47 protein-coding genes, 1 tRNA gene and 1 pseudogene (2 of these 49 cut by a window edge) are annotated in these 57,671 nt (G+C 46.6%); 23 read left to right on the plus strand and 26 right to left on the minus strand.

Translation table 11 applies throughout. The features are described 5' to 3' along the window. A protein-coding gene (locus tag R2X38_RS15355) for a LysR substrate-binding domain-containing protein (RefSeq protein WP_317523179.1) crosses the window boundary here: on the plus strand, positions 1-610 show its 3' portion. Its footprint begins 278 nt before the window's first position; the window shows 610 of its 888 coding nt (coding positions 279-888); the start codon falls outside the window, past its left edge; its stop codon occupies positions 608-610. A 51-nt stretch (positions 611-661) separates the two neighbouring features. Here R2X38_RS15355 and R2X38_RS15360 read toward each other — a convergent pair whose 3' ends face one another. Continuing rightward, positions 662-1,678 carry a bile acid:sodium symporter family protein gene (locus R2X38_RS15360; protein WP_317523180.1) on the minus strand — a complete coding sequence of 339 codons (1,017 nt, stop codon included), beginning with the start codon at positions 1,676-1,678 and terminating at the stop codon, positions 662-664. A gap of 232 nt (positions 1,679-1,910) precedes the next feature. Here R2X38_RS15360 and R2X38_RS15365 point away from each other — a divergent pair, with 232 nt between their 5' ends. From R2X38_RS15365 to R2X38_RS15375, 3 genes are all read left to right on the plus strand, one after another. Continuing rightward, complete coding sequence (locus R2X38_RS15365; RefSeq protein ID WP_317523181.1) at positions 1,911-2,717, plus strand: helix-turn-helix transcriptional regulator; 807 nt, start codon at positions 1,911-1,913, stop codon at positions 2,715-2,717. A 92-nt stretch (positions 2,718-2,809) separates the two neighbouring features. Beyond that, positions 2,810-3,304 carry an SRPBCC domain-containing protein gene (locus R2X38_RS15370; RefSeq protein ID WP_317523182.1) on the plus strand — a complete coding sequence of 165 codons (495 nt, stop codon included), beginning with the start codon at positions 2,810-2,812 and terminating at the stop codon, positions 3,302-3,304. Positions 3,305-3,451: 147 nt separating this feature from the next. Further along, complete coding sequence (locus tag R2X38_RS15375) at positions 3,452-4,105, plus strand: DsbA family oxidoreductase (protein WP_317523184.1); 654 nt, start codon at positions 3,452-3,454, stop codon at positions 4,103-4,105. Between the two features lie 43 nt (positions 4,106-4,148). On the opposite strand, the gene R2X38_RS15380 is transcribed toward R2X38_RS15375, so the two are convergent. Beyond that, the gene (locus R2X38_RS15380) at positions 4,149-5,054 is read right to left on the minus strand and encodes a LysR family transcriptional regulator (protein ID WP_317523185.1); all 906 of its coding nucleotides are present in this window, start codon (positions 5,052-5,054) and stop codon (positions 4,149-4,151) included. Positions 5,055-5,182: 128 nt separating this feature from the next. On the opposite strand from R2X38_RS15380, the gene R2X38_RS15385 reads away from it, so the two are divergent. Together R2X38_RS15385 and R2X38_RS15390 are read left to right on the plus strand one after the other, a co-directional pair. Continuing rightward, the gene (locus R2X38_RS15385) at positions 5,183-5,488 is read left to right on the plus strand and encodes a monooxygenase (RefSeq protein WP_317523186.1); all 306 of its coding nucleotides are present in this window, start codon (positions 5,183-5,185) and stop codon (positions 5,486-5,488) included. Between the two features lie 10 nt (positions 5,489-5,498). Next, positions 5,499-5,870, plus strand: a complete 372-nt coding sequence (locus R2X38_RS15390) for a hypothetical protein (protein ID WP_317523187.1) — start codon at positions 5,499-5,501, stop codon at positions 5,868-5,870. Positions 5,871-5,939: 69 nt separating this feature from the next. Here R2X38_RS15390 and yghU read toward each other — a convergent pair whose 3' ends face one another. Then, positions 5,940-6,797 (minus strand): glutathione-dependent disulfide-bond oxidoreductase, encoded by an 858-nt coding sequence (gene yghU / locus R2X38_RS15395; RefSeq protein WP_317523188.1) that lies wholly within the window; start codon positions 6,795-6,797, stop codon positions 5,940-5,942. 245 nt (positions 6,798-7,042) lie between these two features. Here yghU and R2X38_RS15400 point away from each other — a divergent pair, with 245 nt between their 5' ends. Continuing rightward, positions 7,043-10,759, plus strand: coding sequence for an ATP-binding protein (locus R2X38_RS15400; RefSeq protein ID WP_317523189.1), 3,717 nt, complete (start codon positions 7,043-7,045; stop codon positions 10,757-10,759). Between the two features lie 98 nt (positions 10,760-10,857). On the opposite strand, the gene R2X38_RS15405 is transcribed toward R2X38_RS15400, so the two are convergent. Next, positions 10,858-12,504: a response regulator gene (locus R2X38_RS15405; protein WP_317523190.1), complete on the minus strand. Its 1,647-nt coding sequence runs from the start codon at positions 12,502-12,504 to the stop codon at positions 10,858-10,860. 357 nt (positions 12,505-12,861) lie between these two features. Here R2X38_RS15405 and R2X38_RS15410 point away from each other — a divergent pair, with 357 nt between their 5' ends. Next, positions 12,862-15,069, plus strand: coding sequence for a hypothetical protein (locus R2X38_RS15410; RefSeq protein ID WP_317523191.1), 2,208 nt, complete (start codon positions 12,862-12,864; stop codon positions 15,067-15,069). An 86-nt stretch (positions 15,070-15,155) separates the two neighbouring features. Here R2X38_RS15410 and manA read toward each other — a convergent pair whose 3' ends face one another. The 3 genes from manA to mngA form a co-directional block, all read right to left on the minus strand. Further along, the gene (manA, locus tag R2X38_RS15415) at positions 15,156-16,343 is read right to left on the minus strand and encodes a mannose-6-phosphate isomerase, class I (RefSeq protein WP_317523192.1); all 1,188 of its coding nucleotides are present in this window, start codon (positions 16,341-16,343) and stop codon (positions 15,156-15,158) included. A 28-nt stretch (positions 16,344-16,371) separates the two neighbouring features. Then, positions 16,372-19,014, minus strand: coding sequence for a mannosylglycerate hydrolase (gene mngB, locus R2X38_RS15420; protein ID WP_317523194.1), 2,643 nt, complete (start codon positions 19,012-19,014; stop codon positions 16,372-16,374). 125 nt (positions 19,015-19,139) lie between these two features. Continuing rightward, a complete protein-coding gene (gene mngA / locus R2X38_RS15425; RefSeq protein WP_317523196.1) occupies positions 19,140-21,077 on the minus strand; it encodes a PTS 2-O-a-mannosyl-D-glycerate transporter subunit IIABC in 1,938 nt (645 codons plus the stop codon). A gap of 286 nt (positions 21,078-21,363) precedes the next feature. Between mngA and R2X38_RS15430 the strand changes: the two genes are divergently transcribed. Next, the gene (locus tag R2X38_RS15430; protein ID WP_317523197.1) at positions 21,364-22,086 is read left to right on the plus strand and encodes a GntR family transcriptional regulator; all 723 of its coding nucleotides are present in this window, start codon (positions 21,364-21,366) and stop codon (positions 22,084-22,086) included. A 53-nt stretch (positions 22,087-22,139) separates the two neighbouring features. On the opposite strand, the gene R2X38_RS15435 is transcribed toward R2X38_RS15430, so the two are convergent. The 5 genes from R2X38_RS15435 to R2X38_RS15455 all read right to left on the minus strand — a co-directional run bounded on the left by R2X38_RS15435 (position 22,140) and on the right by R2X38_RS15455 (position 28,123). Continuing rightward, a complete protein-coding gene (locus tag R2X38_RS15435) occupies positions 22,140-23,006 on the minus strand; it encodes a hypothetical protein (RefSeq protein WP_317523199.1) in 867 nt (288 codons plus the stop codon). Positions 23,007-23,045: 39 nt separating this feature from the next. Further along, positions 23,046-25,835: a hypothetical protein gene (locus R2X38_RS15440; RefSeq protein WP_317523201.1), complete on the minus strand. Its 2,790-nt coding sequence runs from the start codon at positions 25,833-25,835 to the stop codon at positions 23,046-23,048. Positions 25,836-25,843: 8 nt separating this feature from the next. Next, positions 25,844-26,551, minus strand: a complete 708-nt coding sequence (locus R2X38_RS15445) for a fimbria/pilus periplasmic chaperone (RefSeq protein ID WP_317523203.1) — start codon at positions 26,549-26,551, stop codon at positions 25,844-25,846. Positions 26,552-26,606: 55 nt separating this feature from the next. Next, complete coding sequence (locus tag R2X38_RS15450) at positions 26,607-27,158, minus strand: hypothetical protein (protein WP_317523204.1); 552 nt, start codon at positions 27,156-27,158, stop codon at positions 26,607-26,609. Between the two features lie 296 nt (positions 27,159-27,454). After that, positions 27,455-28,123: a response regulator transcription factor gene (locus tag R2X38_RS15455; protein ID WP_317523205.1), complete on the minus strand. Its 669-nt coding sequence runs from the start codon at positions 28,121-28,123 to the stop codon at positions 27,455-27,457. A gap of 519 nt (positions 28,124-28,642) precedes the next feature. On the opposite strand from R2X38_RS15455, the gene R2X38_RS15460 reads away from it, so the two are divergent. Next, positions 28,643-29,956 (plus strand): DASH family cryptochrome, encoded by a 1,314-nt coding sequence (locus tag R2X38_RS15460; RefSeq protein WP_317523206.1) that lies wholly within the window; start codon positions 28,643-28,645, stop codon positions 29,954-29,956. Positions 29,957-30,076: 120 nt separating this feature from the next. On the opposite strand, the gene R2X38_RS15465 is transcribed toward R2X38_RS15460, so the two are convergent. From R2X38_RS15465 to R2X38_RS15475, 3 genes are all read right to left on the minus strand, one after another. Then, complete coding sequence (locus R2X38_RS15465; RefSeq protein WP_317523207.1) at positions 30,077-31,372, minus strand: MFS transporter; 1,296 nt, start codon at positions 31,370-31,372, stop codon at positions 30,077-30,079. A 40-nt stretch (positions 31,373-31,412) separates the two neighbouring features. Then, positions 31,413-32,150, minus strand: a complete 738-nt coding sequence (locus R2X38_RS15470) for a glycerophosphoryl diester phosphodiesterase (protein ID WP_317523208.1) — start codon at positions 32,148-32,150, stop codon at positions 31,413-31,415. A 361-nt stretch (positions 32,151-32,511) separates the two neighbouring features. Next, positions 32,512-33,543: a GlxA family transcriptional regulator gene (locus tag R2X38_RS15475; RefSeq protein ID WP_317523209.1), complete on the minus strand. Its 1,032-nt coding sequence runs from the start codon at positions 33,541-33,543 to the stop codon at positions 32,512-32,514. A 131-nt stretch (positions 33,544-33,674) separates the two neighbouring features. Between R2X38_RS15475 and R2X38_RS15480 the strand changes: the two genes are divergently transcribed. Next, complete coding sequence (locus R2X38_RS15480; RefSeq protein WP_317523210.1) at positions 33,675-34,283, plus strand: LysE family translocator; 609 nt, start codon at positions 33,675-33,677, stop codon at positions 34,281-34,283. Between the two features lie 179 nt (positions 34,284-34,462). Then, positions 34,463-35,311 (plus strand): hypothetical protein, encoded by an 849-nt coding sequence (locus tag R2X38_RS15485; protein WP_317523211.1) that lies wholly within the window; start codon positions 34,463-34,465, stop codon positions 35,309-35,311. A gap of 170 nt (positions 35,312-35,481) precedes the next feature. Here R2X38_RS15485 and R2X38_RS15490 read toward each other — a convergent pair. Both R2X38_RS15490 and R2X38_RS15495 read right to left on the minus strand, forming a co-directional pair. Beyond that, a tRNA-Ser gene (locus R2X38_RS15490) sits at positions 35,482-35,572 on the minus strand. Positions 35,573-35,681: 109 nt separating this feature from the next. Further along, positions 35,682-36,596 carry a DUF808 domain-containing protein gene (locus tag R2X38_RS15495; RefSeq protein WP_317523212.1) on the minus strand — a complete coding sequence of 305 codons (915 nt, stop codon included), beginning with the start codon at positions 36,594-36,596 and terminating at the stop codon, positions 35,682-35,684. A 288-nt stretch (positions 36,597-36,884) separates the two neighbouring features. On the opposite strand from R2X38_RS15495, the gene R2X38_RS15500 reads away from it, so the two are divergent. The 5 genes from R2X38_RS15500 to R2X38_RS15520 are packed head-to-tail and all read left to right on the plus strand — an operon-like array spanning position 36,885 to position 41,490. Next, the gene (locus R2X38_RS15500) at positions 36,885-38,048 is read left to right on the plus strand and encodes a cytochrome c oxidase subunit II (RefSeq protein ID WP_317523214.1); all 1,164 of its coding nucleotides are present in this window, start codon (positions 36,885-36,887) and stop codon (positions 38,046-38,048) included. Then, the gene (gene ctaD / locus R2X38_RS15505; protein WP_317523215.1) at positions 38,048-39,832 is read left to right on the plus strand and encodes a cytochrome c oxidase subunit I; all 1,785 of its coding nucleotides are present in this window, start codon (positions 38,048-38,050) and stop codon (positions 39,830-39,832) included. Before R2X38_RS15500 ends, ctaD begins: the two co-directional genes overlap by 1 nt. Continuing rightward, on the plus strand, positions 39,829-40,419 hold the full coding sequence (locus R2X38_RS15510) for a cytochrome c oxidase subunit 3 (protein ID WP_317523216.1): 591 nt from the start codon (positions 39,829-39,831) through the stop codon (positions 40,417-40,419). The genes ctaD and R2X38_RS15510 overlap by 4 nt, the downstream gene beginning before the upstream one ends. Positions 40,420-40,433: 14 nt before the next feature. Continuing rightward, positions 40,434-41,132 (plus strand): heme-copper oxidase subunit III family protein, encoded by a 699-nt coding sequence (locus R2X38_RS15515; RefSeq protein ID WP_317523217.1) that lies wholly within the window; start codon positions 40,434-40,436, stop codon positions 41,130-41,132. A 25-nt stretch (positions 41,133-41,157) separates the two neighbouring features. Then, entirely contained in the window at positions 41,158-41,490 is a 333-nt protein-coding gene (locus tag R2X38_RS15520) for a cytochrome C oxidase subunit IV family protein (protein ID WP_317523218.1), read from the plus strand. Here R2X38_RS15520 and R2X38_RS15525 read toward each other — a convergent pair. Continuing rightward, the gene (locus R2X38_RS15525; protein ID WP_317523219.1) at positions 41,483-41,665 is read right to left on the minus strand and encodes a hypothetical protein; all 183 of its coding nucleotides are present in this window, start codon (positions 41,663-41,665) and stop codon (positions 41,483-41,485) included. The two genes, R2X38_RS15520 and R2X38_RS15525, sit on opposite strands and share 8 nt — an antisense overlap. A gap of 293 nt (positions 41,666-41,958) precedes the next feature. Further along, on the minus strand, positions 41,959-42,663 hold the full coding sequence (locus R2X38_RS15530) for an NAD(P)H-dependent oxidoreductase (protein ID WP_317523220.1): 705 nt from the start codon (positions 42,661-42,663) through the stop codon (positions 41,959-41,961). Between the two features lie 303 nt (positions 42,664-42,966). On the opposite strand from R2X38_RS15530, the gene R2X38_RS15535 reads away from it, so the two are divergent. Further along, positions 42,967-44,064, plus strand: coding sequence for a linear amide C-N hydrolase (locus R2X38_RS15535; RefSeq protein WP_317523221.1), 1,098 nt, complete (start codon positions 42,967-42,969; stop codon positions 44,062-44,064). A 331-nt stretch (positions 44,065-44,395) separates the two neighbouring features. After that, positions 44,396-45,580, plus strand: a complete 1,185-nt coding sequence (locus tag R2X38_RS15540) for a patatin-like phospholipase family protein (RefSeq protein ID WP_317523223.1) — start codon at positions 44,396-44,398, stop codon at positions 45,578-45,580. Positions 45,581-45,690: 110 nt separating this feature from the next. Here the strand turns inward: R2X38_RS15540 and R2X38_RS15545 are convergent, their stop codons facing one another. The 3 genes from R2X38_RS15545 to R2X38_RS15555 form a co-directional block, all read right to left on the minus strand. Next, complete coding sequence (locus R2X38_RS15545) at positions 45,691-46,989, minus strand: anaerobic sulfatase maturase (RefSeq protein WP_317523224.1); 1,299 nt, start codon at positions 46,987-46,989, stop codon at positions 45,691-45,693. Between the two features lie 102 nt (positions 46,990-47,091). Further along, positions 47,092-49,530: an arylsulfatase gene (locus R2X38_RS15550; RefSeq protein ID WP_317523225.1), complete on the minus strand. Its 2,439-nt coding sequence runs from the start codon at positions 49,528-49,530 to the stop codon at positions 47,092-47,094. Between the two features lie 95 nt (positions 49,531-49,625). Beyond that, positions 49,626-50,411, minus strand: coding sequence for a hypothetical protein (locus R2X38_RS15555; protein WP_317523226.1), 786 nt, complete (start codon positions 50,409-50,411; stop codon positions 49,626-49,628). 352 nt (positions 50,412-50,763) lie between these two features. Here R2X38_RS15555 and R2X38_RS15560 point away from each other — a divergent pair. Continuing rightward, a pseudogene (locus R2X38_RS15560) lies at positions 50,764-50,910 on the plus strand (transposase); the annotation flags it as partial. Positions 50,911-51,019: 109 nt separating this feature from the next. Here R2X38_RS15560 and R2X38_RS15565 read toward each other — a convergent pair. The 4 genes from R2X38_RS15565 to arcC all read right to left on the minus strand — a co-directional run bounded on the left by R2X38_RS15565 (position 51,020) and on the right by arcC (position 54,632). Next, positions 51,020-51,577 (minus strand): NAD/FAD-utilizing enzyme, encoded by a 558-nt coding sequence (locus R2X38_RS15565; RefSeq protein WP_317523227.1) that lies wholly within the window; start codon positions 51,575-51,577, stop codon positions 51,020-51,022. Between the two features lie 153 nt (positions 51,578-51,730). After that, entirely contained in the window at positions 51,731-52,777 is a 1,047-nt protein-coding gene (gene ptcA / locus R2X38_RS15570) for a putrescine carbamoyltransferase (RefSeq protein ID WP_317523228.1), read from the minus strand. 302 nt (positions 52,778-53,079) lie between these two features. Continuing rightward, entirely contained in the window at positions 53,080-53,694 is a 615-nt protein-coding gene (locus R2X38_RS15575; protein WP_317523229.1) for a TetR/AcrR family transcriptional regulator, read from the minus strand. 8 nt (positions 53,695-53,702) lie between these two features. Next, positions 53,703-54,632 carry a carbamate kinase gene (arcC, locus tag R2X38_RS15580; RefSeq protein WP_317523231.1) on the minus strand — a complete coding sequence of 310 codons (930 nt, stop codon included), beginning with the start codon at positions 54,630-54,632 and terminating at the stop codon, positions 53,703-53,705. Positions 54,633-54,908: 276 nt separating this feature from the next. Between arcC and R2X38_RS15585 the strand changes: the two genes are divergently transcribed. The 3 genes from R2X38_RS15585 to R2X38_RS15595 form a co-directional block, all read left to right on the plus strand. Next, the gene (locus R2X38_RS15585) at positions 54,909-56,333 is read left to right on the plus strand and encodes an APC family permease (protein WP_317523232.1); all 1,425 of its coding nucleotides are present in this window, start codon (positions 54,909-54,911) and stop codon (positions 56,331-56,333) included. Positions 56,334-56,349: 16 nt separating this feature from the next. Beyond that, positions 56,350-57,441, plus strand: coding sequence for an agmatine deiminase (aguA, locus tag R2X38_RS15590; protein WP_317523233.1), 1,092 nt, complete (start codon positions 56,350-56,352; stop codon positions 57,439-57,441). A 177-nt stretch (positions 57,442-57,618) separates the two neighbouring features. Continuing rightward, a protein-coding gene (locus R2X38_RS15595; protein WP_317523234.1) for a hypothetical protein crosses the window boundary here: on the plus strand, positions 57,619-57,671 show its 5' end (the start). The gene runs 130 nt beyond the window's last position; 53 of the gene's 183 nt are visible here — the first part of the coding sequence; its start codon is at positions 57,619-57,621; its stop codon lies beyond the right edge, outside the window.

Raw genomic sequence — 57,671 nt, forward strand, 5'->3', positions numbered from 1 at the left:
AAAGTTAAAAGCACCGAGCTGCATCACAACTTGGCTGTTACCCAAACTGATGGCCTTTCAGCAAGCCCATCCCGAGATTGATGTCGAACTGACATCCGCCATCAACCACAGTGTAAATTTCTCGACTGAACCCTTTAATGCCGCCATATGCTACGGACACGCACCACAGTCTACTGAACTGACTGCGAACGTGTTGTTCGAGGAGATCCTCGCGCCCATGTGTTCACCTGAACTGTTCTCACCAAAGATGATTACAAGTAATGAAGAGGAGGTGTCTGCCGATGCAATGAGCCAATACACTTGGCTGCATGCAACACCAGATAGAAGAGATTGGAAATTATGGCTAAACAAAACAGATAATGCCCATTCAGCGCTTGCCAGCCAGAACCAGCATTTTGCCACACTCGATCTAGCCGTTAGCGCATCTTTACAAGGATTCGGTATTGCAATCGGTGATGTCACCCTCGCCAAACCAGATTTAGACAGCCAGCGTCTGATGATGCCCAATACGAAAACAGTCGCTTCAGGTAAAGGCTATTACTTGGTGTATCCAAATAACCAGCAATCAGCGGCAATGAAGCTATTGATAATGTGGCTGACTGAACAATAAAAAAACAGCCACATGCAGAGGCTGTTTTAAGCGTTTGAGCAATATTTGAAGCTAGGCGGCTTGTTTAACGGGTGCCGGCTCTTCGTGCTCGCTTTCTTTGGCATAACGGTTAGCCAAAATGGCGCAGTAAAAAATCTGAATTTGGTGATAGAACATAATCGGTAGCAACATCATGCCCAACATAGGGTTTGCACCGAAAATCACTTTGGCCATCGGCACACCAGCAGCCAGCGTTTTCTTAGTACCACAAAATACAGCGGCAATCTCATCTTCACGGTTAAAGCCAGCCTTACGTGCGATCCACTGCATGCTGTGTACCACCACAAGAAGAATGACTGTCGTTGCAAATAAGGTCATTGCCAAGGTACTGATAGCAAAATCCATCCAGATTCCATCTTTAACCGAATCACTAAACGCGTTAAACACAATCAGCAGGATCACCCACTTGTCAATTTTGTTGATAATAGACTTGCGCTTTTCCAGCAACTTGAGCAACACGGGCCGCAACAGCTGGCCAACAATCATTGGCAACAGCAGCATGGAAGAAATTGAAATCACAGTATCAAGAATATCCATCTCGACACCATCCATGCCCATAAACCATTGGATCAACAAAGGGGTGATCAGTACACCGAGCACACTGGACAGCGACGCATTGAAAATCGCTCCCGGAACATTACCCTTGGCCGCACTGGTCATTGCCACCGATGATGAAATGGTACTTGGCAACACAAACAGATAGCAAAAACCAAAAGCCAGTGCAGCAGGCATCATGGCATGGAACACATTACCGAAAATTAGCCAGAGCAAAGGGTAGGCGACAAACGTCGCGCTCTGGACAAAGATATGCAGTTTCCAATTGGTGATACCCGCCTTGATCGCTTGTGGCGAGAGGCCAATACCGTGGAGGAAGAAAATAATCGCGATGCCGACTGCGGTCACTTGATCCAAGTGCAGCAAACCGCCCGACTGACCAACTGAAGGCATCAGCGCGGCCAGCGCTACAGCAACGAGCATCCCCGATAGAAACCATTCTTTTTTGAAATAATTTATGACTTTTTTTACCACTTGATTCACCTATTCATATCCAGTTGCTGCCCCAACTAAACCTCAGAAAGATCGCCAGACAACCTGCCATCCATTGGCAATTTCTACCTAATAGGATACGCTGACCATGTTTTCCTGCTATCGCAAAGAAGATAACTTTTATCGATAACAGGACAAACTAGCCCGCAATTTCCCCGATAAAAGCGGTAGCCCTAACATCGAGTCACTCATGGAACTGCAAAGGCAAACGAACATGAACAAACAGGTAAGCAAAGTCATCCAAAGACAACACCGTCAAGTGCCTTCGCTATCCAAGCTTCCCCGTCCCGTTTATGCGCGAGTCGAAAACTGGCAACAATCAGGCAGTCAAACCCACTGGCATACCCATAACTGGGGGCAATGGTCTTATGCAGTAGAAGGGATGCTCATCGTCCATACCCGCCAAGGCCAGTATGTTGCCCCGCCACAGTTTGCAATTTGGATCCCCGAAGGCGTTGAACACAAGGTGATTTCCAATGGCGCGGCGCAAATGCGCAGCCTGTATATCGAAACCGATGCACTTGCAGACTTACCGTGGACGGAACCAAGAGTATGCAGCATAACCCCCTTAGTACGTGAGCTAACCCTGCAATTTTGTGCCCTTCCAGCCGACTACAATTGTGACAGCGCTGATGGCCGTTTGGCACAGGTACTCGTCGACCAAATTGCCTACCTTCCTTCGGCCTCTACCCAGTTGACTATACCGAGCGATAAACGCCTCGCGACCATTGCCGAGCTTCTCCAACACCACCCTGATGAGCAAAGGGATATCGAGCAACTGGGTGAGTTAGTTGGGCTATCTGGCCGGAGCGTAAGCCGGCTCTTCAAACAACAAACCGGGCTGACCTTCCAGCAATGGCGGCAGCGAGCCAGACTGCTTGAAGCTTTGAACCGTCTGGAGTCCGGTAGGACTGTAACCAGTGTCTCCATCGAGTGTGGTTATGATTCGGTGTCTGCGTTTGTCTCCATCTTCAAAAAACAATTTGGTGATACACCAGGGGAATACTTGCGTAAGGAATAACGCCCTCAGGCTAATCACTACTTCCAAGCCAACTAGTGAAATCGCATTATCCGTATTAGTCTTTAAAGACCTTATTACAAAAGACGTACGTGATGACAACCAGCAAGGAAATCCATTGGCCTGAGTATTACCACCCCAAGAATGCCCAGCTTCATGTCAGAAACGAAACACTGATCCCTGCGAAGGCCGATGCCATTTGGTCTAGTCTCACCCACGCCCCTTGCTGGCCGCAGTGGGGACGCGCCCAGACCTCAGTACAAATCCTCAATGGTGATGGTGTTGAATTGCACAAAGGCAGCATCTTCCGGTGGAGAGCAAGAACACTCCATTTTGATTGCACCGTCGTTGAGTTTATCCCCCATGAGCGGCTAGCCTGGAAGGGCAAATGCGGTGATGTCGACATGTACCATGCATGGCTCATAGAGCCCACCGATGAAGGCTGCCTGATCCTCACCGAATCAACCCAGCGCGGTGGCATGACATGGTTGACCAAATATATCACCAGCAGGAACATCCAATCCTACCACCGGCGCTGGTTAGCCGAACTGAAGAAGCAGCCTGAATGTAAAAAACAACAAAAGTCTTAGTCTTAACCCCCTTGAACGATCACTCAAAATAAATTTGAACAATCATTCAAACCCACTTATATTAAAACTCAACCAAAAGGCAACCCGGCATTAATTTAAGCCCTACGCAACGAAGATGCGATGCCGGCAGAAAAAGTGAGACTAAGCATGGCAGAGAAAATTAAACTCGACATTGTTTCCGACGTGGTTTGCCCATGGTGTCTTGTCGGCTACAAACACCTAGAGGCAGCCATCAATGAGTTGGGCATGCAAGATCGCATCGATATTGAATGGCAACCGTTTGAACTTAACCCGGATATGCCGCCTGAAGGAGAAAACCTCCGCGAGCACGTCGCAAGAAAGTACGGTTCAACCCCTGAGGACAGTCAAAGAGCAAGGGCAAAAATTGCCAAACTGGGTGCTGAGCACGGTTTCACTTTCAACTATTTCGATGAGATGAAAATGGTCAACACCTTGGATGCTCATGTCTTGCTGGAGTTCGCCAAGGAATATGGCAAACAGACTGAGCTGAAAATGGGCTTGTTCAGCGCGTTTTTCAGTAAGCAAAAGGATGTTTCCGACAGGAAAGTGTTGCTCGATGAAGTGGCAACTGTTGGATTAGACAGGCAGGCCGCCCAATCAAGGCTGGAAGATATGGCACACCGTGATGAAATCCGTTCGGTAGAAGCAGAGTGGCAGCAACTTGGGGTATCAGCAGTACCGACTGTAGTGTTCAATCGCACCAGTGCCTTGACGGGGGCGCAAGAGATCGAGACCTATAAGCAGGTGCTACTTGAATTGGTTAACGAACAAGCAACTTAGTTGTACATGAATTTGCGCAGAGCTGGATTTGATATCAATCATGTCATTTCGGCTCTGTCCTATTCCTTGCTGTATTTAACAACAGCTCATAGAAATATCTTGCTGCCGGTCCGGTTTTCACACCTTTGGGCAGCGTCAGGTGCAGGGGAACTTGGTAACGTTCAGCGTTTTCGATAGAGAGGACTTTAATGCGTTCACCCGCTCGACTTTTCACTATGTGTTCTGGTAAGCGACAGAACCCTACTCCCTGCTCTACAGCCAAAAAGGCATGATCAAAATTATCGACAGTGATCCGCTGCCGCGACTTGAGCCAACCTATATCTTGCTTAGTGTTCTTGTCGCTTTCTCCGCCCAGATCACGGATAACTATCTGGCTCGTCGAAGCCAACTCACTGAAACAAAGAGACTCTCTTTGTGACAAAGGGTGATGAGCAGCAACCACGGGGACCATGGTCGTCATCCCAAAAGCCTCAGCCGGATAGTTGGTAATTGGGATATTAATAATGGCAATATCTGCTTGCCCATCAGTGACCATTTGCTTAGTTTTCGACAATGAAGTCTCCACAACCTGAATCGATGTCATACTGTTCTGTGCCAAGAATGCGGCCATAGGTTGATAGAGCCAAGCAGGGTCACAAAGGTGGTCAATCGCAATCGTAATTTCTGACTCGATGCCCCTTGAAAGTTGTTCGCTCATTTCTTCCAGCTCACGCGCCTGCTCTAACATGGCATTGGCCCTACGTAGCAGCGACTTACCTTCTTCGGTCAGTACCGCTCTTCGTTTTTGCACTTCAAGCAATGATACCCCGAGTTGTTGCTCAAGCTTTTTTACTGCGTAAATCAGCGTGGTGTGGCTTTTGTTCATGTTTGTGGCCGCGGCCTGTATGCTGCCCGCACGCTCAATTTCCAATAGCGTCTGCCATTGATCCAGGGTGGTTTTTAATCTCATTGGTCTAAATATTCCACAGTAAACCGCAATATTATGAACTTTTCTGTTTATTTTATATAGACAAGAATAGGCCCATACCAAACATAAAAGCCAAACCGTCCGGCTTCCAACAATGTGGAGATATAACCATGGCGAAATTACTACAGGTTGATTTTGAGTTTAACGGCCCATTCGGCGATGAGATGGCCCAAGCCTTGGTTGGGCTTGCTGAGTCGATTAACAATGAACCGGGGATGATCTGGAAAATATGGACTGAAAGTGAAAACGATCAATTAGGTGGTGGTATCTACCTGTTCGAAGACGCAGCTAGCGCACAGGCCTATCTTGAGATGCACACTGCCCGTTTGCAACAAATGGGAGTAGCAGAGGTACGTGGGCAGATTTTTGATATCAACCAACCGCTCACCTCAATCAATAAAGGCCCGATTAATTAGTGAGGCAGCCATGAGCAACAAAATGTTTTTAACCCTACACGGTGCTATCTACTTAATTTTTGCCTTAGTACTGTTCTTTGTACCTAGCCTAATGTGGCCTATGTACGGCGTAGAGATCAATGACCAATATGCGTATTTCCTCTCTCAGCATACGAGCATCTTCCTTGGTGGTATCGCCGCAGTAAGTCTCCTATTGAGGGATATTGAACCCGGTGATATCGCCAGGAAGCTATTTATCGCTTTGCTGGTCAACAACGTCCTTGGCGTCATTATCACGGTTTATGCTGGTGTCTCGGGGATATTCGTTGGCTTTGGCTGGAGTGATCCAGCCTTCTTTGCCTTGCTTTCAGTGCTAAGTTACTTGCAACTGAAAAAACAGTAATAGTATTTACTGCACATCCAATAATTACCCCCAGCGATAAGTACTCACTTTTCGCTGGGGCTTCATAGACTAAGGCTTGAGCTTTAGCACCTCGTCTATATCACTGGCAGTATGGCGCTCAGGGACTTGTTCCCACTCCTCGCCCCAGGTCCGGTTGACTATTTTTCCGCGCTGAACCGCTGCACGGGCATCAATTTCTTTGGCCCAGCGCACTACGTGAGTGTATTGCTCAACCTGCAAAAATTCTGCGGCATCATAAAGCTTGCCCAGCACCAGGTTGCCGTACCACGGCCAGATAGCCATATCGGCAATGGTGTATTCGTCGCCGGCAATGAAGGCGTTTTTGGCTAGCTGCTTATCAAGTACATCAAGCTGACGCTTGGCTTCCATGGTGAAACGATCAATCGGGTATTCAAACTTTGCAGGGGCGTAAGCATAGAAATGACCGAAACCACCGCCCAGATACGGTGCAGAGCCCTGTAGCCAGAACAGCCAGTTCATGACCTGGGCCTTGGCGACTACATCTTGGGGAATAAAATGACCAAACTTCTCAGCAAGGTAAAGCAAGATACCGCCAGATTCGAAGACATTAATTGGCTTTTCTAACGAGTAGTCAACCAATGCGGGGATTTTTGAGTTTGGGTTGACCTCGACAAAGCCTGAAGAAAACTGATCACCTTCACCAATTCTAATCAAATGGGCATCATACTCAGCTTCTGATACCCCATCAGCCAGCAACTCTTCTAGCATAATTGTCACTTTCTGGCCGTTGGGTGTGCCCATCGAATATAACTGCAAAGGGTGGTCACCAACAGGTAAAGCTTGTTCATGCCTTGCACCTGAATCCGGACGGTTAATGCTCGCCCACTCGCCACCGTTTTTACTGTCATAAGTCCACACTTTGGGTGGGGTATACTCTGTACCCATTTGCCTTTCCTCGCCTAATTTACTAACCCGTCTTGTTCATGGTGTGCTATTAATCATCAAGCCATGAACAGTCGTTCAAATTTAAACATTAGCTAATAAACCAGCTTAGCGCAAGACTTTTGAACACTTGTTCAAATAAGTATTCATACCACGCCATGTACTTGCCCGCTAGCTAACAAAGCCCTAGTGAAAATTGTGTTTTATAGTACACTAGCGTTTCAAACATAACATGGATGTTTTAGGCAGTGAGTAGTTGTTTTTTTAAAAATTATTTCCTTTTTTCAACAATGATATTCACAGCACTTCTCTCTATATCAGCATACTCTGCGCCAAATAGAGAAATAACAGTTGGCACACTAGAAGGCAGTGATAACTACTCTTCGTTGATGACGCATGTCTACAAGTCTAAGCTTGGCGAAATTGTAAAATCAGATGATCACACGATAAAATACATCGATTTCGACACGATTGAGAAATTACTCTCCGCGGTTGAAAAAGAACAAGTAGACCTTGGACTCGGGTTCAGTAAACATTCTGGCAGAGAAAGTTACTTTAACTTCACCCTTCCCCTCGTTGCCAGTAAAACTGCAGCATGGTCACCAGCCGTTGATATTTCAAGCAATGCCAGTGTGTACAACTACCGCTGGGCCTGTGTGAAACAGTCATTTTTTTGCTATGAGTTAAAACAGTTGGGTGTCATTGATATCGTTGAAGTCGACCGTTTCAGTGAATTGTTTTCAACTGTTACAGAAGGGAAAGCTGATATTTTATTATCCAGCTACTTATCTATTGCACAATTTATCCAAGAAACGGGGTTTGAAGGTAATATATTATTCCCTGCTTGGGCTAACAACGAACAGATAAGGTTAATTTCAAGTAAGAACAAAACCGAAGCAAACTCACTTATCAACAAGGCTATATTGGAATACCAGACCGACGGCTATAAATCGGAATATACCAAACATAATAATGCATTCAATGAATACATTCAGGTTGAAAACTCCCTTTTGTCCCTAAAAAACACGTATTCTGATACTGACAGTTTTGAGTACTCAATTAGTGATAATGCTTTTCCATTCTCTTTCATTAGTGAAGAAGGAGAACACATGGGATACATCCCTGATCTTTTCAACCTAATACATTCGAAAACTGGGATACACTTTTCTAATTCAATCCCATCAAAAAGCCTTGAACTGAGCAGTATTGATATACTGCCTCTAACCATTGCAATAAAAGACATTCCAGACAGCTACATAGAAACTAATCCGTACATGGATATAAAATATAGAGCTATTGTTATAAATAAGGTTATGGATATTGATAAAAATGATGTCAGTGGAGTGCTATTCGCCGGGTTAAGCTTCAACCAAAATGTTAAAAATAAAGTATTTGGTGAAAGTACTATTGTTTATAATGACATTGAGCGAGTACTTAAATCTTTAAAATACGGAATAATAGATAAAGCATATATCCGAGAAGATATTTTAAGTGAGATTATTAGCTCAAGCCTATTTTCTGATTATAAAGTCCTACTAAACGAAGACAGAATTTATCAGGCAAAAATGCTAGTGAAAGATCAAATACTGGCCGATTTCCTCAATGCCACCTTTGCTACATTAGACAAAGAAGATATAAACACCATAAGGAACAAACATTTCAGCTTCAATATTAATTACGGCGTGGATAAAAAGAACTTCCTTATTGTGTCTGTCACACTAGGCTTAATTATTGTATCTTTAATATTGATTTATTTCACAGCCACTAAGAAATTAACCATAAAAGTTGAAACAAAAAAGAAACGTCTCGACATTATAGAAAAGAATCGATTATTTTTGCAATCGGTCATTAAGTCAATTCCAGCAAAAATTTGGATACACACTTCAAAAAAAGAGTTATTATTGACTAACTGTCCAATGCATTTAAGCAAGCAATGCTCTAAATGCGTATTATCCGATAGCAATAACGGAATAAATTGGATTGAAAACTGGGAAGAAATTTACAATGTTCTGACTTCAGGGCAATCCGCCCATGGCACAGTAAAAAGTGGCTGTTCCTTCATTGCTCCTCGACAATACAGCTACTCAAGACTACGGATTGCAATTGGCAGTAACAAATATGGCGTGCTGACCATAGCATCAGATATTACAGATGAAAAACGTAATCAGCAGCTGTTAATAGAAGCGAATAAAAAAGCCCAGTTAGCCGTTGAGGCTCGGCAGATGTTCTTGGCCACCATGAGCCACGAATTAAGAACGCCCATTGCCGGAATGATCGGTTTGCTAGAGTTGATTGGCAACAGGAACAAAGATAAAGAAATACAGTTCCTGCTAACCCAAATAGAATCATCAGCACATAGCCTCAATACTTTGGTCAATGATATTTTAGACTTTTCAAAGCTTGAATCTAACCAAGTGGTCATTTCTCCCGAAGAAACCGTCATTTTGCCAGCCTTATGTGAATGCTTCAGACGTCACTACGTGGTTGCAAAAAAGAAAGGGCTCAAGCTGATCATCAATTGGCCTGCCAGCAGGATTGGGTCGGTTACCACAGATTTTTTTAGGGTAGAGCAAATCGTCAACAACTTGCTGTCAAATGCTATTAAGTTTACTCACCACGGTAGTATCACTATAGATGTTGACATTGAGCCCAAAGAGCTGGTGATCAACATATCTGACACCGGAGTAGGTATGACCGAAGAGCAGAAAAAATCTGTTTTCTCTCCTTTTGTTCAGGCTGATGGAAGTATTACACGTAAGTATGGCGGCACCGGATTAGGCCTTTCTATCGTCCAAGAGCTCACGTCATTGATGGGAGGAAGCGTCGATTTACTCAGCGCTACCGGTTCAGGTACGGCGGTCTCAGTAAAGCTGCCTGTCACTTCTGCACAGTATTCAAAACCTCAATTTGAGCACCTTGAAATTGAAGCTGTCGGGCTAGATCCTGCTGTTAATGATTGGCTTTCAAAGTGGACTGAGTCCAATATCAAGCATAGTCGATATAATGAGCAACCAAGTAAGACCCATGTTGTGATCAGTCAAGATACCCCGCAGCCCAATACGGATGCCTATCAAATCTGTATCAATACGCACCAGGAGGATTACCGAGTAATATCAGGAAATAGCATTTCTATTATGGGGCACCCCTTTTTCCCTGACTTATTATTCAATGCACTGGAAGATATCTGTGATGAAAGTCCAATGCTTGGCTCGGTGGATATTTCGCAGCAATTCGTGGGCAAGGTCTTGGTCGCTGAAGATAACCCGATCAATGCGACCCTATTACAGAAACAACTCAATGAGTTTGGTTTAGATGTTGATATCGTAGAAAATGGATTGCTTGCATTTAATATGCTGACCCAATCAGAGGAAGAATTCGACCTGTTGATTACCGATTACCATATGCCTGATCTCGATGGTTTACAACTTACAAAGGCACTACGAGAACTGGAGTTTGAGATGCCAATCATTGTTTGTACCGCCGAGGACTCTCAACACATTAATACAGAATTGAATGACGTAGGGCTTACTCAAGTATTGTTTAAGCCATACTCGCTTGTTGATTTAAAACAGCTATTATCCGAGAATCTCCCGCTTGAAGGCTCACCAAACCCATCAAATAATAATAGTTCGAAACCAGATCAGCGTTATTGGCTCAATCAATATGCTCAACCCGACGCTATAGCAATGTGCGAAGTTTTTATCGATACCATTAGCTCGGAGCTCGAAATGCTGAAGCAAGCCGTGTCTGATCAAAACTACCGATTGTTGAGAAACATAGCACACCGCATTAAAGGGGGGATTGGGAGCCTGGGATTAGCTGAACTTTCGGTGCAAGCCAAGTCTATTGAACATACTGCGTCAGAAGCCTCCCAAACAGCATTTGTTGATTGCGAACTATTTATTGCCGAGCTTAAAGATGAGTTGCAGGCAGCCCAAGAATGGCTAGCAATGCACAACACATAAAGGGCTTTTCATAAACAGAGCCACTCCATTTGTTGTGCCATTTTTCATGGTTGCTATTGTTAATGAGAATTGGCTGGCATCACCTTATCGTTATTAACCTAATTACCCATCGCTGCAATAGTGGCGACATTCTTACTCGCTACAGCATAAAGCCCAAGGTCGCAATATTGCTTATGCAGCTTTGGCTCAGACATTACCGATAGGGTTGAATGGCATGCACTCACTTTTGCCCCTATATCATAGCGGCCATGGTATTGGCCAACATTATTGGCCAGGAACTTAACCACGGCCAGGCAAACTCGGTCGGAATACGGCAGGATATCATGAAGCACCAGTAAATCTTCAAGTATTTCACTAAATTCATGCTTGCTCTTATGGCGCTGTTCGATTCTTCTCTTCATCAAATTGACCCGCTTAAACCGTTCTATATAGACTTTTTCCAAACTACTCTGCATATATATTTGGCTGCGAACAACACTACTCCCCTTCTTTGTCTCAATAGCATCACGCGAACTTAAAATAGCCTTATTTAGCTCAGAGTAACGTGATAGCTTCTCTAAAGTAAACATATAAAAGAAATAATCATAGAACGTCAAATTCTTGGGTATTCCATCCACACTTAACATTTCATTAAGATATCGATAGGAAGTTGCATGATCTCCTTGTAACAAATTGATGATCGCATAAATATTACTGCATTGAAAAGACAGTTCTTTGTTTGATTGAATTTTATTTAAGTCTTTATAAATCGTACTTAATGCATTCTTAATATTGAACGTTTTTGTGGAAAAAACACACTTAAGCAAGAAGTAATAAATGTAGATCAGACGATTTGAATCATTATCCCTATAAGTACCAATATTTTTTTCCATATAATATTGAATATATTTAAAAGCATCATCATATGCCTTGTACGCGACAGACAAGTTGGCAATTACCAGATCTCTATCCAGGCTTGAATCAAGCAACATCGAAGACGTTTTCAAATGATAGATAGCCTTAGGGATATCCTCTTCTTCAAGGTTTACATTCGACATTTCATCATGGTATAGGTGATTGGTATCCTTATCCTCAACGTCCCCTAAAACCAGTTTCGCCGCAGCAATTTCGCCATTGAGTATCATGACGTTAGCTAAACTTACCTTAACCCAATCAGCGTTGTGGCCTGCAAGCAGGTTTTGATAAACTTCCTTTGCCTCAGTGTACTTCTCTAAAGTAACCATTGCATCGGCTTTCATACGTTTGATCGTCAAACTATATTCGGGAAATAAGGGCTCAAGTTTATCACATTCATCGATGACACTTTGATATTCGAGGTTTTCTAAACTTTGATAAATCGCCATCAACGACTCTTTGCATCGAATGATTGCTTGCAGACGCCGTTTCAGTGTAGGCGGGTTGAATGGCTTTAAAACAAAGCCATCAGGTCCAGAATCAAGGATACTCTTGACAATTTTGGCGCTGTTCTCACCGGTAATATAAATAAATATCGTGGTCGCAGGCAGCAACTCGAAATGCTTCAGTTCATTATACAGCTGGTGACCGTTAACATTGACATTGAAGTTATAGTCCATCAAAACAATGTCAAACGTCTGCATTTTGCATAGGCTCATTACTTGAGCGGGCTTAGTCGCAAAAGATATATTGTCACTATCGAAACCCAACAGTTTTAGCGTCAAGCTAATAGAATCAGCCACCAGCCTCGAATCATCTGCAATCAATATTTTTTTTTGCTTCAAGCTCATCTCAGTAATGCCCTATTCCTAGCAATTTCACAAACTTTCGATAAATATCATATTTCAAAGTACGTGACGTTAATTCAATGAGTGTATTTTAACTCATAATCGAACACAACAACTGGCTGCTGGAATCCTTGCTATCGCACAAATTGATTTTCTCCTTCGTCAACAATAAGAAATTTACAACATATTAAATCTGCCCCCCGCTGTCATACAAACACGCAGCATAGACGATGTGTTAACCCCTTCACACGATCTTAGAAAACGGGATACCTGTGTGATTAATCGTGACGATTTTAGCTAAACCTACATGCCAAGATACCTGCCAACGTGAACAAAACAACAACAAGACATGAGGTCAATATGAAACCTACATCTTTGGCAGTAGCACTCTCAGGTATCCTTTTAAGCGGTGTTGCAAACGCCAGCGAAGGCAATGTAATTCATAACCCAGGCTTTGAAGATAAAGGCTTGGGCTGGAGTTATTGGTTTTCAAATATTCGCAGTGATGGCGCTTACGAAGGCAACTACCGTGGCCGTATAGCGATTGGTGCCGATCACCACATCAGCCAAGTCATTACCGTTCCAGAAACGGCTTATTATGATTTGTCAGCTTTCATCAAGAACGACAAGCAAGGCGGTCAGTTTGGCTTAAAGAACTTGGACGGAGAGGTGCTGCTATCAAAACAGGTTGGGGCTAATAAACAATACTCTCTGAACAAAATCAAAAATATCGCCCTAGAACAAGGTGAGATCCTATCGGTATTTTTCTCGGGATCAGATAAAAGTGCAGTCAGCATTGATAACGTTTCACTGACCAAGTCGAAGAAAGGCAAACATCCGCAATTCAACCAGATTGTTCAGTTTAACGTGACGGAACAATCTGGCACCACCACAATCAACCGCAACACACAGCGGATCGAATTTACCGTCCCTTTTGCCACGGATCTTAGCCAGCTCACTATCAGCAACTTACTGGCTTCGCCTGAGAGCCAAACCAGCATACGGCAAGGTGATATTGTTGACTTCACCAAACCAGTTTCTGTGCATGTGATCAATGAAAAAGGCAAAGCAGAAAAGTGGACAGTCACCGCGATTGAAAGTGAGAAAGAAGTCACTATCGCTTCATCTAACGCAGCACTGGAAGATTCCTTCAATTGGGCCATTGATAAGACCAAGCAGTTTGTCATGACCGGGCAAAGCGGCCTCGTTAACCGGGACGAAAACAACAACGACGGTAGCGGCACCGCTGACTATATCCCCTCTTACTGGGCAGGGTATTTCGACCGTACCGCCTTCTATTCAAGAGATTTTCTTCACCAAGCAAGCGGTGGCTGGCTAGCCGGTTTAGGTGCAGAGAATCTATCTATGTTCCAGACCTTTGCCCGCCACTCTACCGAGCCGCGCAAGTGGTATACCTTGTGGGCGATCAACTTCGATGGTACGCCGCACACTATCGATTACCACCACGACGACTATTTTGTTCGTGAAGTTCCAGCCCAATTCGAATTTGTCGAGAAAGCCTACGAGCAATACCGCTGGACTGGTGATGATCGCTATATCTACGATCCTGATCTTTGGCAGTTCTACACCAAGGTACTGACTGACTATATCGCGCTTCATGATGACCAAGAGCCAAATGGGATCGCAGAAGGCTATGGCGGGATCTTTGAAGGTTCAGCCACCTATAACGAGCGTGGTGAGTTCCCCATCGAAGCGGGTGACGGAATAGGCTCGCAATACCAAGCGACAGTCGCATATGCTGAAATGCTCCGTGCCCGTGGCGAAGATGTCCTTGCTGACGAATGGCAAGAAAAAGCCATCGAGCTCAAACGCTTCTTCAACGAAGAATGGAGCATTAAAGATCCGGCTAACCCAATGGATAATTACGTCAATATCATCCAGAAGGATGGCCTGCGTCTGAACGATTTCGGTAAGGAAAACAGCTGGTTTATGCCGATGAAACTCATTACTGAACCGGGTGAGCGCAACAACAAATACCTCGACTTCATTTCAGCTAACCTGGGTGAAGGCATTGGCTCAACCCCTGAAGCGCCACACAATATCGAGGCCTATACCTATATTCCAGAAACCTACTTCCCATATAACCAAAATGAAGAAGCCTGGAAATGGATGAACTACATCATCAACAAGAAAGATCTGCCTCATGAACGCCCGACCCAAGGCACCAATGGCGATTACCCTGAAATTTCCTTCACCTTCATTTCTAACACCATTGAAGGCCTGATGGGGATTGAGCCCAATGCACCTGAAAACCGCGTGGTTACTGCCTCCCACCTACCGCAAGACGTTGAGTGGCTGGAAGTTGATTACCTGCTTATGGGTGCTCACGAACTGGCCATTCGCCATGACGGGCTAACGAAAACAAGCTTGACCAATACGTCGGAACAGCCTCTTGAGTGGGAAGCACGCTTCTACGGTGAGCATGACAGTATTACGGTTAACGGAACGGCAGTGACGGCTCAAATGCAAGAGGTCAATGGCGTTAAGCTAAGCTACGTGGTTATCGAAGTACCAGCTAATGGTGAAGCGATAGCATCCATTCAATAACCTAATCATCAAAACAAAAACAGAAGCAAAAACAAACGCCACCGAAAGAGGTGGCGTTTGCTCTATTCAAAGCACAAACGAAAAAGCTAGTTAAACGTCCTAACCGCTTTGCCCATGCCCTTATAGCTGTACTGGCGGCTGCTGTAAGGGATAAACGCAGATTCTCCTGCAACCAGATTAATATCTTTGCCTTCGCTTTCCAGCGATAGCTTACCCTGCAGGCACATGATGATTTCAGCACTGCGGACATATTCTGTCTGCGAGCTTTCGGTCAAGGTGATGACTTCCACTTTGAAATCATCCACCGGTACGTTGTAGCTGATCTTGTTGTCTTTCATCTGCCCTTTCAGCCTTAGGTGCTGGGCTGGGATTGGCTCAAACCGGGTATTTTTCAGCAGCTCTTCAACGTCCATGAACTTTGGCGTCAAGCCAGCACGAAGCACGTTATCCGAGCTTGCCATGACTTCAATACCCGTGCCTTCTAGGTAGGCATGCGGTGTTTCTGCATCAAGATACATCGCCTCGCCCGCTTCTAGCTCAATAACATTGAGCATCAATGGCGCAAACAAACCGACATCACTTGGGTACTCACTAACAAAGCCTGCTATCAACTCGAACACAGATTTAGCATCCGGCGACAGCCCTTTCGAGTCGATATTTTCCATTAGCTCTGCAATCGCAAACTGCTTCTTCTCGCCCGTTAGGGAAATCACCTCACGGAAAAACGCCGCCAGCTGAATCGGCGTTGGGCTGGCTTTCAGCGCCTGCACATCTTCTGCCAACGTTGGGCAATTAGCTTGCTCGAATAGCTCCACCATCTCGTTAATCACGCGGAAGCCGTTCATTGCCTTGTAGTTGGTCAGGGCGTAAACCATCTCTGGTTTATGGTTTGGATCTTTATAGTTACGTTCGGCGGCATTGAGAGGAATACCGGCAAGGTTCTCTCGATGGTATCCTTCTTCGGCGGCAGATTTCTTCGGATGCACCTGAATAGACAGTGGCTTAGCGGCTGACAGGACTTTTACCAAGTAGGGCAGCTCACCAAATTTATCATGGGTGTAACGGCCCAAGACTGTTTCAGGTGACTGCTCAATTACATCTGAAAGCAGCTGGCTTTCACCATCACAAACAATGCGCGAACAGCCATTAGGGTGGGCTCCCATCCACAGTTCTGCCTGTGGTTGGTCATCTGGGTTGCTGATGCCAAACAGGGCCGCCATCGCGGTTTTACTGCCCCACGCATAGTTTTGAATCACATTACCTAGCTTATACATATCATCGTTATCCGGATAATAGGCTGAATTAGAAACGGACTCGGAACGTCTTAGCCTGGCAAGGACGTAGTTCGCCGAACTGACCGGCTTCGTAGCCTTGCTCTTCCATCACTACTTCATCCATACGGGTTTCTACCCACTCAGTGATAGGACGGCTAAAGCGGATCCCATCGGTAATGGTCTCTGTCTCAGACGGGTTGTAAACACGTACGATGAGCGCATTTTCATCTTCCGCTTTCTTCAGTACGCTCAGCACTGCACCTTGCGTACCTTTATCTAGTAGCGAGAAAGTCAGCGGCTGGTTTTGTTCACCCACATTCAGTTTCATCGCATTGTATGGGATCTTGTTGTAGCACTGGATAGGCGTCACATTGTCACGCGCCATTGCCATAACGTTAGCTTCAATGTGGTTACCCGCAAAGCCACTCAGGGTAAAGTTACAAACGATCTTACCGCGCACCTGTGAATCAGGAGTTGGGATCTTGATACCCGAAGGACGACCAGGGCGAAGCAGAAGCTCTTCTTTACCCAGTACACCTACACCGCGAAGCAGCGTTAACGCGAAGGTATCTTTTTCTTCGTTGCCTTTAGAAGAAATAACTTCGAACTCACGCAGGCCGTTGCTCATGATAGCCATACCTGCTTGACCACTTTCCAGCGCAGCAAAGTTCATCAGCTGGTAAACAGGTACTGGCGCTTCTTTCCAACCGTCTTTTTCCCAGTTTGCCATTTCTGGGTCGTTAACCGGACGGGTGATCAAACCAAATTGGTTGTCAGCGACTACCGTTTCAGACACGAACGGGGTTGGTACCAATACACGCACACGGTGATCGTCAGCTTGGTTGTCCAGTTCCATACGTACTTCAATGCGACGAGAGCCGGCTTTTAGTACCACTTGGCAATCAACATCCACATAACCATCTTGGTTAGTACGCTCTTCACGGGCTTGCAGGTTGTCAGGTACATCCATACGTAGCTTGATGCTGGCAACTGACTGGAAACCTTCATGTTTGATGTTGGTTTCAACCTTGAACTCATCAGAGTACAGCAGCCACTCTTTACGAGATGGTGAGTAGTCGTACTCGTCACCGTCATCAGAACCATCTTCTAGACGAAGTACTTGATCGAAAGTCTGCTCTGTTTCTTTGTCGAAGATGGTTAGCGTACCGTTGTCATTGACATTGATACGGTAGAACTCATTCTCCATCAGGTAATCTTTCTGCTCGGCAACTTTCACCTTGCCTTTGGTATTACCTTCGATGTGAAGCGTAGTAAAGCCCATTGCCGGTACGATGTGCTTGATTTGGATATCGTATTCTACGAACGGGTCGTAGTTTCCGTAGTGAACGATCTGGCGGTCAATCTTACCTGGGTCAATCACGCGCTGATCTTGGATGTAGTACTCGACTTCATGGCCGTGCTCATCGAAGATCTTGAACTCTTGCGCGCGGATCGTGATGGTAGTGTTGATCACTTCTTCACGGTCATATGGCGACAGGTTGAACATCGCTAGCTTGTCGCATCCTTCACGGGCTGGCATGTGGTCCACAATCTTACGCTTGTAGAAGTTGATCAGGTTTGTCGCCATGTCATCGGCAAGGATGTAGCGGTTTAGGATCTCGGCATGGACTTTATCCGAGCAGCAGCAGCCGATTGAGTCGTGGGCATGGTTCTTCATGCTCTCTTTCCACATTTTCTCAATCAGGCCGTGGTGGTAATCAAAGCCCAGCGTCCAAGCAATCGATGCCAACGGCTCTAGGATGTTTACAATCTTGTTTTCTACTTCCGCGTGGATCAATTTGATATCCATACGGGTAGAAGAAATCGTACGGTGAACACGCATGTATTTACCGTCGTTGAATTCGCCTTTCACCGTATCAAGCTGTTCACGCACTTCTTCGATACGCTCGAACACTTCCTCAAAGCGACTCATCTTGAATTCGCGGTTAGGATAGATTTCATGTAGCTTGTCCATCACCTCGAAGATATCTTTTTGGATCGGCATCTGATCGTGGCCGTTAGGCAGCAGGATATCTTTGGTTACCGATGGTTTCTCCAATACTGGGAAGTATTTATCTAGACGGGCACGTAGACCTTCTTCGTCTTGTGGCAGGTATTTACCGATTGCGTAACCCAGCGGAAGCACCTGTGCTGTCACTTCACTGCCGTCATTACTCTGCCAAACAAATTCAGTTTTGTTGGTACCGTGACGCTCAGAACAACCACGCCAGAACATCGCGCGGTCAATACCAAAGCCGTTGTAGATCATTGGCAGCTGTGAGCTCATGGAGAAAGAGTCTGGCAGGTAACCAATTTTCATGGCTTCGCCAAAGTTCATGCAGTCACGGATGCCATACATCATGTTACGAACAATAGACTCACCCGCAACCTGCATGGTGTCTGTTTGTGAGTACCATGGACCGATAATGAGTTTGCCCGCTTGTACTTGTTTACGTACGCGCTCTTCGTTTTCAGGCATGATGGCGAAGTAATCTTCCAGAACCGCTGTCTGGCCATCAAGTACATAGAATTTGTATTCAGGATCTGACTCTAGGCGAGTCAGGATTTCTTCCATGTTGTTAACTAGCAGAATTCGCGATTCTTCTGTAGTGAAATACCATTCACGATCCCAGTGCATGTGAGGAGTAATATGAACGCGAGAAGTAGCCATAATAATGTACCTGATAATCTTTCTTTAATGTCGGGCGCAGGACTCCCTGCACCCGATGATTTAGGGTGTTGTCGTTTCCGACATAAATAATGTGACGTGATTCGTTTTAGTCTTGAGATGCAGGATTAAGCGTCAGCGGCCACTTTAAATGTGCCCTTTTTTGTCGCATGTGCCCTCCAGCTCACTAGCATCACAGTAGAGATAGCAGCACCAATTAGCGCAGCACCCAACCAGATACCAGCCGCCATGAAGCTACCAATACCCGCATCGTGAAGTAGGAACATTGAGAAGATACCTGCACCCGGCGTCGATAGACCAATACCCGCTGCACCTACGATGGCACCTGTTACCATTGAGCCCGCAAGGAATGAGCCGATAACACGGATTGGGTCTTCAATCGCCATTGGGATCGCACCTTCAGTGATACCCGCTAGGCCAAGTAGCCAAGTCGACTTACCCGTTTCGATTTCGAAATCTTTGAATAGGCGTGGTGCCATCATGGTAGACGCCGTTACAGTAAAGGCAGATACCATCTTCACCGAGCCGAAGATAGCGTATGGGCCGTATACGCCGTTAGCCATCGCGCCCAGGCAGAATGCATATGCCGCTTTGTTTACCGGGCCACCTAAGTCGAATGAAACGAAGATACCAATGATTGCGCCAAGCAGCAGTGCGTTCGAACCATTTAGGCCGTTTAGCCAATCAGTCAAACCTTGGTTCAACATGGCTACCGGCTTGCCAATAACAAACAGCATCAAACTACCAACAACCAACGTACCAATCACTGGGTAGAGGTAGAAGGTCAGGAAGCCGTTAAACGCAGGGCTAAGACGAACGTTTTCTTTCACCCAGCGCATCACGTAACCGGCAATCAAACCACCGACAACACCACCAAGGAAACCAGAGCCAATCATGTTTGCAGCAAGACCTGCTGCGAAACCTGGGCCCAATGCCGGCTTATCAGCGAGGGAGTATGCGGTGTAAGCTGCAAGAACAGGTACCATCAGGGTGCCAAGCAGGCCGCCACCCAGTTTTCGGTACATGTTTAGCCATGAACCGTCTGTTGCATATAGATCTTGCAGATCAAATATCTGCGCAATCAAAACCGCAACCGCGAGAACCGTACCACCTGCAACAATAAGAGGAACTGCAAAAGAAATACCGCTTAGCAATGCTTGCTTAAGCTCAGTCTTGAATGGGACTTTCTTCGGTTTGTCTTCGGTGGCTGCAACGCGCTCTTCGCCTGTACCCTTCTTTGCCGCTTCCATCGCATCATTCAAGATACGCTCAGCATGGCGAATCGGCTCGGCAACGGGCGTTTCAACACGCGGGATACCATTGAAGCGCTCGATTTCTTTAATGGCCACTTCAGCTGCAAAGACAACAGCATCAGCTTTGTTTAGCTGCTCTGCTGTCAAACGGCCTTCAATACCGTTGGCACCCTGTTTCTCGACATGGACATTAATGCCCATTTTCTTACCGGCTTTCTCAAGGTATTCCGCCGCCATATAAGTGTGGGCAATACCTGCAGGACAAGCAGTAACACAAACAATCGTTGGGTTGTTTTCATTTGTATTAAGGTTGTCTTGTTCTTCTTGCTCACCAGCACCATCAAGCAGAGTCATCAACTCTTCTGCACTTTGTGCGTTAAGTACCGCTTCACGGACATCATCATCAACCAGTGTCGTGGTTAGCTCGGTCAACAAATGCATGTGGGTTGAGCCGGCTTCAGCATTTGGAATGGCAATTAGGAAGACAAGGTTTACATCTTCATCTTCGTCCTCGTCAATGCCTTTCCACTTAAGATCTTGTTTTAGAGTCGCAACTGCAAAACCGGCTTCTTTAACCGCGTCAGTCTTGCCGTGTGGGACAGCTAGGCCTTCACCCAGCGCTGTAGGGCCTTGCTCTTCACGGGCAAAGACTGCATCAAGGTAAGCTTGCTTATCATGCAATTTGCCTTGTTGATCCAGTTTGTCTGCCAGAGCATGAATCGCTGCTTCACGACTTTCAAATGTCGTTTGGATTGAAATCAGCGACTTATTGGTAAGGGTGGTCAGTTTCATCGTCGTCCTCTGTACCGTCATCCAGGCGGGCGTGGTTCGCCCTTAGTTGTATTAATACAAATATAATACGTATTCCAGCGATACGTTCTGTGATCTCATTCACACAACCTTATAAATAGGTATTATTGTTGTATTAAATCTGGGTTCAGCTTGTATATGACAACTTTGAATGACGCGATAAATACAGGTAAAATACAGGCATTAGCTAACTATAAATGTATAGGGCAAGCTTGAAGCCCTAACTATAAGCGGTAATTAACAGATTTGCCTTCCAGAGGAGAACGATGTGGCACGCCTTCCTATGTATCGTCAGATCGCTGACGCAATAAAGGAGAAGATCCAATCCGGTGAATACAAGCCGGGTGAGGCTTTGCCGACTGAAGCACAACTACGAGAAGCCTTCTCCGTGAGCCGGGTTACGGTTCGCCAAGCCTTAAAACTACTCGTAGAGCAAAATGTGCTGGAAAGCATCCAAGGCAGTGGGACCTATGTGAAAGAGAACAAGGTCAACTACGACATGTACGAGTACTCGAGCTTTTATGAAAAGCTGAGCCACCTTGATGTCAAAACCCACAGTGAGATCCTTGCATTTGAAATCACGACCCCTTCCCCTGCGATTGCTGAGGCATTACAGATCACTGAAGAAGACCGGATCTTTTACGTCAAGCGTGTCCGCTTTATTGACGAGAACCCAGTGACTCTTGAAGAGACCTGGATGCCCCTTTCGCTATTCCCCGATCTCACCTATGAAGTGATGCAGGGCTCGAAGTACGAGTTCATCGAGGGGACCAAGAAAATGGTTATCGACCGCAGCGAGCAGGAAATCATTCCAGTACTGCCACCGCAAGAGGTCGTAAACCAGCTAGGTATTCCGGCCGATCAGCCTATCATCGAAAAAGTCACCCGAGGCTACTTGGTCGATGGCACGGTTTTCGAGTACAGCCGCAACTACTTCAAATCGTCAGACTACAAGTTCACCTTGGTGGCGAAGCGTAATCATCATTACTAACAGCCAAGTGGGCAAACTGCCCACTTGTTATCTACCGCTCGCCGGTGCTTCAATCAAGGCCGGGCAATTACAGATACTTTGAGCACCTCCCTGTAATTACCCGCAATGGCATTTCGGGTACTTCCCACCTCGATTCCGAACGGGATCACACTGGGCGTACGAGCCGACATTCTTCCCAACTCAAAGCTGACAGGGTGCTTGGAGGCCTTTACCCGCTGGCGATTAACTAACAAGTAATAAGGAATGGAGCCTTGGGCGTCGACATGCTTTAATTCGCCGTATTCAGGTTCAACTTTCATTGTCACATTGGTATTGCTTAACACTTGAAAGTCAAATTGCCTTTTTAAGCCGTTTTTTAAATGCCCTAACATCACCTGATGATATGAACCAGTACTTCGCATCCATGAATAACGTGAACTATCAAGTTTCATACTGGCGAACGGTTTTACGTAGTAATGAATATTCTTTGTTTGTGTCGATATTGGCCTGTGGTGTGTACTGGAAATAAGTTGGACATCGACGCTCGTGCTATATTGTCCAGCGGACAGAAATGTTCCCTGCGGAATTTTCAACCAGAAGTAAGTCAGCTTGCTTTGTTCTAAATTTAGCCTAACACTGCGACTGTCAACCAATGTTAGAGGAACGCTCTGCTTATCAAAGAACTGTAAAGCAATACGCCCCTGGGGTCCTTTTAGCCAAAACTGTGGTTCAGACTTAGCTGAAATAACAACTGAACTGGCACACTGACGAAGTGAAGAGCCTACCTCAACATAAGCCTTTATCCATGCTGACTCACCAAAATTTGGCCTAACATCAGATTGCTCATCAATGAACCTCACCGTCCAATTCCCGGTACAATCATCATTAGCCTGTGATAATAGCGGTAATATAAATATTATTACCCAATACCATCTTTTCATATCTTTTCCCCATAATAGCTTTATGTTGGAAACATATTGTTAGAATGACAATCGCATCGCTTTATCATAGTCGGTAATGAAGCTTTCCATATCTGGGACAAAAATACTTTGCCCCGGGTGAATAATATTGCCGTTGACAAGTTTATTCACGCTGATCACAAAATCACTGAATGATATCGTCAGACGATACTTCTCACCGGTTGAGAACTGAATTCCATTCAATCTCTTAACCCGCTTTATCTCATCGTAAGCATATTTCCAGATAGTATCACCCGTGTTAACCGTTCTAATCTTGCCGGTTGTACGGGCTTCATCCACGGAGATTTCTGCCTTCACATCAGGATTTGCTCCAGTTGCTTCGAATTGCACCTTTTCCGGTTCAGACAGCGTAATCGGCTCTAAAAAAACCAGGGGATCATCCGCCTCTACCAGAATCAACAGGGCTCTTACTGAAGGATCCGTGGATTGATGAATCATATAATTGCCAGGTATCATTCCCTCGACCACAAAGCGCCCGTTGCGATTAGTAAAGGTCGAGTACATAGCATTTTCACCGACGATATTGAAACTCTTTAACGCGACCGGATTGCTTAACTGATCCAACAAGCGCCCAATAACTGTGTAAACCGCATCAGTGCCTATATGGGTTAGGTGCCCGGTCAAGCTACCAGGAACGATAGTATACCTCGAGTTACCATAATCTAACCCTGGCGGGGCATCGGGAATGTCGACACTGACTTGGTTAGTGGTAAAAGCTCGATTCAAACCAACGATAGCGGGTAACTGATGAGTTGCGATTGCATTCGGATTTTCCCCGTAATAACCATTGATCTCAACGTCCAACCCGTCCAAAGATTGATGTGTCGATACAACTGTAAATGGACCGACAGGTTCACTCCCGACACCAAAACGTCCTTCCGTATAACCTAAGGTGGTCGACAGATACATCGAAGCGGCTATTTCATCTTCGGAAGATTGAGAGCCGTACCTTGAAACATTTGCATTGCCTCGCCATCGGTTGGCAACATAATAAATATTACCGCTTTGGCGGTCATAATCATCGTTACTTTCGGCTGAAAGGCGATACCCCAGCCCGCCTATACCAAAATCACTGGAGCGAGAAAAATCTGCAGCAACTCGGTTATCGTCCGTATCGTATCTTACTGAAGAAGAGTAACGCTGGTTATTAGAAGTCCAATCCCAGCTCAAATTTAAATGGATTGAGTATTCATCATTATCCAAAAACGAATCAGAATTGTACTCGCCACGCAATCCAACCCTAAAGGTATTTTGGTTTTTCCGGAAATAATAATTTGTCAGAAAATAATAGGTATCATATTGTGCCGATTCATCATAGTTACTTACACGAGCACCGACTGAAAAATCGATCGCATCACTAGGATAAGCTGTATAGTCCAAATAGTAGGTATAACCATCATCTTGCCCGCCAATTTCCCAGGGCGTAGATGAAAATTTTTCTTGATACTCATAGCCAAGTCGAAAGTTTGCGCCACTGCTAACCCCACTGCCGAGCACTGATTGCTCATAGTCGATAGAACCAATATAACCATGGCTATATTCATGCTCTCGATAGTGACCATAGGTTAACCTCAGCGCAAAGTTACCTAAGAAATTACCGGTCACTGCCGATAACCCCATTAAACCGCCATTGTCTGAAACCAAACCATTAAATCCAGCGGTTAAGTTATCGGATAAACCATAGTCATAGTAACCAGAAAGCATATATTCATCAGAATAAGTGATATCTCGGTAATCATATTCAGAAATAGAACCTATAGAAAAACCAAAATCACTTAAACCCGCTTTAAGCAACGTCGCATTATAGTAACGGGAGAAATAGAGGGTATCAGTCCTCCCTGATAAGTAATTGATTTCAAGCCTGACATCATTGTTTCCTGATGAAAGCGGCAAATTGTCAACATTGTACCGGCCTGGCTCCAACCTGTATCGTGTGACATAGATACCATTGACATAAAACTCCACTTCCGCACTCTCACTAAGCTGAAAGAACTGGCTTCCGGTGTTTTGAATGTTTCTATCCGGTTGGAGATCGGAGAAATTTCGATAAATAGAGAAACCGCCTAACTCATAATTAGGTAAATGGCCTGCTGATGGGCTAGATACGTCACCAAGTGAGTATCTGGCAGGTTGTTGATAGCGGTCATGGTACAAAACCATCGGGCCTCTTAAGCCCTGCCATTCATTACGCTGGCTATCATCATCATATAAATAGCCAAATGATGCATTCGTCATCAAATTGACACCCTGGTGCCCTCCCCAGTTAAAACCTCCCAGCCATTGAAATACCGCGGTATCAGAGGAGTCTGAAGCATCGCTATAATCATATTCTACACTGAAACTCGAAATGGCGGAAAATGGCCCACTGGCGGTTGGTGGCATGCCAACAAAACCAAGCTCGCTATTTAGGTTTTGTACACGGTCTTTACCATCGTCGAGACGAACAGAAAGTGAAAAAGATTCAGCTATAAAATCAATGAGAATACCTTGCTGTTTAAGCTCAGGTATAGATATGTATTGCTTATCGTAAGAATGTGTCCATTTCAATGCTTCGTCATTAAGAATAGGCGAAATGAAGTATAATAAGTTATTTTTATTTACCGAACAGACTTGATGACCATCTGTCTTCGCTAACACATCACCAAGTTCACGTTGGTAGTATAGCAATGGCAGAGGCATCTCAAATGCCATTTCTTCACAAGGTGATAATGCCGCATACAAGTTACGGCTAAAAAGAATAAAGATAATTAATATCAAGGCATTGTATAAATTGACCTTACGATTCCTCATAATAACACCTATTTTGTCATTAATGAGTTCAAATATATTTTATCTATTGATTCATTATTTATTTCTTCCATCGCAAATTGTTCAACAATCAAAGCGGCACCTGGCATAAGATAACGCTGATTGAGTGTGGACTCCATATCTAACCACCTATACACTTTATTTTCACCGTTTATAGTAAAATTAAATGTCCACTCTGTGAGATCTAATACACCATTACCCGTATTTTTTATGGTTATTTCTGGGCGGCCTTGTTTGATCTGGTTGAAAACAACGGGCAATGGTTCTGTCGTGGGTACATTAACAATTACTATTGTCGAAAATCGCATCATAAACTGGACAAGGCTCTGATCATCCTCATCAACATCAAGCGGGACCTGATCAAAAACCACTCTATATGCAGTGCTTGTGGTTAGATTTTCATTGGGTATATACCGCAACCTGAACGTCTGGCTTGCTTGTGGCTGAATCACTGTTTGCGGAGGTAGAATCAAAAAATCATCATCAGCAGGTATCAATACTTCTTCATATTCATCATTGAATGATATTTGAAAAATAGAAATCTCAAGCGTTACCTCGTTATTATTATGATTAAAGACCAAATAATCCCCATAGCTTCCTCTTCCTGCTACATCGAGCTCCTGGAGCATGGGCTGAACTTGATAACCGTATGCAGGCGTAAGAAAAAATAACAATATAACCGCTTTAAGTAATCGCATAGCACCCCCCTGTAATATCATTGAGGTAGGCGCTGCCTACCTCAATGGTGACCAATTACCAGAATTTAGATTCGACATCGATAACTAATGCTGATTTATAAATACCATGGACTTTTGGCGTTTCATTTAATTTAATCCATACATCTTTGCTGAAGTCCCAGTTTCGGTATTCGGTCTTGTTTACAGAGTTACCAAAACCACTATTCCTATCAAAACTCAATTCGTATCCTGTTGTATCAAAAGAATTAGGGTTTATGAATACAGGAATATGATATTTAGGCCTTACACTAACGGTCGTTTTCGGCAAATTACAGTTTACACTAAGTTTACCTACTTTCTGTGCATTAAGCTCTTTCAAATCAACATAAGTTGCATCGTTGTGGTATTTTAACTGTCGTTCAGCTTTAAAACTCGCATCACATTTTTGTGGGATATAGCCAAGAAGCTCAACCTCAAAGTCCTCCGTGAACTTTGTATCTACTTCGTAGAATTTATTCCACTTTTCGTTGCTTGTACCACCGCCAGAACCAGGACCGCCACGATCGGCAGATGCACCCATACTACAAACTAATGCGATTACTGATAATGCAATAATTGACTTTTTCATAATAGATATCCTTTATGTCCTAATGAGTACTGCATTGCGTTGTGCATTATTAGAGTAAGCCACCGTGTCAATAAAAACATCGCCATTAAGACTGAGTATTTTATTTTTTTCCTATTTTTTGATTGATTTCAGGATGAAAGCAAAAAACCGCCACGGAATTTATGTTAATAGAAAAACTGCCGATATTGGATATACCGGACATCAGAAAGATACGGAATGTGTTGAATTCGGGAATATAGAATGGCGCAATAGGATAAGATTGGGTAAAGCAGCCCAATACAGGCTGCTAAAAGAGACTAGTTGGCATATTCATTTTCTTTATAGTCGTTGATAATCAACCCCAACAATTCTGATCGCGAGCTGACTGACAGCTTGGTCAATATATTGTGGACATGGCTTTTTACCGTGTGGATACTGATGTTTTTCTCTGAGGCTATCTGCTTGTTGTTTAAGCCACTCAACACCAAGCGGCATATATCCTGTTCTTTTGTTGTAAGCTGTGATGCTGAAAATAAATCATTAATTTTCCTATTTTTATTTATGTATTTTTCTTGATAAAACTGTATAACCAATCGTGTATGACTCTTAGGAAAACACATTTGTCCATGCTTTATAGCATTGATTACAGTAGCAAAATTGTTTATCAGCTCAAGTATTGAAAGGACACCAACGAACCCTTTATCTATCCATAGGATCGTGTCTGTAGCCTTTGCATCATCGATGTTGACTAAAAGCCAGGATCTTTTATCACCCTGAATGTGAAAAATATATTTTTCAACTTCCGTTAAACTTTTATAATCAACAATATATATATTTTCACTTTCTTCTATGGATTCTGATTGATGCATTTCATAAAGTGAGTCATAAACTTGACCATTATAGTCTTGTGGGAGATAGAATATTAGCTGGTTAATTGCCTCTCTTATCTCTTTATTTTTTGTGTAGAGCTTTATTGCTGGTATCATAGCTTCATCCTTTTATGCCAGTCAGACCATAAATAAATTATGCACTTGATAAAATTGGTTTTTGTGACTCTGTTCCCAAATCAAGATTATTGCAAAAAGTAACAATATATTTCCAGCAAGAATCTCTATAATAATGTAGTATTAAATATACAATAAAACGTTAATATTCTCTAGATTGTATATTAATCTAGGCAACACAGAGTATTAGTTATCATAATAATAGATATTTATAATCAAATTAGTTCTATAGAAATCACCTAAATATATTTTTGTAAACATTTTAGTATTGATTATGTTGCTTAATATATCGGCTATACCGATAATTAACCCCTCTTCACCCCTATATTTAATAACACTTCTGTCAATTAAAACCTGCACTTTATTTCTTATATTTATTGCTTTTTTGTAATTCCCTTCATTTCCTAGATAAATATAACCTGATTATTTCATGTTAAAAAATCAATAGATGTGATTTTACGCCTATAGTTAAGCTAGCACCTTAGTTTAGAGGGATCTTCAATGGCAACAGGTTTGTTTCTGTTTCAAAATGATTTAAGGCTACATGATAACCCCGCGCTAGCATTGGCAACACAAGAGGCGGATCACCTCATTTGCGTGTATTGCTTACCCGTCGACAATGTCAATCGCTACCCCTACCATATTGACAAACATGGCATTTACCGAAAGCAGTTTTTATTACAGTCGCTTAATAACCTTGCTGGACGGCTGAGCGAAAGGGGACAGAGCCTACATGTCCTACTTGAACATCCCCTCAATGTACTACCCGAGCTCATTAGCCAGTACAATGTCTCGATGATTTACACCAGCGAAAATGCTGGGGTTTACGAAAAACGCAATTGGCACACGCTCAAAGGTAGGTATCCGTATATCACGTTCCGCCAAATTTCGACCCATACGCTATTTGACAGAACTGAATTGCCTTTTGATATAAATGAATCACTCCCCGAGACATTTAGCAAATTTCGTAAACAAGTTGAAGATTTAGACATTCGTTCACCGTTAACAACCATTGCGAAACTTCCCCCACCGCCAGGCAGGTTGAAAGCCTTTGATGTGATCAGCTCTATGATCAACCCAAAGCTATTAGCCGATTATGAAGGTGGTGAGAGAGCTGCGTTAAAGCACCTTGAAAAATATTTCTCCTCTGAGGCTCCAAGCCGCTATAAACAAACACGTAACGAACTCGATGGATGGGAGAATTCCACCAAGTTTTCACCTTGGTTAGCCTTGGGCTGCTTATCTACCAATATGCTCATCAAGCATCTAAGCAAGTATGAAAAAGATGTCGAATGCAACGATTCTACTCAATGGATCAAATTTGAGCTGTTATGGCGTGAATACTTCCAGTGGTATGCCCATTATCACGGCGCTAAGCTCTACAGTTTTTCTGGCATCAAAAAGAAAAATCCTCATACGGCTTACTATCCTGAGCGTTTCCGCCGCTGGAGTGAAGGGAATACTCCCTACCCGCTTGTAAATGCCTTGATGAATCAACTGCGCCAGACTGGGTATATGTCTAACAGGGGTAGGCAGATAGTCGCAAGCTGTTTAATTAATGAATTAAGTTTAGATTGGCGTTACGGTGCCGCATTTTTTGAGGAGCATTTAATTGACTACGATACAGCATCAAACTGGGGCAATTGGCAGTATCTTGCTGGCGTCGGAGCTGATCCTAAAGAAAACCGCCATTTCAACTTAGTTAAACAAAAAGAAATTTTTGACCCTAACGGTGTGTTTATCCGAAAGTGGGGAGGAAATAACCATGACGGAAGTATCGATTCTGTAGACGCTGCCGATTGGCCAATCTACTGATGGCCTAAAGACAGAATCTGATTAGACTTCATTCTCGGTATTGCCGGGAAAACAGGATGAGCGGCTAACACCGCTCCCCCTGACTTGTACAATCGTCACAGTGACAAGATAGCTAGTCAATTATGAAGCAACTGGCTCTGAGTTCACTTGTCGATTTTGCTGACGACGCTTCACGACCAGCAGTACACCAGCACATAGCATACCTGCCGATGATACCACTAGACCAATACCGAAGATCATTTGGTAAGCCTCGATCTTGTCAAAGGTATCGATGATCCAACCGTTGAGCGCATATGCCCAGAACACAGACGCGTAAGCTGCAAACGAACCAACACTCATTGCTGCGCCACTGCACTGTTCAGGAACACCCGCTTCAGCCACTGGGGCTAGGATAATGCCTTTTGCTAAGAATATAGAGAACGAGAAGCACATCAGCAAGATGATATTCATCATCAACATACCTTCACCTTTTGGCATCAAAATCGTTGCCAATAGGCATAGCGCAGTCAAACCAAGGGCAAACATCATCATCTTAGTTGATGACTTGAATAGGAAATCTGACAATGAACCTGCGACAAGCCCAGCAATAACACCCATAGCACCAGTATTGATGATGCCGAACATCGCTGCTTGAGACGTAGTGAGACCAAATACAGCCTGTAGGTAAGGTACTGTGTAAATGAGCGTGATGTATGTCCAGTACACGGTCATTGACGTCAGTGCAGCAAGCCAAACAGTTGGCATTTTCAGTACATGAATAAGCCCCTGTAGTGCCGCTTTGTTTTTAGATTCGCCTTCTTCAACTTCCAACTGGTTATTAGGCACATATTTCCAGATCAGGTAGATCATCGGGATAATAAGAAGGGTATAGAATAGAATCGCACCTTTGAATACCAGAATAGAACCACCGATCAGCGCCATGATACCCACAATCGCAGCGTTCATGCTCATTTCCATCCCACGGCGTACTGACTCGAGCAAACCAAAAGCCATACCTTTGTTCTTGTCTCCCGACATCAGGTTGACACCGTTCACGACCGCAGGCCAGAAAATAGCATCTGTGATACCCCAGATACCCGCTATGATTGCAAGTACTGTAAATTCAGGCTGAAATAGAATGATAAACATCATACTGACAAAGCGAACGGCAAGGCTGCTCATCAAAATCGAGCGCACGGAAAATCGGTTATTTACCCAGCCAGCAGGAATGTAGAAGAACATTGCCGAGCCGATTAGGGTAAACAAAATCCCCATTTGGGTATTGTCGATATTCAGCACATCCAATAATAAATTGTAAAATGTGCCTTTAAACGCTTCAAAAGCAGAGTAGATGATCTGCCCAGACATGATCACCGACAAGAAGCCGTAGAACCTTTTGTTAGAATCAAATCCAATTTTTTCAATTATTCTTTTCATAGCAAGATGTCTTCAATTTAGTTGTTATAGGACGTAGCCATTATTTTTTATACTTTGACGGGAATTGATTCGCGATATCAGTGAAGACACCATCGACCCCCCAATTAAACAGTTGGTTGGCACGGGCAAGATCATTCACTGTATACACATTGATTTTGTAACCAGCTGCCTTGAACTTCTGTACTTTCTCTTTGGTTAGGTTGACATCTTCTGGATGGATATATTCAGCCTGGCAAGCTTCCAAGATTGAGCACCAGTCGTCCCATAGGTTTGCATCTTCAAATAAGCAAGCCACTGCAGTTTCTGGTCGTCGACGCTTAAACTCAGCAAGCGCTAAATGGTTAAAGCTTGAGACGATCAGCTCACGCTCTGGGCTTAATTTTTCTAAGTCACGAATAACATTAGTTAGTAGCTTGTCGGTCATCTCCCAACCGGCAGTGCAAGACTTAATCTCGACATTGAGGTTAAGCTCATGTTCATTTGCGAGCGTAACGAGTTGTTCGAAGGTGGGGATTCTTTCGCCAATGAAGTCATCATGGAACCAGCTACCTGCATCTATGCCAGGTAGGTCACTAACGGTAAGGTCATACAAGCTTCCGCAGCGATCAGTACAGCGATCCAGCGTATCGTCGTGAGATAAAACGACCGTTCCATCGGCCAAGATGTCGACATCACATTCAATCCATTGAATTCCATATTGCTTACACATGGAAAATGCCGCTAGCGTATTTTCAGGGGCAAGTGCAGACATACCACGATGAGCAAATACTTTTTTCATTTTGTTACCTATATTATTTTCGAACGAGCATTGTCGTGGTCGAAAATATACAGAAGGACAGGAATAGAAAATGTGATGTATATGCAATAAGGGCAAGCAATAATGTGACATGCTCTGCAAAAAGCGCACAAACACAATAGAAAACTCTAAAATAAACTTAAATGCTACAAAAAATCACAATCTAACCCGCCTTGAAAGCAACCTAGCGATATATTGCTTTGATACCTTCAAATGAAGCAGAACTTATCGCAAAATCACTTTCAGCGCATAGAGCTAGGCAAAGAATAGCTCCCGCCAATTAATAACCTATAACTATCAGGCAAGAAAAAATATAATCCACAATTGTGAATCATCATGATGGCTAATTTACTTTGCCTTCTTTCTTCGACTGGACTGGGCTATATCCAAAATGTTTTTTGAACACTTTACAAAAATAACTCACGTCAGAGAAACTCACTTCATTGGCGATATCAGACAGGCTATAGAAGGAGTTTTGCAAGCGCCAATGAGCATGCGACATCCTCATGGCCGCCCAGTACTCGCGAGGGCTAACCGACAGCTCCTTTATAAACACCCTATCGAGTTGCCGACGACTTAACCCTAATTGAAGCGCCAGTTCCTCAACACTCAAAGGCACTGATAAATTCTGGCGCATCAGAGAAATCCCCCGTGAAATATGACGGTTATGTTGATGCACTACATTTTTATCATCACCTAGTGACTTTAAATGATGCTGTCGACTCCGTGTTTCATCCACCAGCATATCAGCAAGGCCCTTCAACGCCTTCTCTCGTCCAGACTTACGCGCCAATAACTCAATGGCCAATTCAATAGCCGCAGTCCCTCCCGCACAGCTTATTCGCTTACCATCAATACAATAAAGCTGGTCTGAGCTTGCTTTCAATGTCGGATAAGCCGTTTCAAATTCTTGTAAATGTCGCCAGTGAACCGCCACTTCACAACCATCAAAAAGACCGAGTTCAGCGAATGTAAAACATGCATTATCCACTGCAGCCAAGCTAAGACCTTTCGCCGCCGCCTTCTTTAGGAAAGGTTTATACTGTGATGCCACCGACCTCATCTCATCAGCACTACGTCCACCAAATACAACAACGTAGTCATACTTTGCTAACTCGACTTGTTCAAAGCTATATTGAACCGAAAGATGCACTCCACTACTTGATATCACTTCCCCCCGAACCAGCCCCGCAATATCCCAAGCACAATATCTCTGCTGGCTGAAATCCTCATCGTCAGCAGAAAATCGCAATTTATCGAGGAAGCTACCAAAAGGTAACAAGTTGAATGTTGGTAATGGCACCAGAAGAAACCGAACATCAGGCTGCGAGTCTGATTGCTTAGAGGCATATCTTGCTGGTTGCATTTTGTCCATCGTTTATGTCGTTAAGTTACTTTCTCTTGTTATGTCCAAATATTACCTTATGTAGTCCTAAAACTACCAAATAAATTGTTTTATTTGCTCATATACTGCCAAGCACTATCTTCACTTTTTAAGGTAACTTCATGGGATTGGAAACTTGGCTGTTATATTTGGTGGCAGTGACCGGATTGGCTTTTGCGCCTGGCCCAAACGGCCTACTGGCATTGAGCCACGGCGCGTTGTACGGCCGTAAAAAAACACTCTCCACCATCCTTGGCGGTGTAACCGGTTTTGTTGGTGTTATCGCACTCTCTATGTTTGGGATTGGCTCGCTGATGATGGCTTCAGCCAATGTCCTCTACTGGCTAAAATGGTTAGGGGGCGCATACCTTGTCTATCTCGGCATTCAGTTATGGCGTTCACCAGCCATTACCCTTGAAAGAACCTCAGCAGCCAACCTTGGCCACACGACTAGATTCAGGCAAGGGCTGTTAGCCGCCATTGCCAATCCGAAAGTGATACTGTTTTTTGGTGCTTTCCTGCCACAGTTTATGACGCCGGATGCTTCGTTGGTTATGCAGTTTGCGATTTTGGCGGCGACATTTGCCGTGGTTGAATTCAGTGTGGAATTCTTTGTTGCCTGTATCGCTCACCAACTGCGACCGTGGCTACAAAAGAGTGGCCAGCGCTTCAATCGCGGGTGCGGAACGGTGTTTGCACTCTTAGGAGCAAGCCTGCCACTGAGCCAATAACCCTCGTTATTCCCAGCACCTTACCTAGCAATAAGGTGCTTTCTCACAGACATTCTCAGCAGTTCGTATCAAATCCGATATACTTAAAACCATGCTATTTTTGTGACACATGTAACACTTTATGTTCTTATATAGTGTTGCTGCTTTGTCGCGTGGTTGGCGTTGGAGGTAGATGCGTGATGTGTTCATTGACTCGAAAACTCTTCCCTTTTTCCCTCATCATTCCCTTGCTAATCAGTGGCTGTAGTTCCGACCCTGACACCGTAAGGCGTACTGGGGAGTACAGTTTCTATGACTCAACCCAAAGCTTTATTGCATTAACGGACGCTCGCCGAAATGGTGCCGTTGTCGATAAAGGAGTGTTTTACCCGAAGAATACTTTTGCCTATACCTACCGCTACTGTTCCGATAGCCCTAAACAAGCAGCCAACGATATCGCAGAATACCAAGCGTTAGCTAAACGGGTATGTGATACCAATGGCGGTCAACTTATCAATCAGGCCAGTGGAGCATGGTGTGTCGTCGCAGCAAATACCCCCAACGAACAACCGCTTTTCTCAGCCAAAATTACCAGCACGGCCCTATGGGCTGACTTGTGCCTGGACGGTCCCTTTGTCACATTGCGGCTAAATGAAAATACCCAAGCAAACCAAAGCCAGTGGTTTGAAAGTGCGCAGGTCTTGGGTTACGAGCCCTACTCACCCTTGCGTAAAATGGCACCTGCAGGTGTGACTATGCATGCGACAAACCAGCCATCATCACCGACGACGGCTCCTTGGAGCGATGAAAGTCGGTATATTTATTCCAGTGTCGGAGCAACAGTCTGCCTGTACGATCACCCGCATCAAACCAATATGGGGCATACATACCGCGGACAAGTATTTAGTGTTAATGATGGCTTGGTAAAAGTGTCAGTCAAAGACAAATTCAAAGGTGATATCCGTACCGCCCCAGCATTAGAAAGAGTGAATTGGCACAGAAGCTCCTATATTACTGCCCCGGCCAATTCTTGGTTTGTTTGCTCATAACTTTGATTCTTTCAGGTTGGGAGAGTAAACACGCGCCACGAATCTAGCAATTCAAGGGGGATGGTTTGACGCTTGGAATTCACGACGAGAATAGATTGGGTTAATTTAAAATACACTAATACTTATTTAGGTATAAAAAAAGACGTCCTAAGACGTCTTTTTCATGTGTTTGGCGGAGAGATAGGGATTTGAACCCTAGATACGCTATTAACGTATGCCGGTTTTCAAGACCGGTGCTTTCAACCACTCAGCCATCTCTCCGTAAGTGCGGCGTATAATAAAGTAGGACTTTCTTGTTGTAAACCCCACCGCAATTCAACTGCTCAGTTAACCACCAGTTATGACAAAAATATAGGAAAGAGGCCCTATACTATGCCACCGCGTCTCTGATCCTGCGGTAAATAGTTACCACAAATAACACCACTGCCCCACTGAACAGTCCAATAGCCGCATTCACAAACGCAGGAAGCATCAAGGCACCACCAGGGACTTCTGAAGCTTGATGAGTCAGATGCTCTATCAAGATATGGGAGTGCGGCATACTGTGTACTACGATACCTCCCCCCACCAAGAACATCGCAATAGTACCGACAACCGCCAAACTCTTCATCAGATAAGGGGCCGCCTTGATCAGCGATTCACCGATTCCGCGCTTGAAGGAACCCGCCTCACTCGTTCGGGCAAGGTACAAGCCAAGATCATCAAGCTTGACGATACCTGCCACCAAGCCGTAGACCCCTATGGTCATAAACAGGGCAATCACACTGACCACCAGCACCTGGGTCAGCATAGCCGACTCTTGAACCGTACCTAGGGCGATAACAATAATCTCCGCCGAGAGAATGAAATCGGTCCTTATTGCCCCTTGTATTTTCTTTTTCTCAAACTCGACCAGATCCTCTGCCGCATCCATCTGCTCGAACTCGTCGCTGTCTTCTGGCCGATGCGGATGGAACAGCTTCTCCATCACTTTTTCGAACCCTTCAAAACAGAGGAACAGGCCGCCGACCAGTAGCATCGGAGTGATCAGCCACGGGGCAAAGGCACTGATCAGCAGTGCGGCCGGCACCAATATCAGCTTATTGCGAAACGAGCCTTTGGCGACAGCCCAGACAACGGGAATTTCACGCTCGGCACGTACCCCCGACACCTGCTGGGCATTCAATGCCAAATCATCCCCCAGCACCCCGGCAGTTTTACGGGCTGCTACTTTACTCATGACTGCCACATCATCGAGTACGGTGGCAATATCATCTAACAGGGTTAATAAGCTCGCTCCGGCCACTAATCACCTCTTTATCTTTATTGTACTGATTAACTGTAGTGAATATTTATCGGTTCTAGCCACCACGGAGAAGCAATCAAAAGGCAGCATCTAATTAAGAAATTCATTGAAGATCTCGCGGCATCGAGGATCCCCCGCTAGAATGTAACAAGATATTACCATTAATCAGCCTCTTGGCGAGATAGATATTTTTCAGCGATGACCTACCCAATCGCTGCTTTGGGAACACTTTCAGTCACATTTCATTATCACGGAAGCTAGCTTACCTATTTGCGAGGTGACAGGCTTATGGCGATTGCCATTGTCTTGATAGTGATAGTTGTGGCATCCATTGCCTTTCATTTTCTCAGCCCTTGGTGGCTGACTCCTGCTGCCTCCAACTGGGGCGAAATAGACGATGCCTTTAACCTGACGTTGGTGATCACCGGTGCGTTTTTCATTGTCATCAATCTGATGATCGCCTGGTTTGTGTTCAAATATCGCCACCGTAAGGGGCATAAATCCACCTACCAGCCTGACAACAAACGCCTTGAAGCTTGGCTTATCGGCTTAACCACAGTGGCGATAATCGGGCTATTAGCACCCGGCTTAGTGGTTTACGGCAAATTCGTTGCCGTGCCTGATGATGCCAAGGAAGTAGAAGTCGTCGGTGAGCAATGGAAGTGGAGCTTCCGCTTCCCCGGCGAGGATAACCAACTGGGAAAATCGGATGTACGTTTTATCAGCCCGACCAATCCGCTAGGGGTTGACCCCGACGATCCCGCTTCCAGCGATGACAAGATCATACTGACCCCCGAACTGCACCTTCCGCTGTACTCTCCCTATAAGGTGCTGCTCAGATCCAAAGATGTGCTGCACGATTTCAACGTACCGCAATTTCGCGCCAAGATGGATATGGTCCCCGGGAGCGTCAACTACTTTTGGCTCACCCCTACCCAGCGCGGCACCTTTGATATTTTATGCGCAGAGCTATGCGGTGTTGGCCACTACAATATGCGCGGCAGAGTTGTAGTGGAAGATGATGCCCAGTTTGGCCGCTGGCTCGCCAAGCAACCGACCTTTGCCCAAACCCAACAGCCTGCTTCAGAAAGGGATACGCCTATCACCGACCCAGTTGAGCACGGCAAAACCCTCTCTGAAGTCAATGGGTGTATAGGTTGCCATAGCGTCGACGGCAAGCCCGGTGTCGGCCCAACCTGGCTTGGTCTTTACGGTAAGACTGAAATCATGTCAGACGATGCGGAAGTGCTGGTTGACGACGATTACCTTAAAGTTGCCATTCTCGACGCCAACGCAGAAATCGTTAAAGGTTACCCACCTATCATGCCCGTCTACCAATTTAGCGATGAGGAAGTGGACGCCATCATTGCCTACATCAAGGCTGTATCATCGCCCCAAGCAGATCCCGAAAGAGCCGATAACGGGGAACAAAACAACGAGGGAGTACAATAATGTTTGAAACCAGTCCCTATGCCGTTAAGAAGCGTCCGCAGTCTTTCTGGAGCAAATATGTCTGGAGCCAAGATCACAAGGTTATTGCCATCCAGTACACACTCACCGCCATTGCCATGGGGATGATAGCGCTTGTGCTGTCGTGGATTATGCGGCTGCAACTCGGCTTCCCCGGCAAATTCGACTTTATCGACGCCAACTTTTACTACCAGTCGATGACCCTGCACGGGATGATCATGGTGGTCTACCTTCTGACTGCACTGTTCTTGGGAGGGTTCGGTAACTACCTCATTCCCTTGATGGTCGGCGCACGGGACATGGTTTTTCCTTACCTCAATATGCTCAGCTTCTGGTTTTACTTTCTAGCTTCTCTCATTCTAGTCGCCAGCTTTTTTGTCACCGGCGGCCCGACAGGAGCCGGCTGGACCCTCTACCCGCCGCAGGCCATCATGCCCGGCACACCCGGTACTGACTGGGGTATTGTGCTGATGCTGATCTCGCTGGCGGTGTTCATTGTGGCCGCCACCATGGGTGGCCTGAATTATGTCACCACAGTGTTGCAAGCCCGCACAGAGGGCATGACCCTATTGCGTATGCCACTGACGGTTTGGGGCATTTTCACCGCCTCAGCCATGGCGCTGCTGGCTTTCCCCGCTTTATTAGTCAGCGCGATCATGATGCTGTTCGATAAACTGCTGGGTTCGAGCTTTTTCATGCCCGCCATTTACTCTATGGGTCAACAGGCCGGATACGACGGCGGTAGCCCCATCTTATTCCAGCACTTATTCTGGTTCTTCGGCCACCCAGAAGTGTATATCGTGGCTCTGCCCGCGTTCGGCATTGTCTCTGATCTCATCAGTATCCATGCCCGCAAAAATATCTTCGGCTACAAAATGATGGTCTGGGCAATACTGGGCATCGCTGCCCTGAGCTTTATTGTTTGGGCCCACCATATGTATGTCAGTGGCATGAACCCGTATTTTGGCTTCTTCTTCGCCACCACCACCTTAGTGATTGCAGTGCCGACCGCCATTAAGGTTTATAACTGGCTGTTCACCCTCTGGCGCGGCGATATTCACCTCAGCCTGCCGATGCTTTTCGCTATCGCCTTTATGAGCAGCTTCATCATCGGCGGGCTAACCGGTTTATTCCTCGGCAATGTGATTGTCGATATCCCGCTATCCGATACCTACTTTGTGGTGGCCCACTTCCACATGGTGATGGGCGTCTCTCCGATTCTGGTCATCTTCGGTGGGATTTATCACTGGTACCCGAAAGTAACTGGCAGGATGATGAACTCGGCCATGGGCCATATTCATTTTTGGATCACCTTCCTCGGCACCTATGCGATTTACTTCCCGATGCACTACCTCGGCATCCTAGGTATGCCAAGGCGTTATTACAATTGGGATGATTACAGTTTCATTCCCGAATCAGCACAGTCCATGAATGCCTTTATCACCATCGCGGCTTTGGTGGTTGGGGCAGCGCAGATCATCTTCTTGATTAATCTGTTCTGGAGCTGGAAATTTGGCAAGGTGGCCGACAGAAACCCTTGGAAAGCGACGTCGCTTGAATGGTTTACCCCCGACACACCACCGAAACACGGTAACTGGGGTGAGGAACTGCCTGTTGTATACCGTTGGGCCTATGATTTCAGTGTGCCCGGCCATGACAAAGACTTCATTCCACAGACACAGCCCCCAGCCAAAGAGCCAGCCTCCGATTCATCGGGTGGAGCCGGTAGTGAATCAACAGCAAAAGCCAACAAGGAGCGGTCATGAGCAAATCAGTCCAAACACTGACCCAAGATCCTGACGCTCGCTACAGAAGCCAACTGCAGGCTCCGACATCCACTGCAGTCTGGTTGATGATTGCGGTCATTACCATGTTCTTTTTCCTGTTTGCCGTCGCTTACCGGATCAGGATGACTTTGCCTGACTGGCAGCCTGTCAATGAACCTTGGCAACTCGCGGTCAGTACCGTGATGTTGGTGATGAGCTGCGTCACCATGCATTTGTGCTATCGCAAATCTGTCCTTTTACCTTCACTACGCGCTAGTCATACGCTGTTGATTTGGACTGTGTCCTTTACGCTGGGGTTTGTATTCAGCCAGTTGTGGGCATGGCAAGCCTTGCTAGCCATCAATCTAGGCGTAGGTAGCACACCAGCAGCCAGCTTTTTCTACTTGCTAACCGGGCTGCATGCCCTGCACGTCTTAGGCGGGCTTATTGCCCTTAGCTGGGTGGTGTTCCTGGCAGGGAGCGGTCATCGCAACCAGCTTTACCCCGCCCTGCAGCTGTGCACCCGCTACTGGCATTTCCTATTGTTTGTCTGGCTGTTCTTACTCGGCCTACTTCGTTTGACGTAACGGGAGGTGTCCCCATGCCTCGTTCTGCTTATTCCGATGACCACCCTAATCACCATGCGTGGACATCGATAGTCAATGACTACTCTGCCGACAAGGCAGTGTTCAATGTATCAAGCAACAAAGCCATGATGTGGATATTCCTACTCAGCGATATCTTCGTCTTCAGTTGTTTCCTCGTCGGTTACATGGCGGTGAGAATGACCACCACCGAGCCATGGCCGATACCCAGTGAAGTGTTTGCCCTCACTATTGCCGGGCATTCCATTCCGTTAGTCCTGATTGCAATCATGACCTTCATCCTCATTACCAGCAGCGGCACCATGGCGATGGCGGTTAACTGTGGCTACCAGCAAAAACGAGGAGCGACCGCTTTATTAATGCTGCTCACTGCCTTGCTTGGCCTCAGCTTTGTTGGGATGCAAGCGTTCGAATGGAGCAAACTGATAGAAGATGGCTTCCGACCTTGGGGCAACGAAGACGGGGCGGCGCAGTTTGGCGCTTGCTTTTTCATGATCACCGGTTTCCATGGCCTGCACGTGACAGTCGGTGTTATCTATCTGCTTATCGTCGCTTGGAAGGTTTGGCGGGGGGACTATGAAAGACGGGGGAACACGTCTCAAGGGAATTACGAGATCGTCGAGATTTCCGGCTTGTACTGGCATTTCGTCGACCTGGTATGGGTCTTCATCTTTGCGTTTTTCTATCTCTGGTAGCGAACTCCTGAAGGAGGACACGCATATGGCTAGCTCAGCGAAAGCTAATACTAAAACACAGCAGAAACACCCAATCAGCCTCTACCTAGGCATTTGGCTACTGCTGTTTGTGCTCAGCGCCCTGTCTTACATGGTGGACTACTACCAGCTGGAAGGTGTGCTGCGCTGGAGTTTGATCTTACTGTTCATGGCCCTCAAAGCGGGACTTATTGCAAGCATATTCATGCATATGCTATGGGAGCGAATGGCCTTGGTCTGCACCATCTTCCTGCCCCCACTGGTGCTCTTGGTCCTTATTGCATTAATGGCCAGCGAGGCTGACTATATCTTTGCGCTCAGGGAGATGTTCTTCAGTTAGCTGACAACTCACCCGTATCAACTTGGTAAAAATCAGGCAATGACGGAGGGAGGGCTTGCCAAGCTTTTCCTTCTTTCATTTTCCCATGGCTGTATTCAAACAGCTCGGTCATAAACTCGCCGCTATAGGGCGAAGCCTCATCCGGAGCCTGAAAATCCTTATCAATAAACGCCAAGTTGAAATGAATGCCCTGATTAAGCATTAGGGTATTGATAGCCCGCTCGCCGGGAATGCGCCTGGCACTTCGCTCAGTGCTACAACAAGCAGGAGTAAAACAGCCAACAATAAAGCACCAAAGCGCTTCACAATAGACTCCTCAATATATAACTATGAAATATTCTATGAGGAGTAGCTGTCAGGTCGCTGAATCAATTAGTAACGTAAACTCGTATACCCATCGAAAAACAAAAAGCCCGCATAGACATAGCTAATGCGGGCTCAGCGTCAATCAACTATGACTTAGATTACTTAGAACCAAGATACTATCTGATCCATTTCACGGCGGGTCTTGGCAAACGGCGGCTCATCTTGGCGGTAACCTAAAGCAACCATCACTGCAGGTTTGTAGATTGTAGGGTCAACGCCAAAGTGCTCTTCCAACACATCGATGGTTTTATCCATTTCGAACCCTTCAATCGGGCATGAATCGATACCCAGCAATGCCGCAGCTGTCATCACATTACCTAGTGCAATATAAGCCTGGCGGGCCGACCACTCGGTAATTTGCTGTGTGCCTTCAATTTTGAAGTCATGCTCCTGGAATTTCTGAAAAGCTTGGTTAATAAAGCCAATCACCTCTTCCGGCAGCTGCTTCACTTCACGCATATGTTGCTGCTGGTATTCAGAATTGTGCTTCATGGTCGCATCAGTGTGGGCTAGGAAAATCACAAAATGACTCGCTGTTCCCAACTGGCCTGCCGTACCATTGAATGCGCCGTTCGCACCCCAGCTGAACTCGCGGAACAATTCGCGTTTTTCAGGCGATTGCACAACAAGGATCTGCCATGGCTCAAAGCCAAATGAGCTGGGTGACAAGCGCGCCGCTTCCAAAATAGTGTTGAATTCGTCATCGCTGATCTTACGAGTAGGATCAAACACTTTCGTTGCATGACGAGAGTTGAATGCTTCTAGGATCTGCGCCTGAACGTCGTTGGTTGGTTTGGTATCTTGCACTGTACTAGCCCTATTTCACTTCGTTATGGACAATTCTTCCCACACCATATGTTGAGCGATATTGCGATACATCGGGGTGTGACTTGGTGCTTATAGTGATGGTTTTATCACTCCAGAAAAAGGGCAGTTCAAGCCAATGACTTTGGTCATTTTATTCCACAGTAAGCTAAATAGTTGTGTCGCTGTAATGCGCTGTAATACCCAAAACTCATCGCCTAAATGATAGTTATCTTATTCGATTGGATAGCTAATTCACTCCATTAGCTATGGCTACTTCGACTCATTGACCGATAGGGATATAGCATGTGTACTCGTATATTTAACAACCAGAACGAAGACTATCTAACAACGGCTAGGAACATGGATTGGGCAGAACAGCTGCCAACATCTCTCTACACATTCAAAAGCGGGCTTGAGAAGTCCGGCGAAAGCAAACCGAGCCAAGATACGCTGACATGGACTTCACGCTATGACAGCGTGGTATCCATGGTGGTTGGCGCAAAAAACGAAACAGACGATTTCGCCGCCTCGGACGGCATGAACTCGGTAGGGCTAGTCGCAAATGCGCTATACGACAGCAACGCAGATTATAAACGTCAAGCACATCAGGGCCAATCATACAAAAAACTCGATGTATTGCGGTGGGTGCAATATGTCTTGGATACCTGTTGCTCTGTTAAAGCGGTGGTTGATAAGTTCAACGAGAGCAGCAAGATAGAGCTTGTCGGCTCCGATGTTCCTTCATCGGATAAACCGGCCACACTGCATTTATCTGTATCGGATGTCATCGGCGACTCGGCGATCATCGAAGTTGTCGACGGTGAATTTCAGGTTCACTTAAGCCCTTCTTTCCAAGTCATGACCAATGAGCCTAGCTACAATCAACAACTGAGTTTCAATCAATATTGGCGTTGGCAGTGGAGCGAAAGCAATTCTTTCCCAAGCCACACCATCCCCGGCGGCCCATTCCCCACCGACCGCTTCGAGCGCGCGTCATTCAATATGCATCACCTGACCCGCCCTGATTCAATGGCTGAGTCCTTGGCCCAATCAAAATCCGTCATCATGAATGCCTCAGTCCCTATCGGCTTTGACTTCGGTACAAACGATCATCCCAATATCGCTCCTACATTATGGTCAACCATTTCAAGCCAAAACGAGCTAAAGTATTACTTTTGCAACGCTCGAACCACCGGGGCTTGCTGGATTGATTTGGCTAACCTCGACTCTGATATGCAGGTTGCCAAAGTCAATGTGATCACACTTGATAACAATGAGTTTATCAATCACCCATACGATGGATTGATCAATAATATGCTCTCTGCCACAGACGATCCTTTTGCCCTACCCGACGAAAATCACTCGTCATCACGCTTTAAAAATACGTTCGATCTGGTTTAACGCATACCGAGTAGTAAGACCAAGCCTCATTCACACAATGAGGCTTTCTTCAAATACTGATGCCAGATCAGAGTAGAAATACTTGATTGTAAGCACCCGCTGAGTAGATCAGCTTATCGCTATGTGAATAGATTCCCAAATATAGCTGAATGGTCTTCCATGCAAATCATGCGGTAAGGCTTTTCGCCCGGGTATACTGGAATTATGGCTAGAAATCCCCAAGTAAACTATTCGACACATCGGGTCTCAGTTATCTAACTTTGCTTGCAGATTAATAATCTATAATTTCATGCATTGATTTCGTCGGACAATCGGTGATAGGACGTAAGCGATGCGAAGTATCTTTCATTCTGCTGTGTTAATTAGCTCATTACTATTCGCTGGTTGCGCGGGAATTACTAGAAATGAAGCGGTTCCAGAATATTTGACAACCCAGGCCGTGGTACCGGGTATGGAAGGTGTACGGTATCGCTTAGGGATTGACACCGAGGCACTTCAAAAAGATGCTATCGCGTCGTTTTGGCGAGAAATGGAACATCTCAAAGCTCGTGGCCACAAAGGGCCATTACCGCCGGTGCACTTTCTGGTTATATCCGGTGGCGGTGATCAGGGTGCATTTGGTGCCGGCCTGCTAAATGGCTGGACAATCGCAGGAAACAGGCCGCGATTTAAACTGGTAACAGGTGTCAGCACCGGTGCTCTTATCGCTCCGTTTGCCTTCCTTGGTCCTAAATACGACTCCCGGCTGAGAAAACTATACACCAGCATATCCTCAGAGGATATTATCAAAGAGCGCTGGTTTCTCGCTGCGCTGACGTCTGATGCGATGGCTGATACCTCCCCACTCTGGCAGCTTCTCGAAAAAGAGATCGACGAAACCCTACTCAAGGCCATTGCCGCTGAACACGAGAAAGGCCGGATACTCCTGATCGCGACTGTCGATCTGGATGCCCGGCATTCTGTCATTTGGAACATGACAAAAATTGCGGCCAGTGGAGATCCCAAGGCGCTGGATCTTTTCCGCTCCGTTTTAATCGCCTCTGCGTCAATCCCCGGCGCCTTTCCGCCGGTGATGATTGATGTCGAAGCCGGTGGCCGTTCGTACCAAGAGATGCATGTCGATGGCGGTACGATGTCGCAGCTATTTATCTATCCACCAAGATTACATACCAAGGAAATATCAGATAAAGAACATGTCAAGAGGGAGCGTTACGCTTACATCATCCGCAATGCCAAGCTGGGCCCCAAATGGGCTTCGGTCGAGCGCCAAACAATGAGTATCGCCGAACGTGCCATCTCCTCACTGATACAGACTCAGGGTATTGGTGATCTGTACAGGGTCTACCTCATCACCCAACGGGACGGGGTGGACTACAATCTGGGCTATGTGCCTGACAGTTTCGACTACCCTCACCGCGAGGAGTTCGATACAGAATACATGAAGGCACTATTTCAGACCGGCTATGAAATGGCCGTTGAAGGCTACCCATGGAGCAAGACGCCGCCAGGTTTCTGATGCCATTGCCCCAATGCCAGCGGGGCAGACTACGGAGCAATCGGGGCACTGGCGTCTGGCATTTTTGTTTATATTCGACCCTGCGTTTACATTGACCCAGCACTCAGAAGTCACGAGGCGCCATCAGGTTTTCTGATCACCAGAGGCCCTTCTATTGCCTGCATCACATAGGATGCCGGCAAGCCGTTTTCCAACAGCGTAGCCATGGCACGCAGGTATTTACGGATATGGCGGAAAAACTTCTGGTAACCGGCACAAAGATAATGCAGTCCCGGCTCTCCATCTGGTGATGTCGCAAACCGATGTTTCGGGCAGCCTCCCCAACAGGCGTTCAGCACATCGCACTCGCGGCACCAGCGCGGCAAGGTTCGCTCTTTGTGCGGCCCGAAGCCTTCTGCCACCGAACGCTCAACCATTTGTGCCAAATCATCGGAAAGTACGTTGCCCAACCAGTAGTCGGGATAGACATAATGATCGCAGGCAAAAACGCTACCGTCGTGCTCCATGGCAACCGCGCGGCCACACTGCCTAGAGAAAATACACACCGGCGACGGCTCCCCCATCCAAGCAGTCAGGGCCCATTCGAAATTCATCACAAACATCTCTCCCACGTCCTCGCGAACCCACTCCTCGTAGACAGCAATCAAGAAGTCACCGTATGGCTCGGGCTCCACTGTCCAGGGGGTCACTTCCGTGTTGGGCTCAATCTTCTCAAGCGTTGAAGGGGATGCGAACCACAACCCAAGCGCCGACGTCTCCTCATCCGGCTGGCGCTCGACAACGGGGGAAAATTGAATATATTTGATCCCTGCCTGTTTAAAAAAACGATACACCTCAAGTGGCTGGTAGGCCGTTTCGCGACCGACACAGGCAAGCGCATTGAATTCCACCTGGTGTTTCTGCAGCAACCTGATCCCTTTCATGACGCGTTCGAAGGTTCCTTTGCCACGCCGATCCTTACGATAACGGTCATGGATTGCCTCGGGACCGTCCAAGCTAACACCAATAAAAAAATCGTTGTCCTTGAAGAACTCGCACCATTGATCATCCAGCCGCATGCCGTTGGTCTGCAGGCTATTCCTGATCTCCTTGTGTTGCCGGTAGGGTGCCTGCAACTCGACAACCTTGCGGAAGAAATCCAGTCCCAGCAAGGTTGGCTCACCGCCCTGCCACAGAAACTCGACCACCGGTGTCGGCTGCGACTCGATATACTGACGAATATACGCAGCCAATACCTCGTCCGACATTCGGTAGCGCTCATTGGGTGCAAACAGCGCATGTTTTTCGAGGTAGAAGCAATAGTCACACTGAATATTACACACTGGGCCAATGGGCTTGGCCACCACATGAATACCCTGCCGAGCCCTCCCCTTATCCGCCAACGTATTACTCGACTGCTTTTGGGCCATGGGCTTTTCTCCTTCCTTGCAACGGGCAGGAGTGGATGCACAAGGTCATCCACCCCGGTCAAATGTTGAACTTATATCAGCACGGGCTAGGGCCCATACGGTCTATTCCACCGGCATGACCTCGACGGTCACTTTGTTTATATTGCCAGTAAAATGCGACTCGGCCTCCGAGCCAATTGCCTCCACTACCGGGGTCGCCAGATCAATTCCAACGTCCGCCGTCTCGTCAGCAGAGAAAACTATCGGCTGGGTCCGTGAAATCCGCCCTTCGGCCACTTTCTCGTCATTGACGAACAGGGTGCCCAGCCCCCCCTTGCCCAGACCGTCGCCATCATAATCGAAGACGAAACGGATGGTGGACTTGCCGGGTTTGAGCTTGCCCTTGGCGGCAACGGTAAAGCGCTCAAGACCGAGAAAATTGTAATCGTAGGCTGGCACGCCGTCCTTCACATACAGCGCCCACCCGCCGAAACGCCCACCCTGGACAATAATCGCGCCGTTTCCACCACCCTCGGCCACCTCGATCTCGGCAGTAATGGTCTTGGACTTGTTTTTGATATTCAGGAACACATTCTCGGACATCCCGGTCATCCCTCCGGCCAGGGTCAACGAGGTGCGATCCCCCATCAGATCCGGCCTGCCAGCCAAAGCCGGATTCACCCGCTCCACAACTCGGTCATCAATGGGCAATACCATGTTCTTTTCTGCCTCCTGCATGAACAAGTCCTGCATTTCAGCTAATTTCTCGGGGTTATCTTGCGATAAGTCATTGAGCAAACTGAAGTCGTTACGGGTGTCAAAAAGCTCCCAAATATCCTCGCTAAGCCCGCGGCGCGGCTGCATTTCCCACGGCGCCCGGTGAATAGTCCGTGCAAACCAGCCATCGTGATAAATCGCACGATTGCCGAACATCTCGAAATACTGGGTGACATGCCGTTCTTTGGCATTGGTATCATCAAAACTATAGACCATGCTTACACCGTCCATGGAGCGCTGCGGAACACCGTTGACCTGTTTAGGTTCAGGCAGGCCGGCGGCCTCGAGAATCGTCGGCGCAACGTCAATAACATGGTGGAATTGCTCACGCTGTTCGCCCTTGGACTTAATGCCCTTAGGCCAGTGGACAGCCATACCGACCTTGGTGCCACCATGATCCGATGCCACCTGCTTGGTCCATTTGTAAGGGGTATCGAACGCCACCGCCCAGCCTGCGGCCATGTGCGGGTAGGTCTCGGGGCCACCCCACTTGTCGATGACCTTGAGCATGTCCGGCACCTTTTCCTGCACCCCGTTAAAATAGGTCATCTCGCTGAACATACCGTTGCGACCACCTTCGGAGCTGGTACCGTTATCCCCGTAAACGAAGAAAATCAAGGTGTTCTCAAGTTGGCCTATTTCCTCAATCGCCGCAACCACCCGGCCAATCTCATGGTCAGTCATCTCTACGTAGCCGGCAAATACCGCCGCCTGATGGGCGAACAGGGTCTTTTCATCCGCACTCAGCGTGTCCCAATCCGGGATTGCCTTTGGCTTGGGGGCGAGCTGAGTACCTTTGGGCACAATACCCTTTTCAATCTGACGCTCCAGGATCTGCTCTCGCAACTTATCCCAGCCATGATCGAATTTGCCTTTCCAGCGCTCGATCCACTCCTTGGGGACATGATGCGGCGCATGGGTCGCCCCCGGGGCGAAATAGACAAAAAACGGCTTATCCGGCGTCAGGGCCTTTTGGTATTTCATCCAGGCAACGGCTTGATCTGTCATATCAGTCAGGAAGTGATAGTCCGGATCATCCGGCAACGTCACCGGGTGAGTACCGTCGTATATAAACGGTGCCCATTGATTTGTCTCTCCGCCAAGAAACCCATAGAACTTATCGAAGCCCTGTTTCGTCGGCCAGCGGTCCAAAGGTCCCGAAATGCTGGCTTCCCAAGCGGCTGTCTCATGCCATTTACCGAATGCCGCGGTACTGTAGCCGTTATAGCGGAGTATTTCGGCAACCGGTGCGACATTATCGGGGATCTGGCCTGTGTTGCCAGGGAAGGCGGTGCCGGTTTCAATAATCCCGCCCATGTTGTTGACGTGGTGGTTGCGCCCGCTCTTGATAGCCGCGCGGGTCGGTGAAGAAACCGCCGTGGTATGGAAGTTGTTGTAGCGCACCCCTTGCGCCGCCGCACGGTCGAACGTCGGAGTATCGACCGGGCCGCCGAATGTACTGGTACCGGCAAAGCCAAGATCATCAACCAAGACGATTACCACGTTGGGGGCTCCCTCAGGTGCCTTTACCTCAAAGCGCGGCGGTGGGGTTGCGTTGCGAACGTCAAGTTCGGTATAAACAGGCGGCGCAGGCTCAGGAATTGGCAATACCGTTCGATCCAGTGATTGCTCCGCACCTATGACCGGTGTCGCACCGAGCGCAACGACAGTCGTGGTTAGAATTGAGCCCAGCGCGGTTGTACCGCGACTCGGCCAGTGCGGTTCAGCTGGTGCGTTGATTTTTCTGATCGACGCCCTGAGGGTGTTTAATTTAGCATGTTTCATTATTACTCCTTAGAGCCAACATGTAACAGCACTTATGGTTGAGTGAACGAGAGACACTCGTTAGCGCAACATCATGACTAGCCCCGGGGGCCGGTCTAGAAACGAATACCTAGCCCCAAATAGGGTCCTTTTGCCGCCATATCCCAAACAAAACCGTCATCTTCATAATCCCAATACAGGTGTCGATAGCCAAGTTTTGCCGTATACCCCTTGCTAAACTCCCAGTTGACCCCGGCCATCAGCTGATAGGTCAAATCTGAGCCTCCCCCGCCGATATCCAGATACCCCGTTAGTTTGACCTTGTCCGACAAGGCATGCAGAGCATGCATGCCAATCACGACATCAGCCCAGTTCTCGGTGTCTCCAGCACTGGCATCACCGCCGAATGGCGCCGGCGGATCAAACGCGATAACGATATCCATGTCGACTTCCATCCGTGTATAGCGAAGGGCACCAAAACCTTCCAGCGTCGTTTTGCCGTCGTCGACCAACTGATAGCCCACCGTGCCCTGTGCAATATACATCGTGCTCGATACATCCAGTTTGCCGTTACCGGTCAGGAAACCTGCGGAACCCTGAACCGGAGCGGAACTCTCGTTATTTAAGTCGATATACACCCCTTCCAGTCCCAAAACCCAGCGGCCCTTTCTGGCCGTAAACAATCCCATAAATCCCATATCAAGATCACTAATAATGTCGCTGAAAGACGCATCAAGATCGGTAGTAAAGCCGCGTACACCCGTCGTGCCTTCCATTCCCGCGGCAAGCAGGTAGGGAGTGAACTCATACTGCCATTGAGAAGCTTCACTCGCGTTGGAGACCGAACAAAAACTAAACCCAGCCAATGAAAGGGGAAGAGCGGCCATAATGTGTGTTTTCATGACGTTGTTCCTATTGGTTTTCTCTCATGGAAAACAGCAGTGCTTAAATAATCTGGATACAGCCCCCGCCAGGGCGACATGCTGTGCGTAATAGACTATTGTGCGTCGATGTCAACATTGAGCCCAGCCCGGCGTTTGTTGGTGCGATGGACAAACGGACTGTCAGCGTGCTCAGAGTGACACTTCAGTGAGGAATGAAGCAGTAAATAGTCTTGTTTATGTTGAATACCCACACTAATATAGATGGTAATTAGGCTTTGCTCTCAAAATGGTTGTTTCTTTTTTAATACCTTCCACTTATTGCTCAATTCAAACGGGCAACGGCTTTTCACTCTTGGGAGAAATTATTTTTGGCGTCACTCTTATTACGACACACCGTAATAATATAAAACCAAAAGTACTTGCAGCCTGGGATAGAGAAATGCGGCCAAAAAGGTTCATTATCGAGACCATCAATGACCAACAGAAAAACATTTCTCAGGTCGGTCAAGCACCACATCCAGATTGAAGGTAAGGACGACTTGGCTTATATGATACTCCCCCAACTCACAGCAAAGCCGGCATTAAAACCGGCTTTGCTGTCATGTCATTATTTTTTGGTTTGCGACCTAAGGCAAGGTATGCATCATCCGGTCCCAGCGGTTGTGCAGAGACACCAACCAGCGTGGTGGGGCTTTGCCCGTCCCAGCCGGTTCGAGCTTGTTGTGGGCTAAGGTCACATTAGCCAGCATGATTTCTTGCTCGGGCTCAACATCAACCATCAGCACATGGCGTCCAGACTGGAGTACCTGTTTGAAGCGACGGAACTGGTAATGCAGTTCCTGGAACCCAAACAGCCCCCTTTCCCAGGTGATAAAGCCCATCATGATGATTGCCAGCATAATGAAAGGGAGCCAACCGACTGTTTCCACCACACCTGTGGCATACGCAAAGAACAACACCAATGCTGCTACCACAATGCCTATCACAGCCCCAATTTCGGTGGAGTGGATAACATCATTGCGCATAAAGGATTTCACCGGATGGAGATGTTGATGGCTGGCAACCTCGGCATCATTGTCGGTGAGCACGTGGATTTGCGACGGGCCGAGCCCACTGAGCTCCAACTCGTATTCCACCAGCTCTAGGTCGTCTAAGTCATCGCTAATGTAAAAAACCCTAACCATAAGGGCCTCCAGACATTTCGATTCGACGGGGTTGTCATTAAATTTTAAACCATCTTTCACATTCGTGAGGGGTTTAACAGCTATGTCCCATTGCCCATCAAACGAAAACAGCCCGATGCAAGCATCGGGCTGTTTCACATTAATGGGAGGAAATTATAATGCAGAGAGGAAATGATCAATTTTCTCTTTGTGGGCCGCTTCAACCTCTGGAGTCGGAATGGTCATATCCTTATGAGTGAAGTACACCAACAGCGCCATTTGTGCGGTTAGGCGGTTCTCGGCCTCGTCGAAAATCAACGAATTATCCGCTTCCATTACACCACGGGTACATTCACGCTGATCATTGGCTGGCAGGCAATGCATGAACATGGCATTTGGCCCGGCTTTCGCCATCATCTCTTCCGTCACCACATACTCAGGGATGAAGGTAGATAGGCGGATCTCTTTTTCTTCCTCCTGACCAAACCAGTAGAAGCTGTCAGCGACGATGATATCGCAGCCTGCGACTTCGTCAGTATTGTCAGTGATAACCAGTTTACCGCCTGACGTTTCACAGTTGCCCAGCGCAATTTCAACCCACTCCTGTGGTGCCTTGAAGCGCTCAGGGCAGATGTGCTTGAAGGTCATACCAAACTTGGTACAGGCAAACATCAGTGAAGACGCTACGTTGGTCGCATCGCCCACGAATGCAACGGTCAAATCACTTAACGCTTTGCCTTCAGGTAGGTGCTCTTTCATGGTGAACAGGTCGGCCATGATCTGGGTCGGATGCAGCCAGTCACACAAGCCATTGATAACAGGTACGCTGGCATTTTTCGCCAAGCCAGCCACTGTATCATGCTCATCAACACGGGCCATAATCACATCAACCATGCGCGAGAGTACGCGGCCGGTATCTTCCAATGATTCTTTGGCACCAAGGTGGATATCCTTCGGTGATAGGAACAGTGCGTGGCCGCCAAGAATTGTCGCAGCGGTTTCGAAAGACACGCGGGTACGGGTAGAAGGCTGCTCGAAAATCATCGCGACCGATTTGCCTTTGAATAGCTGGGGAACCGCATTGTCTCGGCGAGCCTGCTTAAGCATCGCCATCAACTCTAAAATATCCTCAAGCTCTTGTTTGGTAAAATCCTGAGTTTTCAGAAAATGGCGCAGATTTGGTTTATTTAGTTCAGTTGCACTAGAAGATGGAAGTCTCATTTTCGTATCCTTTTTACCAGAGTTAATTTATTCATCGAGCAATCACTATTTGGTGTATTGCTTGGTTGAATTCAGTATCCATAAAATGAACCATCGATTCTAAAATTAGAATCACTAATCGGTAGTGTTATTTCGAGTTGAATAATCTGATTGACGCAAGTCACATTGATTAAATTGAATTAACGGAATTTTTCGATATTCATTTTTAATCGTTTATCTAGCCAATAAAAAAACCTACTATTGCAATGGCAACAGCAGGTTTATAAGCAATATATTGTACTTGCTTTTGTCGATAGAAATAATTAGTTGAGAGTGACCGCCTTAGGTAGTTGCTTAGGCAAATATGTCCCTAAATAAGCCTCGGTGATCACAATGGCTTCCCTGGCCATTTCGGGCGCAATATCGCCATTCTCCCGATAATTCATCGAATAGACTTTATCAGCAACCTGCAACGCAATCGCAAAAATATTCACATCACTCGGTAGCTCAGGCAGGGTAAAGTACTGCCGGTAAATATCTTCTACCTTCTTGCCCAGAACCAGATCATTTTGTGCATCAGCCTGCCTGACGGAAGAGTAAGTATGTTGCCCTAATAACGTGTGCTGCGCCAAAGGTGCCAGGCGATAATAGTCAACGAAACTCTGCTCTATCATCCTGTTAATATCAGACCAATGGTGGACTTTATCTGCCACTACGGCATCGTCTAATACTTTCTCAAAGTCATCAAAGACCGAATTCATCAACTCGCAAATCAAGGCTTCAATATTCGGGTAATGATGATAAACCGTTGAAGCTGCAATTGCCGCTTCCTTGGCAACATCATAAATTGATATTGCGCTCACCTCCCTCTGTGACGCCAAACGAATTGCCGCTGAATGGATCCTCTCAAGCCTCTTTTCTGTCGACTCTTTTCGCATTGAGTTACCTATCCGTGTATATGTGTTCCAGAACGGTTTGCCATAATCTCTGCCGTTTTATGAAGCGAGCCGATATGCCCTATCCCTGTTGCCCCCGCACCTTTGGTATAGGCCGCAAAGTCACAACAGGCTTCCACCTTCGGTGCCATAGACCCTGCAGCAAAGCTGTATTGCTGCACCTGCTCAACCGTTACATCGTAGAGTGGCTGCTCTGTTGGCTTACCCCAATCAACACAGACGTAATCGCCATCAGTGAGGATAAGCAGATGCTGCGCATTCAACTGCTTGGCCAATGTTGCCGCAGAAAAATCCTTGTCTATCACAGCCTCAACCCCGGTCATTTCACCTTCTTTCTCAACCACCGGGCAGCCGCCACCACCGCAACATATTACTGTATGACCCGCATCGAGTAATGTGCGTATACTATCAATTTCAATAATTCCCTGAGGGAATGGCGAAGGAACAACCCGGCGCCAGTAATCGCCGTCCGGTTTAATATCCCAGCCATACTGTGCCGACTTTTCTTGGGCGGTTTCTTTGTCATAAACCGGTCCAATAAATTTATTTGGCGCATCAAAAGCGGGATCCGATTGGTCAACCGCAATTTGCGTCACCACCGTGCTTACATGACCATTTTTTAGATATTTCTTCAGGCTCCGGGCCATCATATATCCGATCATCCCTTGGGTTTCAGCGCCCAATACATCGAGCGGATAAGGCGGTGCATCGGTGTAAGCTAAATTTTGAAGCGCAAGTAAACCCACCTGCGGGCCATTGCCATGAACCACAACAACACGGTAGTTCTCGCTTAATTCTGCCAACGCCTTCGAGGCAATATCAATATTATTGGCTTGATTTTCGTAACTCATTAATTCGCCACGCTGTAATAGTGCATTACCACCAACAGCGACCACAATAATTGGTTTATCCTGTGCCATTCTACCTACCCACCTTATTGATCATTGAATACCTGCCATTCAATTTATCGCTAATAATAATTACCATTATTTGATTAGAATCAATTTTCTCTCCCTAGCCATATTGACGTAGTTTATTTATGGTAAGAGTCACGCCTTTGGCAGCCATATATTAACGATGCCCGATAAGTGATTCTAATAACGAATATCTACCCGCCGTAGTCATAAGATAATTCCGTGAAATAAAGAATTGGACATCAAGCATAAATAACGTGTAACAATCACGGAGATATAATTATGGAAACACAAACCTCAGGCGGTAAGATGGGAGTAGGCAGTCTCGCCCTCTTTAGCCTATGTGCTGTTATCGTCGTTGATACCTTGACGGCTTCTGCCTCCATTGGCGTCAGTGCTATCGGGTGGTGGCTGGTTACCCTCATTGTTTTTGTTATCCCATACGGATTAATCACTTCTGAACTCGGCACCACCTACCCAGGCGACGGTGGTATTTACGACTGGGTCAAAAAGGCTTTCGGCTACAAATGGGCGGTCAGGACAACGTGGTTTTACTGGATTAACGTTGGCTTATGGATGCCTGCAGTCTACATCATGTTTGCCGGTATGTTCGCCGAACTCTTCTTCCCCGGGCTCTCTCTGATGTGGCAAATCGCCATTTGTATTGCCCTCACCTGGCTTACTATCTGGATTTGTAATGTCTCGGTTGATGTCGGGGTATGGGTCACCAACATCGGGGCAATCCTTAAAGTGACCGTTATCGCAGTGCTGGGCTTTGGTGGTTTCTTCTACGCTGCCAAGCACGGTGTTGCCAATGAGTTTACCTTCTCAGCCATGATGCCAAGCCTGGATACTGGCGTGGCGTTCCTTCCAGCTTTAGTGTTCAACCTGATGGGGTTTGAGCTTGTCGCGACCATGACCAAAGAGATGAAAGACGTCCGTGACATGCCAAAATCCATCTTCCTTGCTGCGGCTATCACAGCCTTTCTGTATGTCTTTGGCACTGTTGGTATTCTGATGGCGCTGCCGGTACAGGATATCGGTTTGGTTGCGGGTATTGTCGATACCCTGCGCAAACTCTTCGGTACAGGCGCCTTTGGAACCATGATGGTGTACTTGATTGGTACCATGGCACTGCTGACCTTTATCGGCAACATGGTGACCTGGACTATGGGTGCCAGCCGTGCCGCCGCTGAAGCTGCTAACGAAGGCGAGCTACCTGAAGCCGTCGCTAAAATGTCTGAGAAACACGACACCCCAGTCGGGGCCAACAATATTACCGGTATCCTATCGACCGTAGTGATTTTGGCTTACGCTATCTTTGCCCAAACCAGTGACGATTTATTCTGGTCAGTTTTTGCCTTCTCCAGCTGTATTTTCCTTCTGCCTTACCTGTTTATGTTCCCGTCATACCTGAAGTTGCGTATCAGTGACCCAGAGACAGAGCGTCCTTTCCGGGTACCAGGTGGTCTAGGAGTTCAGTGGGTACTCAGCATTATCTGCTTCGTGGTAATTGCCCAGGCCGTAATCTTGTTTATCTTCCCTGAGCTTATCGATATGACCGTCAACTGGACATACAGTGCACCGGTACTTATCGGGGTCATTTTGACAGTGGGGATCGGTGAATACCTTCTGAAACTCGCAGTTGCCAAAAAGAATGCAGAACAAGCTGAGCAACCTAGCCAACAACCTTCTCATAGCCATTAATTAAGGATGTCTAGCCATGAGCAAACGAATTGATTCAACACCAAGACAAGACGGCTTCAGAATGCCGGGCGAACATGAACCTCAAGCAGCAGTTTGGATGGCATGGCCCGAGCGCACCGATAACTGGCGCTTCGGTGGTAAGCCGGCACAGACAACCTTCGTCAAGGTCGCGGAAGCTATCTCCCAGTCAACCCCAGTCAATATGGTGGTCAGTGCCCAGCAATTTGAAAACGCCCGCCAGATGCTGCCAGACCACGTCCGATTGGTCGAAATGAGCACTGACGATTCATGGATGAGGGATATCGGACCATCTTATGTGGTTGATAAAGACGGCCATAGGCGCGGCGTCGATTGGCATTTCAACGCTTGGGGCGGTTTGGTCGATGGTTTGTACTTTCCTTGGGACAAAGACGACGCGGTGGCACAAAAAGTGTGTGAATTCCATGGCGATGCCAGCTACCGAGCTCCGATTGTGCTAGAAGGCGGCTCAATCCACGTCGATGGTGAAGGCACCCTATACACCACCGAAGAGTGCTTGCTCCACCCGAGCCGCAACCCAGACTTGTCCAAAGAAGACATCGAACAAGTCCTTTACGATTACCTCTCCGTGGAGAAAGTCATTTGGATCCCGAGCGGTTTGTACAATGACGAAACGAACGGCCATGTCGATAACCTAATTCATGTCGTCCGCCCTGGCGAGGTGGTGCTGACTTGGTGTGACGATGAGAATGACCCACAATATGACATCTCGCGCCAGGCGCTGGATGTACTAGAAACCCAGACGGATGCCAAAGGCCGGAAAATCAAAGTCCATAAACTGCCGATGCCTGGGCCTTTGTTCATCTCAGAAAATGAAGCCAGTGGTGTCGATGTGTCCCACGGGATGGAGCGTACACCGGGCGAGCGCTTGGCGGGCTCTTATGCCAACTACCTCGTCACCAATGATCAGATTGTCTATCCGCTGCTTGATGACAACCTGGATGCCGAAGTGGAAGACTTACTCAACGACCTCTACCCAGGCTACAAGGTCACTGGCGTCGATGCCCGGGAGATTTTATTGGGCGGGGGCAATATCCACTGTATTACCCAGCAGGTGCCTTATGTTTAACCGCATGAGTTAGGCTGAAAGGCTGATATTTACTCGTTCACGTAATACAAAGCGAGCCTGGTTTTACCAGCTCGCTTTGCAACCATTGCCAAATTGCCAAATTGACCTGCCGCTGACACAGCGCTCACCCCATATAGATACAGTGCCTTCCCCAGTTTTACTTAAACCCTTTTGACGATGAAAAAAATCACTTTACTGCTAGCTCTATTTGCCTCAGTGACCCTAACTGG

Source organism: Photobacterium rosenbergii (assembly GCF_033022775.1).
GTDB lineage: Bacteria > Pseudomonadota > Gammaproteobacteria > Enterobacterales > Vibrionaceae > Photobacterium > Photobacterium rosenbergii_A.

Coding starts and splice junctions, on each gene's coding strand:
- R2X38_RS15440 (WP_317523201.1), bottom strand. CDS start 25,835: ATGAGGAATCGTAAGGTCAATTTATACAATGCCTTGATATTAATTATC.
- ctaD (WP_317523215.1), top strand. CDS start 38,048: ATGTTTGAAACCAGTCCCTATGCCGTTAAGAAGCGTCCGCAGTCTTTC.
- yghU (WP_317523188.1), bottom strand. CDS start 6,797: ATGGGTACAGAGTATACCCCACCCAAAGTGTGGACTTATGACAGTAAA.
- R2X38_RS15480 (WP_317523210.1), top strand. CDS start 33,675: ATGGGATTGGAAACTTGGCTGTTATATTTGGTGGCAGTGACCGGATTG.
- R2X38_RS15550 (WP_317523225.1), bottom strand. CDS start 49,530: ATGAAACATGCTAAATTAAACACCCTCAGGGCGTCGATCAGAAAAATC.
- R2X38_RS15410 (WP_317523191.1), top strand. CDS start 12,862: ATGAAACCTACATCTTTGGCAGTAGCACTCTCAGGTATCCTTTTAAGC.
- R2X38_RS15375 (WP_317523184.1), top strand. CDS start 3,452: ATGGCAGAGAAAATTAAACTCGACATTGTTTCCGACGTGGTTTGCCCA.
- R2X38_RS15585 (WP_317523232.1), top strand. CDS start 54,909: ATGGAAACACAAACCTCAGGCGGTAAGATGGGAGTAGGCAGTCTCGCC.
- aguA (WP_317523233.1), top strand. CDS start 56,350: ATGAGCAAACGAATTGATTCAACACCAAGACAAGACGGCTTCAGAATG.
- mngA (WP_317523196.1), bottom strand. CDS start 21,077: ATGAAACTGACCACCCTTACCAATAAGTCGCTGATTTCAATCCAAACG.
- R2X38_RS15380 (WP_317523185.1), bottom strand. CDS start 5,054: ATGAGATTAAAAACCACCCTGGATCAATGGCAGACGCTATTGGAAATT.
- R2X38_RS15455 (WP_317523205.1), bottom strand. CDS start 28,123: ATGATACCAGCAATAAAGCTCTACACAAAAAATAAAGAGATAAGAGAG.
- mngB (WP_317523194.1), bottom strand. CDS start 19,014: ATGGCTACTTCTCGCGTTCATATTACTCCTCACATGCACTGGGATCGT.
- R2X38_RS15445 (WP_317523203.1), bottom strand. CDS start 26,551: ATGCGATTACTTAAAGCGGTTATATTGTTATTTTTTCTTACGCCTGCA.
- manA (WP_317523192.1), bottom strand. CDS start 16,343: ATGTATAAGCTAGGTAATGTGATTCAAAACTATGCGTGGGGCAGTAAA.
- R2X38_RS15485 (WP_317523211.1), top strand. CDS start 34,463: ATGTGTTCATTGACTCGAAAACTCTTCCCTTTTTCCCTCATCATTCCC.
- R2X38_RS15370 (WP_317523182.1), top strand. CDS start 2,810: ATGACAACCAGCAAGGAAATCCATTGGCCTGAGTATTACCACCCCAAG.
- R2X38_RS15405 (WP_317523190.1), bottom strand. CDS start 12,504: ATGAGCTTGAAGCAAAAAAAAATATTGATTGCAGATGATTCGAGGCTG.
- R2X38_RS15460 (WP_317523206.1), top strand. CDS start 28,643: ATGGCAACAGGTTTGTTTCTGTTTCAAAATGATTTAAGGCTACATGAT.
- R2X38_RS15575 (WP_317523229.1), bottom strand. CDS start 53,694: ATGCGAAAAGAGTCGACAGAAAAGAGGCTTGAGAGGATCCATTCAGCG.
- R2X38_RS15385 (WP_317523186.1), top strand. CDS start 5,183: ATGGCGAAATTACTACAGGTTGATTTTGAGTTTAACGGCCCATTCGGC.
- R2X38_RS15365 (WP_317523181.1), top strand. CDS start 1,911: ATGAACAAACAGGTAAGCAAAGTCATCCAAAGACAACACCGTCAAGTG.
- arcC (WP_317523231.1), bottom strand. CDS start 54,632: ATGGCACAGGATAAACCAATTATTGTGGTCGCTGTTGGTGGTAATGCA.
- R2X38_RS15565 (WP_317523227.1), bottom strand. CDS start 51,577: ATGGTTAGGGTTTTTTACATTAGCGATGACTTAGACGACCTAGAGCTG.
- R2X38_RS15470 (WP_317523208.1), bottom strand. CDS start 32,150: ATGAAAAAAGTATTTGCTCATCGTGGTATGTCTGCACTTGCCCCTGAA.
- R2X38_RS15510 (WP_317523216.1), top strand. CDS start 39,829: ATGAGCAAATCAGTCCAAACACTGACCCAAGATCCTGACGCTCGCTAC.
- R2X38_RS15500 (WP_317523214.1), top strand. CDS start 36,885: ATGGCGATTGCCATTGTCTTGATAGTGATAGTTGTGGCATCCATTGCC.
- R2X38_RS15390 (WP_317523187.1), top strand. CDS start 5,499: ATGAGCAACAAAATGTTTTTAACCCTACACGGTGCTATCTACTTAATT.
- R2X38_RS15555 (WP_317523226.1), bottom strand. CDS start 50,411: ATGAAAACACACATTATGGCCGCTCTTCCCCTTTCATTGGCTGGGTTT.
- R2X38_RS15520 (WP_317523218.1), top strand. CDS start 41,158: ATGGCTAGCTCAGCGAAAGCTAATACTAAAACACAGCAGAAACACCCA.
- R2X38_RS15535 (WP_317523221.1), top strand. CDS start 42,967: ATGTGTACTCGTATATTTAACAACCAGAACGAAGACTATCTAACAACG.
- R2X38_RS15540 (WP_317523223.1), top strand. CDS start 44,396: ATGCGAAGTATCTTTCATTCTGCTGTGTTAATTAGCTCATTACTATTC.
- R2X38_RS15475 (WP_317523209.1), bottom strand. CDS start 33,543: ATGGACAAAATGCAACCAGCAAGATATGCCTCTAAGCAATCAGACTCG.
- R2X38_RS15545 (WP_317523224.1), bottom strand. CDS start 46,989: ATGGCCCAAAAGCAGTCGAGTAATACGTTGGCGGATAAGGGGAGGGCT.
- R2X38_RS15435 (WP_317523199.1), bottom strand. CDS start 23,006: ATGAAAAGATGGTATTGGGTAATAATATTTATATTACCGCTATTATCA.
- R2X38_RS15450 (WP_317523204.1), bottom strand. CDS start 27,158: ATGAAAAAGTCAATTATTGCATTATCAGTAATCGCATTAGTTTGTAGT.
- R2X38_RS15515 (WP_317523217.1), top strand. CDS start 40,434: ATGCCTCGTTCTGCTTATTCCGATGACCACCCTAATCACCATGCGTGG.
- R2X38_RS15465 (WP_317523207.1), bottom strand. CDS start 31,372: ATGAAAAGAATAATTGAAAAAATTGGATTTGATTCTAACAAAAGGTTC.
- ptcA (WP_317523228.1), bottom strand. CDS start 52,777: ATGAGACTTCCATCTTCTAGTGCAACTGAACTAAATAAACCAAATCTG.